The sequence below is a fragment of the Paenibacillus sp. SC116 genome (genome assembly GCF_024733555.1).
GTDB lineage: Bacteria > Bacillota > Bacilli > Paenibacillales > Paenibacillaceae > Paenibacillus_B.
On sequence record NZ_JANIOF010000001.1, the window covers coordinates 1,779,569 to 1,837,239 of the forward strand.

The window sequence follows — 57,671 nt, forward strand, 5'->3', positions numbered from 1 at the left end:
ATGGCATCAAGCAAAGTATGTCCCGTAAAGGTAACTGCTACGATAACGCCGTTATGGAAAGCTTCTTTGGCATAATGAAATCTGAATTTCTGTATGCAAAAGAATTCGATAGTATTGCACATTTTAAACAAGAGCTATCTGCATACATCTATTATTACAATCACAAACGAATTAAGGCAAAACTAAAAGGCATGAGCCCGGTACAGTACCGAACTCACGCCCAACAAGTCGCCTAAAGAAATAACCTGTCTAACTTTATGGGGTCACTTCAGTAAGGTCGGATTTTTCAGTCCATCTTTTACTCTACATACGTTATATGAGTCCTCTTACATCTAGAAACCACAAAGTTAATTTTGCCTTTACTTTTCTCTAACGCCTAGCTTTTGTACCCGCTCCACTACTGCTAACAAGGCAGGAAGCATAATCGGCAGCATTACAAATCCAAGCAAGCATAGACCGATAATAACCGTCATAGCAACTTCAATTAGCGTCAACACCCCTGAAGGAATGAGCGCCGCAAATGTACCACCAAGAATGATCGCTGCCGAAATGACTACCCCGCCCATCTGACGAGCAGCCACGATCATTTCTTTAGCAGAATGACCTTCCATTTCACGATAGCGCATCATTAAGAAAATACTGTAGTCTACCCCTAGTGCCACAATCATAATGAAGCTGAAGAACGGAACATTCCAGCCTAATTCATTTACAGAGAGCAAATGTGTAGCTAAAAATTCACTAATCCCAAGCGCGGTAAAGTACGCTAGCACCAAGGAAAGAATAATAAAGATCGGTATCCACAAGGAACGTGTAATGAAAATGAGGACAATCCCAATGCCGATCAACATAATCGTTGCTGTTCGAGCAAAATCACCGCTTGCGATCGCTTCAAGATCGACATTTTCAGCTGTTTTTCCGCCCAATGCTGCCTTGGCCTGTTTCAAATCGCTTCCTTTGACCGCAGCCTGTACTTCTGCATTGATCTGTTTTACTATCCCCATCGCTTCTTTCGAATACGGATTCACGTCCAGCATAATATTCATTTGTACCGTTTTGCGATCCTCAGACATGTACATGTCCATCGCTTGTTTAAACTCATCACTCTTCAATACATCTTGAGGAATATAGAACTTTTCCGAAGCCTTGGAATCACTTAGCCCTTGCAAATAGTTCTGAGCATCAGCCAAGCCCGTATTCACTTCTTCCAAACCTTTCGTACTCGCAGACAATCCTGATTGCAGCTTTTCCATATTGCCTGTTAACTCCGTTAATCCGGAGAGCAGCTGCTTTTGTCCTGCATTGATGTCTGTCAAACCTGTTTGAAGCGCAGGAGAGACTGAAGTCATTTTATTTGATCCGTCGGCTGCTTTTTGCAATCCATCTTGTAAACGGGATGATCCTTCATGCAGCTGCGACACGCCGCTTTGCAATTGTACGAAACCACCATTTACGGCGGACAGCGAAGTGTTTGCTTGTTTAAAGGATGACATCGCTTTGTCATATTCCGTTTTCAATCCGCTTAGCTGCTTAGCTAATTCCTTCATCTGCTGTTTGCCTGCTGCGGCAATGCCGATTGCCGTTTGCAAATGCTCATCATTCGCTGCATCTGGACTGGATTGAACATAAATGCCCAACGTGCCTTCAATTTGTTCAAATGCCTGCGCCGCTCCCCCAATCGCTTGCTCTAAACTTGCAAATTGAGTTCCAAAGGAAGAAAGTCCTGCTTCAAGCTCCGAATAACCTTTATGCAGCTTCGGTAATGATTGAGATAACAGGTTCATTTGTTCTTTGAGCGATGATAGACCGCTTTCCAGTTGTTTAGCGCCTTTAGACCCTGAACCTACACCTTTCGATAGCTCATCAATCGCTTTCCCTAAACTCGTAACACCCGTCTTCACTTCATTGGTTCCATCGATAAGCAGCTGTACATTTTGTACGCCCTTCGTATCTGCTTGACCGATTTCTTTTTCCGCAGAAGACAATCCGTCGTTAATTTCCCCTACCCCTTTTGAAGCATCTCCTAAACCTTTATTGAGTTCCTTCGATTGGTCTTTCATATATAACTCATCCATCTTCTTACCTACCGGACGAGTCGTTGTATACACTTCGGCTACACCAGACATCTTCGAGATTTGTTCCGCAAGCTCATCCAGCTCTTGCAATGACTTGGCATTGTCTAATGGCGTATCAGACTGTATGAACAAAGTCGTCGGTGAAGAAAATCCTGGTGAGAAATGCTTCTCAATGACCTGAATACCTTGCTTGGAAGCATAGCTGTCATCAACCTCCAGCAAGTCGTTGTAGCTCAAGGAATCACTATATTTCATCACGAACGGGATGCATAATATTGCAATAAATAAAAGCGCTAGGAACGGTCTTGCCACGGATGTCTTCGCTAGCACACCCCAAATGCGGCTCTCTCCATGTCCATCGAACTTTTTAACTGGCCAAAACATCTTCTTCCCTAACGTAAACATAATGACCGGATTCAATGTCATCAGCACAAGCACAAGTACCGCTACACCAATTGCTACCGCAGAACTTGCTCGGTAAATACCGAACTCCGCCAAAATAAGGGCCATAAAGCCGATAAATACGGCTAACGCACTATACAATACCGTTTTTCCAGCAGAGCGATACGTCGCTTTTACAGCTGCAAGCGTGTTTTCCTGACGTGTAAGCTCTTCTTTGAATCGAGAGAATAATAAAATATTATAATCGGTTCCAATACCAAATAAGATGACGACTAGAAACACTTGTGTAAAGTTAGAAAACGGAAAGTTAAACCACTCTACAAAATGAGCTACGACGCCTAGCGACACGACATAGGATATCCCCACCGTTACTAGCGAAACAACTGGTACGATAGGAGAGCGAAATACGATAATAAGTACGACGATAATAAAAATGACCGCAATGATTTCGGTTTTCTTAATACCTTCTTCTGTCGACTTTACAAAATCTTCGATAACAAGACTGTTGCCTGTCAAATACGTTTCTAAAGCGTCCACCTTCATCAACGCTTCTAGCGGCTCTGTTGCTTCAGAGATCGTACCTTGACTACGACTAACAGACAGCTGTGTTAGAACCGTCGTCTTATCTTTCGATACGAGCTGGCTCTTCGTATGCTCATCATCTAAATGGGTGAGCATATTTTCAATCCCAAGCTGCTTTTGCTTCGATTTAAATTGTGAAATGACAGATTCAATTTGTTGATGCTGTTCACTCGTTAAAGGCTTATCACTTCCACTATTAAATACAGCAATGATCGAGTAGCTATCACCACTTTTCTCATCCATCTGACGCAGCATCTCATGCGCTACATTACTTTGCGCACTGTCGGGAATCGACACTTGCCCCTTTTCCCTCACTAATTCACCGAGATTCGGCATCGTCATTACGATGACTACGGTAATCAATATCCAAGCGATAATCGAGGCGAGCCTCAAATTTTTAATGTTCCTCATTTTCTATCTCCTATCTTTTCAACATTCACAAAACTAAACACGTGTTTACTTTTATACATAAAGAAAGTATACTCAGTGTGTTAAAAGCATACAATGGTCAATTTTTAATCATTTATTCAATTTTGAATATAATAAAATTAAAATGTTTAATTTTGAACAAAATAAGGAGTATACCAAAATGAGGGAAAAAGCAGAGTATAGAAGCGCTATTCGTTCGAGGAACATGATTCGTCGTGCTTTGGTTGAGTTAATGCTGGAAAAAGAGTATCAAAAAATTACGATCAAAGATATTGTCGAGCGAGCCGATATTAGCCGTGGAACATTCTATGCCCATTATTCGGACGTGCATGCTGTCATTGAACAAATTGAAAATGAAATTATGGAGAAGATGATTGAATTTCTCGATGAATTCAAACATACCGATCTCATTCAAAATATGATGCCTTTCTTAGCAAAAGTGTCGAATTTCCTAGGTCAAGATATTGAATTTTACCGCATGCTCATTGCGGTCGATGCTGCAAGCACATTTATGACGAAGGTCAAAGCCGTACTGATCGAGAGTCTCCTCGGCTATGAACGAAAGATGGATACGGACCAAGAACGTGAAGCGTTTATTCTTCACGTCAACTTTTTTGCAAGCGGCCTCGTTGCGATGTATCAAGACTGGTTCGAAGGAAAACTTAACGGTTCCCTTGATGACTTAGCATCATCGGTCAGCCGTATTATGGTACAAGGCTTTCAACCTTTTTTATTACCATCATCGAAATAATAGCAAATAAGCCAAGTGATGCACTAGGAAGGTATCCTAATGATCGTTTGGCTTATTCTAGCTTTCCTTCTATATAAAGAGACACGATAAATATTAGAATATATTACCTGTCTATATTGGAAAGGTTAGTATAGAATACAATCAAGTATCAGACATCCACTTTTTTCTACCATACTCCTTAGAGCTATTCAACATTCCCGCTACTTTCTCAAATCAATCTGACAGATGTGCTTTAAACAAGATAATGAAAGCGAACTTTTGGAATCTGATAAGGGGGTGATCTTCGAATCTCGAATCCATGATGTATCGTTGTGCTTGAGGCATCATCAAACCCATTCCAAGGAGGAAAAGTCAAATGAAAAAAGCTAGTTTTGGACTGATTGCGATTATTATGCTTCTCGTATTTGCAACAAGTGCATTTGCAGCAACTGCTTCCGCTAGTACAACAAGAACGGAGACAGGTGTTACCACGCATACAGGCGGCAATCTCGCGCTGGACTATTCCGCTTACGATTCTCGTATTCACGGTTGGATGTATATCGAAATTTATCGGGTTACAAGTTCGGGTGATGTAGCGATCAATGCAGCTAGCGTTGAAGGAGGACGGCCTACCGATAACGGCATTCGCAGCGGCACTGTTTATTCGGATAATCTACCTGCTGGTACTTACAAATACGTCATTACAATTCCATCTAACTGGATGGGACCAAGTGTCTCTTGGCGCACGTACTAGGTTAAAATAGACTGCCATATGTTCGCATTAGCATTCGCATAATCAAATAACAACGCTCCGTTCTCATTATAAACGAAAGGGGTTGTCTCAAAGGTATTAATCAACCTGAGTGACAACCCCTTCCCTTATTTCGTCTTCGTAATAACAACTCTTTCAACTACAGCATCGGTCTATTCCCGACCAAAGCTAAGCTTACAAACAAAAGTGAACGTGAGCAGAACACCACACCCACTACATTTTCTTCTTCTAGTAATAATAAGAAATTATTCGGATTTCCTTTTATTATCACTACGCCAAAATGCCTCTTACTACTTTCACTTTTTAGTACGCTCTATGAACGCTCTCACTTTACATTCCTCCTCTTTTTCTTCGCAATGAACCCGAAGTAAACCCCATTCTTACTACATACATAACTCTTTCGACAGAACCGAATCAGTTGCAAGAACGTAACGGTTGCTATAGAGGCTATTCAGTGGCCATTTACTCATTTAGAAATGTAATGGTTGCCAGCGAGCTTATTTGTTATTGAGAGCGATATCATTCACTACAACAGGCAAAATAAGCGCACTCACGACCGTTAAAAATGGTATACGACCGATTTTGCGTTAATAACGTCAATAGCAACCGTTAGATGAGCCGCCCCGTCGTATCGAAATACGAAAGCTGACTCAGCTACTGCCATTATCGCACTCCCCATCGATTGCGCTCCAGCACAGCCACTTCCATTCTCGCACTCCCCATCGATTGCGCTCCGGCATAACGGCCTTATCCACCATTCTCCCAATTCTAATTTTAATTACACCATTGAAGCGTATGAGAAGAAAAAGTGTATGTTTGCATTATCCACCTACCAATGTTATATTACTTGATACATCAATCATTGATACATCAATAATTGAGCTATCAATGATTATGAATGACGACGAGATGAATTTTCATAACGAAGTTATTCACATGTACACTCTCTCTTAGGAGGCCCGAAGTCATGACGCACAATGATTCCAAGGAGAAGCAAATCTTGACTCTGCTTAACGGATTGTGCAACAAGCTCCATCACAAATTCGAAAATTGTACAGGCATAGGCTCGTCTCGTCTCGAGATTTTGCACGAGCTGTGCGGGGTAGACGAGGTTAAACAGTCCCTCTTGCAAAAGCGCATTAACATAGACAATGCTGCTATTACTCGTCATCTAAAGCAGCTTGAAGCTGAGGGCATGGTGACGAGACGCAAAAATCCTGACGATAATCGCGAAACCTTTGTTCGCTTGTCTGATGAAGGACTTGAAAAAATTGAAGGCTACAAACTCGAAAAAGAAAACTTCATACGTCAGATTTTGAAGGACTTCAATGATGAAGAGATTCCGGTTCTGGCCGATTTTCTCGAACGAATAAAAAACAACATTTAACTCAATAAGGAGCTGTTAAATATCATGAGCACATTTCAAAAAACAAATGACTTTAACGAAATCACATATGGACGTCGTTCTGTAAAAGAATATGATCCTGAGGTTAAAATCAGCAAAGAGGAAATGACCGCAATTCTCGAAGGAGCTACGAAAGCTCCATCCTCTGTTAACATGCAGCCTTGGCGCTTTGTCGTTATCGAAAGCAAGGAAGGCAAAGAGAAACTTGCCCCGTTAGCGAAATTCAATCAGACACAGGTGCTCACATCTTCTGCCGTTATAGCTGTATTCGCGGATATGGAAAATGCGTCGTACATGGATGAAATATTCAGTAAATCCATAGAACTTGGTTATTTGCCGAAAGAAATGAAAGACGTGGTAATGAATATGTACAAGCCATACTATGATACGATCTCTGCGGCGGATCTGCGCGATGTTAACTTTATCGATGGTGGACTTGTATCGATGCAATTGATGCTAGTTGCCCGTGCACACGGATATGATACGAACGCAATTGGCGGTTATGAAAAAGATAAAATCGCTGAAGCTTTTGAAATGGACAAAGAGCGTTATCAACCGATTATGCTAATCAGCATCGGAAAATCAGCTAAAGAGGGATACCCTTCCTATCGCTTGCCTGTTGAAACAGTAGCTACTTGGAAATAAATTTCCACTGAAAAATGTAGTTAACTACGCTATTAGATGTACTTCATGCTTCGAACCGACTCCAACCTTACGGGCAGGGTCGGTTCTTGTTTTATCCTCGCCATCTAGGTAATCCACACAAAAAACGCAACCTACATAGGCTGCGTTTTGACTCTTATTTTGAAAAAGAAATGAATTCGACAAACCATATTCGTTACACTTACCAACGATAATACAGCTAGAAATATAATCATTGATGGCATCGCCATCCATAGTCCGAATAGAGGCACAACACGCCCGCCCCCAATAAATGTAGCGATTGGTGACAAGAACAAGAGAAGCAACATCGGCAGCAAACTTACAATCGAAGAAATAAACAATCCCACAATCGTAATTCGTTTCTTCCTTTGGTTCCTACGGATGAATCCATACACTCCCCAAATGACTGCTGCAATCAACAGCACAATCATAGCGATCTCCATATTCCTACTGTTTAAAGTAGAGGGTTCAGCCTTTTCGCCCATCATAATTTGAGCTACTCCGTTAACAATAGCAGCGTAGTCAACAAAAGCATTCAATCCTGTATTAAACATCATCGTAATGCCAAGCTGCTGATCCAAAAAAATGATTTCTTCCGCCTTGTAGGTCCAAAAAATCCCGCCGTGAGAAATCGTCTGCCCCCAACGTTCATCCTCACCTGCTATCCATCCCATTCCATAGGGACCACCGCCTTGTCCGGCTGCATGATATTGAGCCATAAGCTCCGAGGCAAGAATTCTTCCATTGTATTGAGCAAGCATCCATTTCCCCATATCTTCGGCAGTAGAAATCATACCGGCAGGACCATCTACAAACCAATTAGGCTCAGCTCTGCTGACTGAATGGCCAAATACAAGGTAATGTCCCTTCGGAATCGCATCATTGTCATTGATTTGCTGTGTCGTACTCACGTTGACAGTCTGATTCATCCCCAATGGTTTGAAAATATGTTCTTCTAAATATGAAGAAAATCGTTGTCCACTTACTTTCTCAACAAGCAAAGCTAAATATTGATAATTCGGATTATGGTAGCTATAAGCTGCGCCAGGATCATGTGCAAGTTTAACTTTGTTCAACGATGTAATTGTCTCCTGCAGCGTTTCGTATTGCGGGAATTGTGTCATGTCGGGATTCACTTTGTCACGAAGGCCACTTGTTTGATGTAGCAGCTGTCGGATCGTAATCTCGTTAACACGCTTGTCCATAGGTGAAAGTTCTGCATCTGAGAAATAGGTGGTAAATGGCGCATCAAGTTTAATTTGACCCGTCTCCACCAATTGCAGCACAGCTAGTGCCGTAAAGGACTTGCTCAAGGAAGCGATGGGAAGAGGGGTGCTTCCCGTTATTGCATCCCCCTCGGAATCTGCACCATAGCCTTTTGCATAGAACACACCATCGTTATTGGTGATCGATAAGGCCGCACCCTCGATATTATTGATTTTCATCGTTTTAGTAACGTGCTCATCAATTTGTTGGAGGACTTCGTCCTTATTTCGAACTTCTACAGCGAGAACAGAATTAGCAAAGCTAAACACCATCAACAGCAAACAACTTAAACACAACAATAGCTTCTTTTGCGAAATAGTCATCGTAGCACTCCTTATATAGGTAATAAGGAGATACTAAGCTATCATTTTCAACTATTTATCAACTCTGCAAAAAAACGTGCAGTTACTTTTCCACCGCTATGAGGATTGTTGTCGATATACAGACTCCCCTTATGCTTCTCGCATAACACCTGACAAATATAAAGTCCCAATCCATGATGCGCATTGGCTTCCCACATCTCTCCCCGATAAAAAGGAAGCTGCGCCTTTTGCAGCCCTTCACCAGTAAAACCAGCACCGTCATCCATGACTGTTATAGAAAAGTAAGCCTTGCTGAACTCATAATGCACACTTACATGGCCAGCAGCATAACGCACTCCATTAGCGATCATATTCTCGAACACCTGCATCACTACATGGATATCGACAGCTATTTTACTAGAATCAACATTAAGGAATGAACTAAATGTCTTAACACTGCGTTCTGCGATTTGTCGGGCACTATTATCCAGTAAAGAGGCCAACTGATCGACTTCTATTTCTTTGCTGTGCACCGGCATATCCTCCAGCTTCTGAATCGAATTCATAGCCTCGGTGTAGCTTTCAAGCCGTACAATATGGACATTCATCGTTTGAATCGTATCGAGCAGTTTTTCCTTCGATATTTTGTTTTGAGGTAAATAAGCGGTCAAAAATTCCGAATATCCTTTTAAAACAGACAGCGGCGTTCTCAGATCGTGAGCAAAAATAGCATTTAGCTGTTTCCGTTCCTCGACCGAGCGCCAAAGTACTTTATGATTCTCCTCCAACTGGCCTCGCATCTTCTCAAATACATGACATAGTTCTCCCATTTCATCCCTATGATCATAAGAGATACGGAAATCCAAATCATTTGCGGAGATTTTTTGAGATGCTTTCATTAGTAGCTCTAGAGGATGTTTCATCTTCCATTTATAAAAAAAGATTGCCATCGTAACGATTCCAGTAGCAACCGTCACAAGCACAATCGCAATAAGTGCGTACAGCACCCAATCATCTCCTGAAGGATAATTTGCAAACTGTCTTCGCCAATTTTCCGCCCATTCGAATTCCATTACAATGATAGCCGACACGATCATAATCGTAAGACTACATAACAAGATAAAAGATTGCAGTAAAGTTAGCTGGTTCAGCTTCAGTCGCAGCCAATCGATCATTTTCGCCATTTGTATCCTACTCCCCAGACGGTTTCGATCCAATTTTCGCAGCCATGCTCTTTCCATGTAGCTCGAATTCGCCGGATATGTTCAGCTATTACCGTGCTGTCGCCTCGATCGTCAAACCCCCATACTTTCTCATACATGCGTTCCTTGTCAAATGTCATGCCAGGATGCGTAGACAACAGCTCAATAATATCAAACTCTTTTTTCGGAAATGAAAGTCGGATACCATCACAGTACATCACACGTGCTGAATAATCGATCACCAAATTTCCATTGAATTTTACCGATGCCTTATGCTGACTACGCATCTCCCTACGTAAATGAGCCTCTACTCTTGCGCCCAATTCATGAATACCGAACGGCTTAACAATATAATCATCTCCTCCAGCTTGAAACCCTACAATTTTATCCGAATCCTCCACACGAGCAGTTAAAAACAAGATTGGACAGGACACAAAGTGTCGGATATTTCTGCATAGTTCAAGACCATCCCGTTCAGGCATATTTATATCTAGTAAAATAAGGTCCGGTTGCTCTTCCGTTTTCCGCAGCGCCTCATTACCGTCTTTCGCCGTCATCACGAAATACCCGTTCATTTCAAAGTAATCCGTGAGCAGCTTCCGAAGATCTGCTTCATCATCTATAATTAATAACTTTTTCATATGCCGTCTCCCCAAGTTCGACTCGCTGAATCCAATTCAGCATAACAAAAATAGAGCGCACCCCAACATTGGTTCATCCATTCAAACAATAGACCTCCAAAGTTCGTAGGTTGGCTCTATGAAGATTTGCTTCAGTCATAGCGTTCACTTATCCTGACCTATTTACCCACTCAGTTCGGTATAAGTCGCCCTAAATCGCCTGCCTCAACTTGTTCCAAAATCGAAAGTAAAAAAGACTCCGCCAAGCTATTTTTCATAATAATCTTTCTAGCTTCAGCAAAAGTAAACCACTCCGCATGATCAACTTCTTCATTGATCTGCATATCGGCGACATTGTGCACCACAGAGACGAAATTTAACATTAGTGTATTCGTGCGTTCGAAATAACGGCTTCGCATGTACTTGTATTCATCCACATGTAAGCCTACTTCCTCCTTAACCTCTCGAACGAGCGCCTCTTCCGCCGCTTCACCTTGATTCACATAACCAGCTAGCAAGCTGTAATCCTTCCTATTGTTTTGCTGAAGCAACAATACCTTGCTTCGTTCTTGATTCAGGATAGCTGTGCTAATCGCCGTATTGAAGATCGGAAAACGAAACACCTGACAAGAATCACAATAGGGGATCAGTCCTTCTCCTTCACATTCCTTGGAACTCAACTTCGTCCCGCAAGCATAACAATATTTCATCCCTATTCCACCCTGCATTCTGTAACGTATGATGTCACTTTTATTATACAAATCATTCATATCAAAAACGTAAATCGTTTGATTAATCAAATGTAATTAATATTTGATATACTAAAAGAGTCTTAGTTTTTGGACTCTTTATTCATTTTAAACGGAGGATTATAATGTTTATTACAATAAGTTATATTGCTGTGACCATCTTCATCGCATCTATTTTTATATATCGAATAAAAAAACAAACTTTTACATCATTTTTAACTGAAGAAATAGGTTTATTAGTTTCTAGTTTACTTCTTAGTCTTGTTGTCGAAGTTTCTATAGTAATTAAGGTTATTATAGTTTCATCACTCTTAGCCATTTTTATCTATGGCAGTATAAAAAAAGACACTACATCTTAGTTTCCATGCATACCATTTTAACTCCACCCTAATGATTGGAATGATATCCCTTTTCCATTAAAAATGAGAGATTGGTTGCTTCGCAATGTCGCCTTCCGAAGCAATCGAGGACTTTTGCTCATTTCACATATTTCAAAGATACAATATGATTGATTCCGATCTTTTCAGCTCTCTTCTGCGGAATCGGTTTCCGCTTGTATTCTTGGAAGCCTAGCTTGTGATACAGCTTTATGGCAGGAATATTCGTATCTGCCACCTCTTCAATGAGAAATTGTTCATACGGGGCATGCTCAACAATATGACGGATAATCGCCATCGCTACCCCCTGCCCTCGAAATTCAGCATCCGTCCCGACAAATTCAATGGAGCCATGAGTGGAAGAAGGAGCACCCTTTGTAGCTTTCGTCGCTTCAAATTCTTTTTTCAACACAAGTCCAGCAATCGTTCCCTTAATAAGTCCTAAATGCTTTCGCAGTTCTTTAGGATTAAGCTTTACAGAAGAAACAGTTCCATCCGTGCATGCAGTCATGCCAACAACTTTGCGATCCTCAGTTACAGCTACATAAAAATGATGCAACAAGAACATGTGTTCAAAAGCTCTCGCAATGGCTTGTTTGTCATTTGAAAAATAGCCAAGCCACTGCGAGAATCCCTCCGCAAAAATACGAGACATCTGCTCCCTTGGGTCAAATTCTAATTGTTCCGCCCTAATCACAGTAAACATATTTATTCTCCTTCCTTATACAGAAATGAAGTGAGCGTTGCTGGAGACGGCATCATGAAGTTGTTTTTTAACATCATTTTCATAGCAGCTAGCCCATGAATCGACGAGTAGAATAATAAGACCATTTCATGCGGGTCCCCCGAACGAAATTTACCAAGTTCCTGACCTTTTTTAATAAGCATGGCTGTTGCACGAAACAAGTGGTCACTAACCCGGGAAACCTCGTCATGGTTTACAGTTGCTCCCCCGCCCGCCAAAAACGACTGCTGCATAAGGATCAGTAAATTGGCAAACTGTTCACCGGTCATCATATCGTTGTATATTTCATGCACAAACTGTTCTAAAGCTTGTTGCGGTGCTACATCTGACTGGAAATATTCAATTTTGTGTCTCATGCCCGCAAGCGCGAAATCTACCAACTCGTTAAACAATTTATCCTTCGACTTGTAGTGCCGATATAACAGTCCGATGCTAATACCAGCTGTATCCGCGATATCCTGCACATTCGTAGAGCCAAATCCTTTTTGTACGAACAGCTGCATGGCAGCCTCTTGTATTTTCTCTTTTGTGGCATTTCGCATTTGTTCATACTGTTCCTTCGTTCGTGGCATTGTACAACCTCTTTTTTGAGTGAGTTTTTACTCATTATAAAAAAGTATGCTGTAAAGATCAATCTTCATGTTCAAATTACTGAAAAAATAATTTCTTATAAATGCCCAGATGGTACGATCTGTAAACGTTTGATATTATGTTTTTTGTTCGCAATTCTAAATAAAGGGGGAATAAACGATGAATAAACCTATGTTCAAAAGATGGTCGATCTCGCTAGCACTTGTTTTGGCGGTTGGTATGTTCGGCACCACAGCAGGAACAAGCATAGCAAAACCTATTTCCGCTTCCGAACAAATTGATGTACAAGCTGTAGCTAAGTCCAAGTCTGGGAAAAAATCAAAATCCAAACCTAAAGCAGGATCCTCAAGTAAATCAAAACAAAAGCCTAAGTCCAAATCAAAAAAAGTGAAGCCAAAACAAGAGCAAGAAACCGTATTTTATAAAAACTGTACAGCTGCTCGCAATGCTGGTGCTGCCCCACTGTACGAAGGTGAGCCAGGCTATCGTGTGAAACTTGACAGAGATAAAGATGGAGTAGCTTGTGAATAATTCCTTGCAGCCATAGGATCATCCTATGGCTCTTTATATTTCTAATCAATTACGTGCAAGTCTATATATTATTGAGCTGCTGCTCCAACATAACCATTAAAGAGCCACCTTCCCTAGTACTTACGTAACCCCATAAAAAAACACGACCCGTCGGATCGTGTAAAATCAATACTTACCGGAACTAAGAGAAAAGAACGAATACAGACAGCGTGGTTTCGTTATTGTTGTACTACTTTCACCACTTCTCCAGCTTTTATATTATGCTGACCAGAAACAACAAGTTGTTCTTCTGTTTTAATCCCGCTTATTACTTCCTGATAAGGTCCCTTCACACGACCTAATTGCACTTCACGCTTCTCCGCCTTGCTGCCATTTAGCACAAACACAAATGCTGCGCGTCCTTCCCTTACTATACTTAGGGACGGGACTGCTACCACCGTTTCCTCTGCGGCTGTTGTTAGCTGAAGATGCACCCTTGATAAAGGTTTCAACGAATGGTCTGTGTTGGCTGCTTCAAGCTCCAACGCATACAATCTCGTCGCAGCGTCGGGTACATCCGACAGATGATCGACCTTAGCTGTACGCGCCGCGCCATTGCCGCTGGAATCACGAAATGTTAACCTCTTTTTGCTCCCAACCAGCTTTACTGCTGATTCGGTCAGGTGTGCTTTTATTTTGACTGTTCCCGTCATCTGCACGACTCCCAATATGCTCCCCGCTTGAATGTTAGTTCCTTCAGCTAGCTTGATGTCCGTCAAAATACCGTTGGCAGGAGATACGATTTGCCCGTCATTCCAAGTCTGCTCAGCTTGTTCAAGTTCAAGCTTGGACGTTTCAACTTCGGCCTCCTTGATAGATACTGCTTTTTGTCTATCAAGTGCTTCCCGTTTCGTTAAGAATGCTTGAAGCTCCCGCTGATTTTCTTCGATTTCTGTCTCAGAAGCTCCATCTCGAATCTGCTGTTTCAGTGCTTCTTCAAGCTTCCTTATGGCATTCGTTAATTGGAGTCGACTATCGTCTACACTTTCTTTCGTTGTAGATAGCGACAGCTCGGCGCTCTTAAGAGCTAACTTCGCCTTTTCCTTCATAATCAAAGCATTGCGACTTTCTAGCTTGGCGATGACTTCACCAGTCTGAACCATCTCACCACTCTTCTTTAACAGCTTTACGAGAGCTCCACCTGATTCGACCCTAACTTCAACTTGAGTAGAGGCGTGAACCTCCGCAATTTGCTCCCTCGGATCGCCCATGCTATGCTTGCCGACAGCCTCAACCTTAACCTGCTGCGGCCCATTCTCTTTAACTGGCGCAGAAGCCGGAGCAGGTGCCGATGATGCTGAGCAACCTGCGATATACGCTGTGCAAAGCAAGATTAGTAAACCTTTCATCATCTTCATCTATATTTTCTCCCTTCTTTACATACGTGTTCACAAGCAGATTTTTTGAATAACCTCTACAAATGATTAACTGATTTCGTGTGCAGTCTCAGAAGACTTGTTCCGTTTGAACAATCGACTCATCCGCACCTTAAATGATTCAATCATCTCATACACAATTGGTACAACAACAAGTGTTAGTATCGTAGATGTAATTAATCCGCCAATGACGACAACCGCGAGCCCCTTCGATATTAATGTGCCGTTCGAAATTCCGAGAGCTAACGGAACCATCGCAGCAATCGTTGCCCCTGCTGTCATAATAATGGGACGCAACCGAACTTTACCGGATTCAATGAGGGCATGCCGAACAAGATAACCTTCTTCCCTCAATTGCTGAGTACGATCAAGCAGGACGATTGCATTCGTCACTACAATTCCGATTAACATCAAGAAGCCAATTAGGGATGTAATATTGATGGATTCATTTGCAACCCACAACCCTAGCAAACCGCCAATAACAGCTAAAGGCAAAGAGAATAGTATGGCAAAAGGAGTACCCGCATTACCGAAGCAGAGCACCATAATAAGATAAACAATGGCTACTGCAGCTCCCATAGCAACAAACATTTGATTGAACCCTTTCATCATGTCCATGCTCACTCCGCGAACCATTGTCGTTACTCCTGTTGGAAGCTCGATTTGATTGAGTGCATCTGTTACTTGCGCACTGATCGCCCCTTTATCTACGGAGTCAATCTTGGCCGTCAACCGTACCATCAGCTTCTGGCTTTCCCGCTGAAGCGCGACTGGCGCTGTGACTTGCTGTAACTTCGCCACTTCGTTCAAATACACAGTGCTTCCATCAGCCACCTTCATCGGCATTTGTCCGAGCTGCTCTAATGAATTTTTGTCTTTAGCAGCAAGTTCAACTGCTGCCCGATAAACCGTGTTATCCAGACGAACATTGCCAAGTTCATATTTAGCAAGCCATTTCCCAACATACATATGAACCGTCGATACTTCCAAGCCAAATCGTTTCGCGTTTGACGGATTCACCGTAATCTGTACCTCCGTCTTTGCATCTCCCAAGCTATCTTTTATTTCCTTTAACACAGGAAATTCCTTCATCCTCGCCTTCATAATTGCGGAAGCCTGTTCCAACACCTGCTGATCCTCCGCATAAATCACATACGTGAAATCGGTGGAAGAATATCCGCTGCCTCCTTTTAAAGATCCAGGCAATACCTCAGATCCTTTCGGAAGCTGTCTTGCGATAAGCTGCGTATATTGCTCCATCACAATTTTAGGATCGACATTCTCACTCGCCTCTGTAATGACCTCAATGGAATACGGAACACGTTCCTCACTTCCCCTGTATCCAACTAATGCTTCCACAAATGTGAATAACGGCTGCTTGTTCTCGTCTGTTGCTTCGTGCAGCAGCGTTTCAATTTGCTCTGCCTGCAGGTTTGTGCTGTCAAAGGGGGTTTCTGTTGGCAATTTGATCGTAAAGTTCATTTGCCGCTCTACCGCATCTTCAGGTAGAAATCCTTGGGGAAGATTAGGAATTGTAAACATAACGGTCAAAATGAGCAGCAGTCCGGAAAATAGCAGAGTCTTAATTCGATGTGTTAAGCTCCAAACTAGCACTCGCTCATACCACTCAACTACTTTGCCCCCTTCATGCTCCTTCACACTCGGCGCCTTAGTACTACGAAGTACCATCAGTTTTGCCATCATCGGTATAATCGTTAAAGAAACGAGCAAGGAAGCAAGCAGTGCACAAGATACCGTAATCGCAAACGGACGAAATAATCCGCCAATGACACCCGTAACAAAGGCAATGGGAAGAAACACACCCACTGTAACAAAAGTAGAAGAGCTAATGGCCATCGCAACCTGCTTAACGGCTAACAAAATAACAGATTCATTTCGTTGCTGTGCTTTTTCCAAGTTGGCATAGATGCTCTCAATCACGACGATACTGTCATCCACGATCCTTCCCACGGCAATAAACATGCCTCCGAGTGACATAATATTTAAGGTGACATTCATACCGTGCATCATAATAAAGGTTAATAGAATGGAGAGCGGTATCGACACAACCACGATTAAGGTCATTCTCAAATTGCGTAAGAAGAGCAAGATCATGAGAGAAGCAAGCACGATGCCTATCATGCCTTCTTTCAGCAGGCCGCTAATGGATGCCCGAACCTCATCCGCGCTGTCATAGATTTTGCTAAAGGACACTTCTGGGTGTACTTTTTCCCAACCGCGGATCAGCTCATTAGCTTCATTGGAGAAATCAACAGCATTAGTGGCAGCCGACTTGTACAAATGAATGCCCACTGCCGGCTTTCCATCCATACGAGCGATAAAGTTAGCCTCATTGACGGCTTGAATTTTTGCGATTTCCTTCAATAACAATGTTGTACCCGTTGGAGAGGTTATCTCTAAGCTCTCTAGGGAAAAAAGACTGTCCAATTCGCCCTGCACTCGAGCAATTTGCGTATTCCCATTAAACTCAACGATTCCAGCCGTACTGTTCGTCATCGCCGATTGCACGGAATCCGTCACCATATTCGGTGTCAAGCCATAGGCTGTCAATGCAGCGGCATCCAACTGAATATCTAGAGACGTACGGCGAGCTCCTATCGTATCGATGTGATCGATCCCGTTGATCGATTCGAAGCCGGACTTGAGCTCTTGCTCATACAATTGATCCAAATCGCTTTGGGACATGGAATCTTTAGTATGAATGGCTAAGTAATAGGCAGGTTCCGATGCGAATCCTAGCGTAGATACTTTGGGTCTGCCTGCCCCTTTTGGCAATTGCACATCTTGGACGAGACTTTCTAGATCTTGCTTCATCTTATCGATCTGAACGTTCTCGTCAAACTGAAGCGTGATCATGGAACTGCCATCGTTGGACGTAGAACTTACCATCGTCAGCCCTTCAACATTCGCAACTTTATCCTCAACCGGCTTCGTGACAAGACTCATCACATCTTGTGGTGAAGCTTGATAAGGAGTTGTAATGAAAATAATCGGTATGGAGATATTAGGCATATTCTCTACCTTCAGCGACGTACCCGAAAATGCCCCCGCTCCTACTACAATTGCAGTTAGTATAATCATGGCTGCTATTTTGTTCATCGAAAATTGAATGAGTGACTTCAAGCGTTAACCCTCCTACCCTATAATCTCTAAAGCTCTACCTATGTATTGGGTTTTTCTTCCTAGTAACTTGAAGTCAGTCTACTACACGATTATGAACATAATGTGACGTAATCATATGTTGAACAGATTTTTTTACGATACTAATAAAAAAAGCCAACGTCTAAGGCGTATCCCCCTTAATCCGTCGACTTTGTTGTCACCTTATGAAATGATATGAGGCAGTGTAACAATTACCGTTATACCTGCGTCTGGATTGCTCTTAAGGACAACGGTTCCCCCATGTAAGGAAACAATTTTTTTGACAATCGCTAATCCTAGACCGTTACCAGACTTAATCTTGTTGTGGGACTTATCCACTTTGTAGAATCTCTCAAATACTTTAACCTGCTCTTCCTCGGGAATACCGATACCCGAGTCTGTGATTCTAACTTCAATCGATCCTATATGTTTGACAATCGTTATCCGAATGTGGCCACCTATCGGTGAAAACTTAATACTATTGCCAATGATATTCATCCATACTTGATTCATCTGATCTTCATCTGCCTTAATCTTGGTCCGGACTAAATCCAACTCCCATTCTATCGATTTATCCGACCATAACGGCTCGATCGCAACAACCACTTGACGCAGCTGCTCATCCAAATCATACATACGCGGAGAAAAAGGATGATGCTGTGACTCCAAAGAGGCTAGCTTTAATAAATTTTCGGTTAGACGCGAGACCCTTTCGCTCTCCTGTTGAATAATGGTTAGATAACGAATTCGCTCCTCTTCTGATAAATGATTTTGCTGAAGAGCCTTAGAGAACCCTGAAATCGAAGTGAGCGGCGATTGAATCTCATGAGACACATTAGAAACAAACGTTTGTCTCATCCCTTCAAGCTGCTGCATCTGACTCGCCATATAATTAAAACTTCTCGCCAGCTGTCCGAGCTCATCCTTTCTGTCGCCCCACTCCAGTTCAATGTCGAACTCTCCCCTGGCCAATTGCTCGGTAGCCGCCTTCATGCCTCGTATCGGTCTCACTAAGTACTTTGCACCAATAATGATGATCACACAGCCGACCAATAAATTAATAATCAGTGCAAAAATAAGCAGCTTCGTCGAAACGGAGGACATAGAGCCTTCAGACGCTTGTATAAATAGCGCATAACGGCTGCCCGCTTCTTCGTAAGGAATTCCGATGACAAGTTCTGACGGGGATACATCACGTCCCCTGTACGTTTCACCATTTAATACAAACCTAACAACTTGATCAGGAATAATAAATAGATCAGATGAATCTCTTCCATTTATCACTCTCATCACTCTGCTGCTGTCGTATAACCTTACATCGTATTTTTCGGCATATCCTTTCTGCTTTAGTAGAGCACCGACTTGCTCAATCCCGTTACTGTGAATCGCCTGCTCAAGGCTGGCAGCATCCTGTGCCAATTCAATTTGAAGATTTTCGATAAACTGATCACCATAAGTTTGGATAACAAACTGAGACAACAAAAATGCACTGATCAAGCCAATAGATACTGCCGTTACATAAGTGAGCACAACCCGAACGTATAGGGATTTGATCATGTCCGCTGTTCCTCTAGTTTATAACCTAGCCCACGTTTGGTCTCAATCGTAAAGGCGCAGTCCAATGCAGCGAATCGATCTCTTAACCGTTTAATATGTACATCTACCGTGCGGTCGTCTCCTTCAAAATAGGCACCCCACACTTGCTCGATAAGATCATTCCGGGTAAATATTTTACCTGGATAGCTTGCCAGCTTATATAGAAGATCGAATTCTCGAAGCGGGAGCGATAACTGTATACTGCCAATGACCGCTTCATATCTATTTTTGTCCAGCAGCACATTGCCCACTTGAACCTTCATGGAGGATTGAATATGATATCTCTTCAAATGAAGTTTCACTCGTGCTACCAGCTCGATGGGGTCAAATGGCTTGACGAGATAGTCATCCGCACCCAAATTAAAGCTTTTAATTTTATGCTCGGTTTCTCCCTTAGCTGTTACCATCAGAATTGGCATTTCATGAAAGTCGTTCCTTAAGGCTCGGCACAAATCCCACCCGTCCATCTGCGGCATCATAATGTCTACGATAACTAGATCCATTTTCTCTTCACTCAATCTCTCGATTGCCTCAACGCCATTATTTGCATGATTGACCTTGAAGCCATCTCTATGCAAATAAAAGCGAATAAGCTCTAGAATATCCGGGTCGTCATCTACAATTAGAATGTTGGCCATTAGTACCTCCCACTATAACCTGGTTCTTCTATAAACCTTACAAACGAAGCTATGTTAATCTATTATATTGAGATGTACCATATTTTGTCTAAATGATATACGACCGTAGAGCAATTTAAGGTCAACAATGGTTTCTAAAACAACACGAAGACTCCGAACAAATCGGATTTCAGTTTGCATCAACCCCGAGCAATTCCAAGGCAAGACGAACCTGGGATTGCTCGCGCTTCTCAGTCAAATAACAGGCGTAGCCCTTGATAACCGGTGACTCGACGGACAACGGAATTTGATAAATCTTGTTCGTCTGAAGATACGGATCAGCTATCGATTTTGGCAAAAAACCGAAAACTGAATTACTCAATAGCATTGTCAGCATTGTAGAAGAATGATCAGTTTGAAGGGCTGGAATAAACCCCGGCTCAACAAGGGAGGCGAACCATTCCGTAAACGGATTACCCCAATCGATGTGGCAATAAGTCTGCGCGGAAAAATCAGGTTCGAGGAGCTCCGTCGATCCATCAGCAGATACAAGAATGATTTCGTCTTCGAACAGCAGCTGTTTCGATATACTTTGATGATCGGGTGGATCCAGCTTGATCGCGAGGCTGACAGTCCCATCCAGCAGCAAATCACGAATCATATAACCTGGGTCGATATAGCTCAAAAATTTGACGGCGACATGCGGGTTTTTGCCTCTAAACTCAAGAATACGATTCAAGTATCGATAATGCCATACGGAACCCGGACCGCTCAACACGATATGTTCCCGATATTGTTCAGACAGTGACAATTTGCTCTCTTGGATAAGCTGGAGCATACGTTCTGCGTAAGGTAAAAAAGCAATACCTGCTCTCGTCAAACTGACAGTCCGATTATCACGATCAAACAGCCGCTTGCCAACGGCTTGCTCCAACGCCCGAATTCTCGCTGTCACAGCGGATTGGGAAATGTGTAGATGTTTGGCGGCGGCGGTAAAATTGAGCGTCTGGCATACCGCCATAAATGCCTCTAAATGAGACTGGTCCATTCGCACCCCTCGATTCGATTTATTTATTACTTCGATACCTAAGATTCGTTATACAAATTATTCTAGTTCAACTATACTTCTGTTACAAGATAGTTAGCAAAGACAACTTGGGTATGGGAGGCCATCAATAATGAAGAATGATATGCTGCTTATTGAACTTACAAACAAGATTGACGATTGTATCGAGGAAGAACTTGCTGACCTTCTCGTACAAGTGGTAGAAGGCGGCGCTTCAATCGGCTTCTTGCCGCCACTTTCACATCGTGAAGCTCAGGATTATTGGGCTGCTGTCTTACATCCAGACGTACGATTATGGATTGCTGTATTGAATGGACGTATAGCAGGTACTGTGCAGCTCCATCTCTGCGGCAAGCCAAACGGGAACCATCGAGCAGAAATTGCAAAATTGATGACAAGCCCGCAGCATAGGAGATCTGGAGTTGGACGTGCACTTATGCACACCGCAGAAGAAGCAGCAGCGATCGATGGCCGCACGCTGCTCGTACTTGATACGCGGGAAGGAGACCCGTCCAATCTGTTGTACCGTTCTATCGGGTATCAAGTGGCGGGCACCATCCCATCCTTTGCAAGATCGGCGAACGGAAGCCTTGATGCGACGGTTCTATATTACAAGCTCCTTGAAGCGAATGTCTGAGAATGGACGAAAACTTTAACTCACTCCATTAGCAGGCGTTAATGCGTTACAAAGGACTATCAACACAATAGCACTAAAAGAAAAAGCCCATAATCATACTTAATTGGAAATTTAGCAGGTTTCCATTTGTGTGATTGGGCTTTTTTTATTATTCCTAAGTACTACACTCTATTGGAGTAGATATAAGCTAGAACCAACACATAATCGGGCTAAAGACCACAGTAATAAAGCCGATGCACAAGATTACATTGAGAAGTGCTAACTTATTGTTCTTGCATAAAAAAGCACACATGAAGCCAAGGTACCCTATTCCTACAAACCCTTGAATTCCCTTCAACAATCTTCTCATCTCTGATATTGATTACGCTTTTCCATGTTTGCTTGTTACGCTCCACTATCGTGGCAGGTGTCCCCTACCAGACTCTTTTTAACATGGATGGACTGCTTTCGGTCCAAACTGTAGCTGATAAAGGTTAGCAATGAGGCAGCGAGCGCGACGATCCCACCGAACCATGAAATATCGATTAATTCCCTCTGCGTAGTGACAATCCCTCCAAGCGTGGAGCCAAGTGCTATTCCGACATTTACGGAGACAGGAGTCAACGATGAAGCCAAATCTTTCGCAGCCGGATAATGTTTATCGGCTAAATCTATGAAATACAACTGCATGGTGGAGTTCATTACATAAACAATAAGAGCTATGAATGATATACTAATTAATCCTGTGACAATCGAATTAGAGAAGACATATAACGACGCAAGGATGGCCGCTTGAATGAGAAACACATACCTGAGCTTGCTAATCCCGTCGCGATTAGCAAGTTTCCCTCCAATTAACGTACTGAACACAGATACAACTCCGTAAAGAAGAAATACAAGGCTAATATGATGTTCTGGAACAAGGAGCACATCTTGCATCAGAGGGGTTAAATAGGTATATACGGTATAGGTCGCTCCAATGCTTAACGCCGGAATAAAGAATGCTATGACAATACGCGAATTGGTTAACAGTCCGATTTGTTTTTTTAATGAGCTTTGCGTCCCCTTTAACCCTTTGGGGATCGTTGCCGAACTTGCGATTAGAGAAATGATTCCTAATAGGGAGGTAAACCAAAAGGCTAACTGCCAACCGCCCCATTGTCCAATATAAGTACCCAGAGGAACTCCGATTACACTAGCGATTGTAAAACCCATAAAGATGATTGAAATGACCGTGCCCCTCTTTTCGGCAGACACGGTTTCGCTGCCAACGGCCATCGCAAGTGCGATCAAAACTCCGGTTACAACAGCTGTAATGAGTCTGGACACAAGGAGCAGCGCATACGAATCGGATAAAGCAGTTATGATATTGCCTGCAATAAATACCGCAATCAAAGAAAGCATTAGAGGGTACTTGGAAAACCGACTGAATAAAGCCGTCAATATCGGTGTACCTATTGCAAAAGATATGGCAAATGCTGATACCAAAGCCCCTGCTGATGAAATAGAAATATGTAAATCGGCTGATACTTCAGCCAAAAGACCGACAATTACAAATTCACTTGTCCCTAGGACGAAGGTCAATAAAAATAAATTTAAAGTCAGAATCTTTTGTTGTTTACTCAAAATGCATCCCCCTTCCATTCAATCTCCTTAGACTCTTTCGACGGCAATCTGGACTTCAGCAACATACGTTTCTGGATCACCTAATTTTTCATGAGGGAGACAAATTTCTCGTCGCGGCTCGTTCTCCTTAATTTGATAACCGTTTCGTTCAATCCATAATGCCAATTCCGTACTCGCTGTACAAGAACTCGCTGTCCGACAAATATGGGTAAGCGTGGCCATCGTCGGAATTTCGGGCAATCGTTTTACCATGAAAAGTGGACTGCTTGGAATTTCGTGCGTTAGCGGACGAGCTACTTCGATATCGATCTCGTCCTCACTATTTTCACAGCCGTGCCAAAGGACTATTTTACTTGAAGAGGACAGACCTAATTTCCCCAAATAATCATCCAACTGTTTAAAAAGTTCAGGGATTCGCCTGTATGAAGTTTTAAGCCGGTAAGAAATTACAAGTTGAGGCTCCATCTCCTTTAAAATGACATCATGGGATGTCTGGTTCTCCCCTTCACGCTCGAGACAGCACAAGCGTTCCTTAATTCGATCAAGCCTTGCTTGCTCCTTATCCAAAATAGATTGAATCTCGGTTTGCTTTAACCGAAACATACCTCTGACTTGTTCGATCGGAACTTGCTCACCCATCATCTGACGAATTTGTTCCAACGAGAAGCCCAGCTCTTTATATGCCAAAATACGATTAAGTTGAAACATTTGGTCAGCCGTATAATACCGATACCCTGTATATTTGTCAGTGTGAGTTGGCTTAAGCAAGTTCAACTGGTCATAGTATCGAAGCGTCTTAATGGATACTTGACTAATTTTCGAAAACTCACTGATTTTAAACATCGATCGATAACCTCCCTTACATGAATATTTCAATCCCTTTGTCTTTTCAAAGTATAACTATCCAGTTAAGGGGAGAGTCAAGCGTGATATTTTTATTCTCTTTCATGCGTCAAATACAATTGTATCTGTAACAAAAAAACACGACCCATTGGATCGTGTTCGAATCGTATATTTTGAGAAACTAAATAGGATATTGACCAGTACCATCGATCGGTAACCATTATAATCACCAGAATAATTCTAAACAGAAATATATATGTAGTCGTTGCCCAATGTGTATCGGTTACGACTGAACCCACACTTTACCACCTAGTAAACAGCGGACTCGGACCAGCATGCGTCGGAAAGTGCGGCAGCACTTCCTCAGCCAGTTCCTGAATCACCTCTGCAGGTGGCCGACTTGAAAATTGGATGCCAAGCGCAGCATGATTGACGCCCGCTGTTCGCCATTCTTCCAAAAGCTGAATCAAGCCTAATCGCCCAGTGCGCAAGACGTATCCTCCGCGAAGCGGTGTTCGAGGATAATGAACATCTTCCACCAGATCAATCCATTCGTTGGTCATATGTGGCTTAAACGTCCCGCCAGGAATTTTTTCGCGCCAAGCATGGATCTTCTGTGCAAGCATCTGGGGACCACTAGCATTTGCCGTCGCTTGTGGATAAGTAAGCCAGCCGTCACTATGCTCTGCAATCCAATCCAAAGATTGCCGACTTGAACCAGTGACAATAAGTGGAATACCACCTGCCGCAGGCTTAGGGAGCAGCTCTACTCCTTTCAAATGCCCAAGCGAAGATTGAATTGCGGGACTTTGCTGATGAATAAGTTCGCGGAAATACTCCACTGTCTCTCGGAAACGCACTTCACGCTGATCCGCATCTAGTCCATACGCTGGGAACTCTACAGGTCGGTCTCCAGAGGCTATCCCTAACACAAGTCGTCCACCTGACAGCACATCAATAGATGACGCAGCCTTCGCCAAATCGATCGGATGGCGAAGTGTAAAGATCGCACTTCCGGTTACTAAGGACACATTTTTCGTCCTAGCAGCAAGATAGGCTAAATAGACAAAGGGATCAAACACCTGTCCTGCATCTCCAAAACTAGGATCGAATAGAGGCACATCCCGAACCCAAACGGATGCAAAATTCGACTGATCGATCTTTTCTACTAAGTCAGCTTGGCCCTGTAGCACATCCATTTGCCCTCTATAGAACGTGAGCGGTAAAAATATACCGATTGTTAATTGATCAGGGGCAAACATGCGCCGGAAACCAGGATGCTCATGAAAGCTTCTCCCACCAGTGCTGGCCGTTGACGTATTTCTATCTGTTTGTTCACTAGACTTTATTTGTTGCTCCAATTGGATCGCCTCCCCAAATGTAAGTGTTCCAGTCCTCTGTTATTGTGCCTTCATTCGCCTGAAACTGCTATAATTGTAATAGCCAACTGCCCCTACAAGTAGTGACAACTCTCAACTATATTATGGGGTCAGTTTGTCCACTTGAGGAGGATACGTATGATCGATTTGACAATTTTGCTAAATGAAAAGTCCGAAGCGCCTTTATACACTCAACTTTATCAATATATAAAGAAAGAAATCATGAGCGGAAAGCTAGCTGCTCAGACACGTCTGCCTTCCATTCGTGCGTTATCTTCCCATCTCTATATTAGCCGAAATACAGTGGATTTGGCCTATCAGCAGTTAATAGCAGAAGGTTATGTTCTCAGCAGACCGAGAAGCGGCTTATATGTTATTGATCTGGTACTTGAAACGTTGCCCTCATCCTATTCAAGTAGTACGAAATGGTTGGAAAACCCTATACAAGACAGACCTGCGATCCAATACGATTTTCGTTATGGTGATGTGGATGCTGAGCATTTTCCATTTTCCACTTGGCGCAAGTTATCCAATCAAAGCTTGCAGCAGAATCAACAAATGTTGTTTTCTTATGGCGATCCTCTCGGAGAACCTGGGCTTCGAATTGAAATTGCTAAATATGTGCACAGCTCTAGAGGAGTAAATGCTTCCCACGATCAGATCATCATTGGTTCTGGCGTTCAGTACTTGCTCGGCATATTAACCGGATTACTTGGAGCTACTGACAACGGCATAGCGATGGAAGAGCCTGGCTATGACGGGGTTCGAACCATTTTTCAACATCACGGTTTACACATCCACCCTATTCCGTTGGATGAAGATGGACTTAATATCCATAAACTATATGAAAGCAAATCACGAGTCGTATACATAACACCATCCCATCAGTTTCCCTATGGGATGGTCATGCCTTTCGCCAAGAGAATGCAGTTGCTGAAATGGGCAGCGGATCAAAATGGCATCATTATCGAGGACGATTACGACAGTGAGTTCAGATATGTAGGTAAACCTATACCTTCCCTGCAGGGCATGGACACTCATCAGCGAACGGTCTATTTGGGAACCTTCTCTAAATGCCTTCTTCCTTCTTTACGTACCGCCTACATGGTTCTACCCCCGGCCTTGCTAGAGCTTCATTATAAGCAAGACTACCGGTTATATGACCAAACCGTGTCTCAGATTCAACAGAAAACACTAGAGTTGTTTATGAGCAATGGGCATTGGGAAGCCCATATTCGCAAAATGCGTAAAATATATCGACAAAAACAAGTTACGCTGATTACTACGATCCAAAAGTTGATGGGTACACAAGCAACAATAATCGGTCAGGATGCAGGACTTCATATTTTATTACGTGTACATAATGGCATGGACGAGCTGGAGCTGATTCAAGCAGCGGAGGAAGAAGGCGTCAAAGTCTATCCTGTCTCTCCTTTTTGGGCGCAACCAGCTCAAGCTGAAAGATCTATGGTACAGATCGGTTTTGGCGGTTTGAGCAACGAGGATATCAGAGAGGGAGTTCATTCTCTTCATCGCGCTTGGTTTAAGTAACGCTAAGCGAAGCCCCCATTTTATAAAAATGAGGGCTTTTCCACTTGTGCGTATTATTTCATGTTGACTAGAGACTAGACAGCGCTAGCTCCTAACTACCGGATTAAATGGCTGCTTAGCTTGATATATAGATGAAAGCCTAGAGCACTTATAAATAGTCATTCATATCATATCCCGTATGCATATTAGCCCTAATGTATAGGGGGAACAAGTAAATGGATGCTTCGGGAACCAAAACTACGATTAATAAAAATGCGATTTTTCTGGCGGCCATGAGCTATCAAGCCTATCTATTATTTCTTACCAACAAACTTGTCCTGCCAAAAGGCTTTAAACTTCGCTCCATTATTCGCGTATTTGCCAATGTAGAAAATCCTAAAGAAGAAATATTCGGCTTTATAGCAGAATCTAAGCAAAAAATCATTATTTCCTTTAGAGGGTATGCCGCTTACCCAGCCGACCTACTTGCAGGATATGACGTACTTCAAGTGCCCTATCCATATGTCAAACATGCAGGAAATACTATGCGTGGATTGACTTGTATGTATCAATCTACGAGGGACAAAATCATCGGAGTACTTAACGAGCTCCCTGCATCCAAGAAACTGTACATTGCGGGTCATAACTATGGTGGAGTCGTTGCGACATTGGCTGCGTTGGATATCGCAGTAAATACGAAGTTTAAAACTCCAAATGTCTATACGTACGGGAGCCTGCGAACTGGAGATCCTGTATTTGCATCCCGATTTAATAAAGTCGTAAAAAACAGCGTGCGTGTCGTAAATGTACATGACGTCAATTCTACGTTCCCAGCGACCTTTTACCCACCGCCATTCACCAAGAACGGATTGAGGTACCAACATGTACAATGCAAATATCCGCTCTACTTCCAACTCAACAGTACATCTCGAAATGATGGAATTGGCTGCTATTTCAAATATCTTAGCAAAAGGAATCCTACTTATGCGAAAGCACTCTGTCGAACGAATCCTGGCTTTTGTCCCGACACAAGTATGTGTGTTCCGTTGCTAAAAACTTGTTAATTTCACTGCCTAGTGTAAGAGAAAGGAGTCAACTATGGGGAACTCAGGGGTGAATCACGATACTACGAATAAAACGGCCATTTTTCTCGCGGCTATAACCTACCAGACGTATGTGCTTGTTCAAGCGAAAAAGATTTTTTTACCAAAAGGTTATACACTGCGCTATGTCATCCAAGCTCTTGGCGGTGTTGAAACGCCGATAAAAGAAGTGTTTGGGTATATTGCGGAATCGAAACATAATATCGTTATGGCTTTTAGAGGTACGGGTTCGTTTCAAGACAATGAATCGGACCAAGATATTTTTCAAGTCCCCTATCCATATGTTCGAAATAGTGGAAAGACTCATCGAGGTTTTACGTGCATTTATAGCTCCGCAAGAAACCATATCATTCGTGTGCTAAAGAAGCTGTCCCCGACCAAACGACTGTATATTACTGGCCACAGCCTAGGAGGATCATTAGCTGTGTTAGCAGGTTTGGATATTGCCGTGAATACGAAGTTTCATAAACCGATTGTGTACACGTATGGCTCCCCTCGTGTTGGCAACCCTACCTTTGCCGCGAAGTACGACAGCGTCGTCAAGAACAGTGTCCGCGTGTTCAACGTCCACGACATTATCCCCTTGATACCGGATAAAGTGTACCCTCCTCCTTTTACAAAGGAAGGACTCTACTATAAACATGTGAACAGAAAATATCCTATATCCTTTCAATTGAACAGTGTAGCAGGGCTTAATCATAGCATTGTCTGTTATTTTAATACCCTCAGTAAAAAGAACCCTGCATACACGAAAGCAATCTGCCAGCCTAATCCTGGTTTTTGCCCCGCTACAGGTGTATGTGTTCCGTTTCTAGGGGGATGTGGATCGACGATAACCAAAGGTCAGTTATATTGTGTAGGATGTTAGTGGAGTCTTCCGCCCCCGCCAAACGAATGTTGAGCGGGGGTTTCTTTTTGCCAGCACCAATTACAAGCAGCCGAGTGTTACTAGCTGCTAATATTCAAAAATCTGTCAATGTTTAAAGATATTTGTTCGAGGAAAAATGAAGCGTAGAGCGAAGATATACATAGAACACAGCGATCTTGGCTATTGGAACTAAGGGCGTGAAAAGGCCGCTGTGAAATCAGCGCCCTAACGAATTCAAACTATTTATCGCCCCCAACTTTAAACCTCACTTCTATCGAGTCTTATCTGTTTTTGCAGGAACAATGCTAACTCCACAATAATTAAAGACATTTCTTCTAATTTATAATTCCTATCAGACTCCAGACCACTCTACCTACTTATGAAGGGGGTGATGAAAAATGAACCATTTGTAAGAGCAAATGCTTCAGACTTTCAAAAATTTGTGCATATTGGAAAGGAGTATACCTCTATGAAGCCGAAAAAATCGTTCATTCTCACGCTCTGTTCTGCCTTACTTATGCAGACGCTAGTGTTCTCTACCATTACTTCTGCAAACCCAGCATCCCCTCAATCTGTAAATGATTCTGTACATGGACAACATGTAACTGAAGAAAATATCGAGACATTTGCTGCTGCCCAACGAGGATTTCCGCAGCATGTAACTTACTCCAATGGCGTTATTAAACCAAGAGTTTCTCAATCACAATTAGATCAAGAGGTTCGCAGACTTTATAATGAATGGAAAGCCAAATACGTAAAAGCTCACCCGTATAAGAGCGGTCGTTATTTCGTCCACTACAATCAAAACGGCGAATCAACGGACGATCCGCTTGACGCTGTAACCGTATCTGAAGCTCACGGCTATGGCATGATAGCGACCGCCTATCTGGCAGGTCATGACGCTGAGGCAAAGAAATTATTTGATGGAATGTACCGTTTTTATCGTGATCACCCGAGTACGAATCACCCCGACTTGATGGCTTGGCAGCAGGTTGATCGCAACGGAGCCATCATTACCAATCCGAACAATGGTGGCAGCTCCGCTACTGACGGAGATATGGACATTGCTTACGCATTGCTGCTCGCAGAGAAGCAGTGGGGCAATAACACAGGCATTAATTACGGGGCACAAGCGAAGAAAATCATTAATGCCATTATGCTCAAAGATGTGAACCACACCTACTATCATTTAAACCTTGGTGACTGGGCGCAAGATTCTGATGTTAAATACGGCCCTGGGACACGCACATCAGACTTTATGTTTCATCATTTAAAGGTATTCCAAACGGCTACAGGAGACTCGCGCTGGAATCAAGTCATTACGACAACCCATGCTGCCAGAGAAAATTTATACTACGGGTATGCTGCCAACACTGGGCTCCTGCCTGATTTCGGCATTCGTAAGGGGCAATATTATGAGCCTGTTAAACCCACAATCCCACCTTTCTTAGAAAACACAGATACAGATGGAATCTACTACTATAACGCTGCACGCATTCCATGGAGAATTGCTACCGACGTCATTTTGACAGGGGATACACGTTCCAAGTTCCACTTGACCACACTTAACAATTGGATTCGCACAGAGGCTCAAAATAACCCTGCTAACATCCATGGCGGCGGTTTTTATCTAAACGGCACGAAATATTTGAACAGTGGAACTTATTATGATCTGACCTTTACAGCGCCATTTGCGGTCAGTGCTATGACCGATACTAACACTGCCAATAAAGAATGGCTTGATAAACTATGGAGCAATATTGTTGCTCAGCCTACAAATCAAGCATCGTACTTCGGCAACACTGTTCGACTACTTAGCGTAATCGTCGTTTCCGGCAACTGGTGGTCACCAAATTAATTCATATCTACGTGCAGTAATTCCCACAAGAAAATCCGTAACGTACAATGATCCAAAATTCTTTCATTTACTTTGAACTAGAATAGCAATAAGCTCGAGAACACCCCCTTGTCGCAAAATTTGACAAGGGGGTGTTCAGTTCGCCTATCACATGCATTACCTCTAGAATTCAACTCTCTGATAATAGAGTTCGCAATATCCTAAATTGGTTCACTCCACTACTTTAAACACCAGAAGCAATTTACATTGTATAAAAAATTTAAATTTGATAAAATAACTGACGAACGTTCGTTAATGTCGAGGTGATTTTCTATTGAAAGCCAAAGAGATAAAAAATGTCGCTTTAAAATTTTTCACCATTCATGGGTATGAGGGCGCATCTCTTTCTCAAATTGCCGAGAAGGTCGGCATGAAAAAGCAATCCCTCTACGCTCATTTCAAAGGGAAAGATGATCTTTTTCTGCAAGTTTTACAAGATGCCAAAGAGACAGAACTCTCATCGAAACTAAAATATTTGAGTACAGTGGATGCCCAAAATCCCAAAGCAGATTTATTAGGATATCTGCAATTGGTCATTGATATGTTTCAACAGAGTGAGCAGTTAAAGTTTTGGCTGCGTATGTCTTTTTTTCCACCTTCCCACCTTGCAGCAGCGATTAATGAGGAAGTAACCGATTCGGAACAAACGATACAAACCGTACTAGAAAGCAAATTTCAAGATTGGATCAATGCCAAAACTATTAAGGAAGACATGGCATTGCTACCTACCCTGGCCTTCTTAGGTGTAGTAGATTCGATTATGCTAGAACTTGCTTATGGACATGACGAACAACGATTAAACGATAAACTAAATGCCTCATGGACCGTATATTGGAGAGGTATTTCACAGTAATGATGTTACAAAGAGAGGTATTTTTTATGATTAAACCATTAAAAGAACAAAAAACAGTCTTACTCATTCTACTAAGTAATATATTCATTGTTTTTCTAGGCGTTGGACTTATCGTCCCTGTTATGCCATCCTTTATGAACATTATGCATCTATCAGGCCAAACGATGGGTTATCTTATGGCAGCCTTTGCGTTTGCACAATTACTCATGTCCCCCCTTGCAGGACGGTGGATTGACACTTTTGGTAGAAAGAAAATGATCGTAATCGGCTTATTCCTCTTCAGTATATCAGAGGTGATCTTTGGATTAGGCACACACGTATCTGTTCTCTATTTTTCTAGAATTCTAGGTGGTATTAGTGGTGCATTTATTATGCCAGGTGTAACTGCCTATGTTGCAGATATTACTTCAATAGAGGAAAGACCCAAAGCAATGGGTTATATTTCTGCCGCTATTAGTCTTGGTTTTATTATTGGCCCAGGTATCGGTGGTTTTGTTGCTGAGCTAGGTGTGCGTGCCCCATTTTATTTTGCTGCTGGCTTCGCCTTAATAGCATGTATTTCATCCATTTTTATTTTAAAAGAGCCACTAACCAAACAAGAGCTTTTGGAAATCAGTCAGCTAAAAAAAGATACCAGCTTTGTCACTGATCTGAAACGATCCCTTCATCCACAATACTTAATTGCTTTTATTATTGTGTTTGTACTAGCTTTTGGGTTATCCGCATACGAAACCGTATTTAGTCTGTTTTCCGATAATAAATTTGGTTACACCCCAAAAGATATTGCTACCATTATTACAATAAGTGCTATCTTCGGGGTTGTCGTTCAGGTCTTTATGTTTGGTAAAATGGTAGAAAAACTCGGTGAAAAGAAGCTCATCCAGATATGCCTACTCGCAGGCATCGTATTGGCGGTAGCATCCACCATGATCTCAGGCTTTTTAGCCATTTTGCTAGTAACTAGCTTCATCTTTCTCGCATTTGACTTGCTGCGACCAGCATTAACAACTTATTTATCAAAAACGGCTGAAAAGGAACAAGGATTCGTCGCTGGGATGAACTCGACCTATACAAGCTTGGGCAATATCGCCGGCCCCGCGCTAGCCGGTATACTATTTGATGTAAACATCAACTATCCGTATCTCTTTGCTGCTGTCATTATGTTTATTGGACTTATCTTTACGATGATGTGGAAAGAAAAACAATCCGCTAGCAGCTTGGTAAAATAATAAGAAGAATCCGCGCCGTTAAACAAAGAGAAACCCGATGTCCTTGAAAAAGACATCGGGTTCTATTGTTCTTCTATTCTTTATTCAATCCCATGCTCTTCACGAATTTTGTACAAGCCATCAAGAAGCAATTCAGCAGGATCTCGGTTTAGAAGAACATGCATGAGCAACAAATCGATTTTAAAAGCACACACATTATTTCCATCTGCTATAGACGGGAATCCTGTTTCAAACACTGGACCGTGCTCCTGATGCCACTCCAAGCCGGCATAAACCTCTTCTGGGGCAAATTCTTCTTTAACTGAAGCCATACATGGTCCAACGATTAGGCGTTCAATAATCGCTTTAGCTTCTTCTTCACTTGCTGGAGGTGTAGGTAGTGGCTTTCCACCTTTCGTTCTCATCATCTCGACAAAAAATGAAGCCATCCAGACGGAAGGATCCGTATCGGCTTGGAACTTCTTAATTAGTTCTTGCAGTAAAAAGCCACATTCATATTTGTCATTCGCATCATCTGTCACGGTAAAGATAAACACAGGCCCGAAAATCTCATGGATCACTGCACGTCCTACCACTTCATCGTAATGAGTTTTCAATGCGGTAACACCATCACGACAAACTACATGAATGAGTTCATTCCATTGCTCTTCCGAAAGTGTTCTTTGTTTGTTGTCATCATTGATTTCGTTATTCCCTGTTTCGTTGCTCATTCTCTTCATCTCCCTTAGAGCATCATATCATTTGATAGTTTGGAGAGTAAAGCTACAGCTGAACTGACGTCAAACTCCATTTAGGATTCAAGAAACCATGTCTCCTATTTGTTAAACGGATGGTGAGCACCTGTAAATATTGTAGGTTATAACCCATACCGACGAGCTGTACAACGAAAAAAACCTCAGCAAAGTTAAACTGAGCTGAGGAAAATAAACCAACTATTTGTGTTTTTTACAATGTTGACTTCAGTAGGAAGATCTCGTCTATGCTTTATTTAATAACTTCAACCTTTTTATCCCCTTTTGTCTTCCCTGCCTCTACCACTGTATTACCTTGGTCAGCAACTATCCCGCCTGTAACCAGCGTAATGACGACTAAGGCTGCGCTGAGTGCTGTGAAAATCTTCTTTCTATTGCGATTGACCATGACCATACCTCCGATATCTATTTTTTGATAAGCGGCGAACGTCAATTCATTTTATTAAAATTACAAGATTCCATTTTTTGTTGGTAAAATTTATCTGGTGACTGTATTATAACGTACTGAAAATGATTGTAAAAGGACTTTTTATTGAACGACCATTCCTCAAATGACGAGTACTAGAAATCAGATAGCTAAGCTTGTTGAATATTCTCGTGAGGTTCATTAAGTTAATTAGAAGCGTATGTTTGCCAAATAAAAAAACGGCATCTCTGCCGTTTATGCTAGTTGTTGGTGGAACCAAGGGGGATCGAACCCCTGACCTCTTCGCTGCCAGCGAAGCGCTCTCCCACCATGGTTGGTTTCACTACCCAATCGTGTTTGATCGTGCCATTGTCACCTATCATATCAGGCTGTCCTGCGAAGCTATGCATCACGTTCAAATTATGCAGGAAGCGCTGATGAAGCGTCAGCTCTTTAATCAGGAAGCTAACGTCTAGCACCATTCAAGACACACATATCCGAGCAAATGGGCTATTTTAAAGCAATACTTTGATCTACATCAAATAAGAGGTGCAGTGTCCACAATAAGGGGGGTTAACCGCTCCATTGGAAGGGAAAAGGCACAAAGTGATCTCCTTTTTCAAATTAATTACCGTTGTTAATGCCCCTGAGTACAAGTTGATGAAACATCTTGTCCACTTCTTTCGCGGAACACGGCTTCTTCTGCTCCATCCACCAAGAGATGAGTGTTATTAGAGTATTCACAGTGAATTCGGTTGCCACCTCTTGCGGGATCATAGCATGGTTATTACTCGACACCAACCCAACTATTTCTTCCCGTGCCAGGTCTGTAACCATACGCCTCATGTGGTAAAGTACTTGTGCTCCACTTTGCTTCCCAATAGTTGCTCTGTAGATCATCTTATGACTCTGTACATGCTGAAGCAACGCCAAGCTGAAACCGAAACGGAAATCTTCGATCGATGTGTCTGATTCGCGCATAGCAAATTGTTCTCTAAGGTACACTTGTAACTGATCGACGTTATCTTTCAGTAATTCCTCTTTATCAGCAAAATGAAAATAGAAAGTAGATCGACCAATATTCGCCCGATCAATCAAGTCTTGGATCGTAACCGCTTCGTACCCCTTTTCGATTAACAAATCCAATAATGCCTCGTTTAGTAACGCCCTCGTTCGCTGAACACGCCTGTCCCCTTGTCGATCCACCTTACGACAACCCCATTTCCTGAACAAAAAGGCTTCATTTGTTTGGTTTTGAACATTGATGCTCACATTGATTCTGGTTCCTTACCTTTTTGAACATTATGATCTAATTTGAACATAATGTTCAACATTTATTTTAAGGAGGAACAATATTCATGAACAAGCCAGTGCCTTTGATTTCACTTCGCGAAGTTAGTAAAGAGTTCACATCCCCTTCAGGAACATTCATTGCTCTGAACAAAGTTGGTCTAGAAGTACAAAAGGGAGAGTTTCTAGCGATTGTCGGTAAATCAGGGAGTGGAAAATCTACCCTTATCAATTTGATTACTGGAATCGATAGTCCTTCGAATGGAGAAGTATATGTTGCCTCAACCGCGATTCACGATCTCAATCAAGAACAGCTAGCCATATGGAGAGGAAAGAACGTCGGCGTCATCTTTCAATTTTTCCAGCTTCTCCCGACACTAACCATAGCAGAAAATGTGATGCTCCCTATGGATTTCTGCAAAATGTATTCTCCACAAGAGCGACACACACGAGCCATTTCCCTACTTACAAAGGTCGGGATTGCTGAACAAGCAGATAAGCTTCCCTCTGACTTATCCGGTGGACAACAACAGCGTGCAGCTATTGCCCGAGCGTTAGCCAATGACCCGCCAATTCTGGTGGCCGATGAACCTACGGGTAATCTGGATTCCCAGACAACTGACGTTGTGCTCTCGCTATTTGAAACACTCGTGAAAGAGGGGAAATCGGTTATTATGGTTACTCACGAAAGAGACCTAAGCAAATATTTTACTCGAACTATTTTGTTATCGGATGGAGTCATTGTGTCGGAATCTCATGCGAATCAGGGAGCCGTTCATCATGCTTAGTCCGCGTTGGAGAAAGTTGCTGGGTGATTTAAAGGCAACGAAGGGCCGGATGGTCATGATGGTACTGGCGATCGCAGTTGGCGTATTGGGTGTTGGGACAATCTTGAGTGCATATACAATACTCACACGTGAAATAACTGTTAATTATCAGACTACAAATCCAGCCTCAGCCTACATCAGGCTCGATCAAGTGAAAGACTCACTAGTTAATGAAGTTCGTGATCAACCAGGCATTGAAGCTGCCGAATTAACCTCATGGGTAGAATCTAGGATTGAAGTCAGTCCGAACGAATGGATGCCTCTTCTGCTATTCGTTGTAGAGGATTTCAATAACATGCAGCTTAATCAATTCTGGCCAGAGGTTGGTGCATGGCCCCCAACTGAAGGTTCTATTTTACTTGAACGGACTGCTTTAACGCTTGTTGATGCAAAGGTTGGAGATTCGCTAAGGGTTCAAACAACAAATGGTTCCAAAGTGATAGTCCCCATTTCCGGTTTGGTGCATGATCCGGGCTTGGCCCCTGCAGGGCAAGAACAAACCGCTTATGGGTATATTACTCCTTCTACGTTGGCACTGCTTGGGGAGACCGAGCCTTCTCCAATCTTGAAAGTACTTGTTCTAGATGACTCGCCAAACAAGAAACAAATTGAAAGCACAGTAGGTGAACTCGCAGGTTGGATACAACAAATGGGGTATTCAATTGAAGAGATCCGTATTCCTCCTCCTGGCCAACATCCGCACCAGACTCAGATGACATCGATTCTGGTTATGATGTTCATCTTCAGCGCAATGGCTTTAATACTCAGCGCTATTTTAACGGCTACCATGATTGGAGGATTACTAGCACAGCAGGTTCGGCAAATTGGCGTCATGAAAGCTATCGGAGCGAGAACGAGACAAATTGCCGGACTCTATCTTTCATTAGTGGCATTCATGGGCATCATAGCAATCATTATCGGTTTACCCCTAGGGAACATAGCTGGCCAGGGATTTGCTAAAGTCGTTGCCGACATGCTGAATATTACGCTCTATAGTATTAGCATTCCGATATGGAGTTATGTCGTCCTCCTGGTCGTTGGCATTCTTGTACCCATACTTATATCTCTTTTTCCTATCCTCCGGGCTACAAGAATTACAGTTCGTGAAGCGATTAATGATTTCGGTACAACTCGAAAATCCTTTGGCTCCAGTCGGATGAGCACTTTGCTCGGGAAAATAAGAGGAGTAGACCGTACGCTGCTATTGTCTCTTCGAAATACTTTCCGGCGAAGAAGTCGATTGATATTAACGTTAATTTTGCTAGCTGCTGCAGGCGCCATGTTCTTATCTAGTCTTAATGTAAAAATGGGTTGGGAAAAACTACTATCCGATGCCGCTTCCAGTCGACTCCACGATATTGAAATCCGATTTCATCAACATGAACCCCAGAAAAAACTGATCGATATTTTACAAAATGTCTCCGGAGTTAAGCAGGTTGAAATCTGGAATCTAACACCAGCAGCCGCTGACCGTAAAGAAGATCAATTAAATATTGTCAGAACTTATCCAGATGGTGGACACGGCAGCTTCAATATCCGTTCTGTTCCTGCGGATTCAACGATGAATCATTTTTCCTTAATGGACGGAAGAGCCCTTCAACCAAATGATCTCCATGCTGCTGTGCTGAATCATATGGCTCTTGCTCTATTCCCAAATGTGCAGGTGGGCGATTTCCTCCCATTGACCATTGATGGTAAACCCGTTCAGTTACAAGTTGTAGGTATCGTAAGAGAAAACTTGCTTCCAGCGGCAGCTTATCTATCTCTCGAAGGGTATGCAAACGTTGTCAAACAATCAGGACAAGTGAATGCTGTGCGTATTTCAGTGGATGATCCCGAGAAAACAAATGTGGTCATTAATGAGATCGAACGTACATTCGAAAAAGAGAACATTTCAATCGAAGCTATTATTTCAGAGTCCATGATAAATGAAGCCGTTGGCGGTCACGTCTACATTCTCATTTTCGCCTTAATCTTCATCTCCGTGCTCATGGCTATCGTTGGTGCGCTCGGTTTGTTGTCAACGATGGGTACCAATGTGGTTGAGCGTACCCGCGAGTTCGGAATTATGCGCACAATTGGTGGTCGATCTGGCGCCGTGATGCGGAATATCATAAGTGAGGGAGTTTTGATTGGTCTTATGAGCTATATTCTCGCGGTAATAATTTGCATCCCGGTCACTTCGGCCGTAGGCAAGCTGATCGGGAATCTAGCTTTCCGTTCCCCTCTTCCACTCGTATTGTCTCCTATGGCAATTCTTATATGGCTATTCGTGATTGTTGTAGGAGCTGTGGCGGCCAGCGCATATCCAGCATGGAAAGCATCTCGTCTAACAATCCGCGATACGCTTGATTATCTTTAGAAGGAGCTAGATAAATGTTAAAAAGAAAGTAATCATAACAGGAGTTGTCATGATTTTTGGCAATAAACTTTCCAAGCAAGGACATGATAAAGCGAACATAGAAAAGAGAAACTTGTCTATAACCGATTAAGATTGGTTGAGATAAATTATTTCTCCGTGCGCTCCAATAACATCTGCTAAAGCAATCTCCAATTCCCACACTAGACCAGCCGTCTAATAAACAGAAAACCACGTCTGAAGGACGTGGTTGATTTGTTAATTATGGTGGAGCCAAGGGGGATCGAACCCCTGACCTCGTCGCTGCCAGCGACGCGCTCTCCCAGCTGAGCTATGGCCCCTTGTTAAATCTACAAAAAGTCTATGTGTATTAAGGGTTTGCGGTGATTTTATGCGAATACCTAAGTCCTAATCGCTTCCTGATTATAGCATGCTGGAGCATCTATCTGCAAGACCGTCATCTATTATTTGGTAGTAATTATTTCATCCTAATTAATAAAAACAAGATTTAAAAAGCGAGAGTATTCCTAAAAGAGAAAGCGTTGATCTACAAGAACACATCTCTTTCTATCTGCAATTCATTTTTATAAAATAGAAATAGACCGTGGGGTTGAACATGCCTATTAAAGCCATTCCTAAATGAATTGAGTGATATATCATGAACAAAATAAGCTTAAAATGGATTATTGCACTGGGCATCATTATCATTCTCGCGCTTTACGTTTATTTGAAGTCATTCACCTTATTATTATTACCAGAAGGAGACTTATTTCAGTCTGTTGAATCTCCAGATCGATCCTACACTTTTCATACCTATTTAGTCAATGCAGGAGGAGCAACTGGTGGTTTTGCCATTAGAGGTGAAATTGAAGATCGTCAGAATGGTCGAAAAGAGACAATTTACTGGCAATATAAAATAGATACAGCGGTTATTCAGTGGCTTGATAACACTAATGTTGAAATTAATGGAATAAAGCTAAATATTAAAACAGATAAATACGATTACAGAGAGCATCAGTAATTCAATTGCGTTTTAAGATTAAGAAATATAAGAACAAATAAAATAGTTTAATATGAGGGACCGGTGTGCGCAATGCATCCCAGTCTTTTTTATGAATTATTTTCATATGATAGCAAGCCTTTTTATTTGCCTAGCATTTGAATTATTTAAACAAACTAAGCCACCTCAAGTATGAACCTACAATTAATCCCAATAAACAGTCCACACTCCAAAATCCTCCATTTTTCACATATAGCTCCCGTTCTCTCTTTCTACCTCTCTCAATCAAAATCATTTACACCTTTTTATTCCTTGTTATATAATGCTAAAAGCACTGGTTCAATAAGGAAACTTCTAGAGCCAATCGTGCATGAAACATTTAGTTAAATAATTGACGTAAGAGACGGAAGCTGGTGTGAATCCAGCGCGGTCCCGCCACTGTGATAGGCATATGCCTTAAGTCAGGTCGGTCGCTTACCTCTATCATTTAACCTGGACTTTCGAGGCAAAAGTCGGGTTACATCATCATATTTTTTTGTATGATGATGGACCGCCCCTGCCTTTTTGCAGGGGCTATTTTATTTTCATGGAGAGGAAGATTATCAGCATGAAGAAGAACATGTTTTCCCTGCTCTTAGCTGTTGCGTTATTCATTAGTACAGCACTAGGAGCAATTCCAGTACAGCAGGTCGCGACTGCTGCTGCAAGCTTTGACCTAAAGAGCGAGATACAACGGGTGGTACCAGCTTATGCAACCGCATCAAAATATGATGATTGGTCCGCAGTCGCAGATAACATTATAGGCCGCCAAATTCCTGACAGCTACATCCAGAAAACAAAACAAAACGTTATTGCAGTGCAAGGTAATTATGATAAAGGTACAGATATTGCCAAGGCGATTATCGGTCTAACTGCTGCAGGTGTTGATGTTACCAATATTGATGGTATTAACCTTATCGAGAAAGCAGCTAACTTTAATAAAACGGACTTAGAACTATCTAATGACGTCGTATATATGCTGCTCGCTCTCGATTCTGGGAAATACAAACTGCCTGACGGCGCACCGATAACTCGTCAATTTCTCGTAGACAGGCTGCTTCAACTCAAGCTCGCTAAAGGCGGTTGGTCATTCTGGGGTTCAGAACCTGATCCAGATATGACGGGCATTATTATGGCAGGTCTAGCACCATACACGAATCAACAAAGTGTAGCGGATGCCGTTTATAGTGGGGATAAGTTTTTCCGTAATAAAGCGATTGACAACAGCAACAGTGCTGCAATGCTTGTAGTTGGTCTTTCTGCGACAGGAAGAGATGCAACGAATGCCCTTTATAATCAAGATGGTAAAAATGCAGTCGACAATCTGTACAGCTACCTTGGTCCTAATGGCCAATACAAATGGAAGAAAACGCAAGCGGATGGCAACCCAATGTCCACCAAGGACGTCATGTTTGCCTATCTGTCGTATCAAAGATACGTTGATGGAAAGAACAATAGCTTTTTCTACGACTTAAAGGCAAGATACAATCCAACACCTGAACAGCCAAATCCTCCACAGAAAGCTACTTTTGATGTACCTATTAGTGTTACATCCGATAAGGCATGGAATGGCTTCCCGCAAAACGGATCGGTAACCCTTAAAGAGGGCGATACGGTAGATACAGCTTTGAATAAGCTGGTCGGAACAGATCAAATTACATACGAGTTCTATAAAGGGATGAAATATGTAGCAGGGATTAAAGGTTTGCTAGCGGGTGCCAACGGTAAAAAAAGCGGTTGGACTTACACAGTAAATAATGAATCGCCACCTGTAGGGGCTGATCAGGCAACACTCAAGGCTGGTGATGTTGTTAAATGGCACTACATTGTAGATCAGACACCTGTAACGACTCCTCCAGGTAATGGAAGTGGAGTTACTGTTCCTGTCACTCAAAAAATTAAAGCAAGCGTTATAACAGAAGTTTCTAGTCCTACCTTGCCGATGAGCAACGAGCAAAATTATCGTTCAGATATGACAGCATATGATGCACTCGTCGGAGTCGTTAGCGCAGGAAATGTTACGATCAAAGGTTCTGGTGCAACTTTGTATGTATCCTGTGCAGCTGGACTATGCGAAAGAAAAAATGGCCCAATGAGCGGCTGGACATACACCGTTAACGGTGTCACACCTGACTACTCTGCAGGTATTTATATACTAAAACAAGGCGATGCCGTAGTTTGGAAATACATCGGAACCCCTCCTGCTAACAATGGCAGTGACAGTTCGAATGGGGGTGGTTCTGTCGGTCAACCAAATACCGGCAATCCCACAGCTCCTGGTACTGGAACAACAGGTAATGAATCAACCAACAAAGACGGAAACAAAGGGAACAACAGCGGAAATGGCAGCAACGGGGGCAGCTCCACAACTGGCAATAAAGGAAACGGAACAAACACAGGTACTAACCTTACTGCCGATGCTATTGCTGAGCATCTTTCTAAATATAGCGATCGGGATCAAATATCTGTATGGGCAAAGGAAGCTGTCGCTCGTGCAAAACAACTCGGCATCCTTGAAGGAGCAAAAGACAAAGCTGGAACCGTAACATTCCATCCGAAGAAAACCATTACGAGAGCAGAGTTCCTTACGATCGTGACGAAGCTCTTGTATAAAGAAGTTACAGTAACAAGTAAAGCGGAATTTAAAGACGTAAAACCAGGCGACTGGCATTATAAATATATAGTAAAAGCAAAAGAAGCTGGCATCATCGGCGGCTTCCCAGACGGCAGCTTCAAGCCAAATGAGCCGCTTACAAGAGAACAAGTCGCTATTATTGTAACTAAAGCATTCAAGCTTAAAGCACAACAAGCATCCACGTTCAAAGATGTGCCTAGCACTCATCCTTCTGCAAGCTACATTGCTGCCGTAGAAGAGCAACAATTGATGAAAGGCACAAATGGCCAGTTCCAACCTAAGCAAGCGGTAACGAGAGAAATGGCCGCTGTAATTGCCGTTAAACTATATGATGAATATTCATCAAAGAAATAAGGAGGCAGGACGATGCAAGCAGTAAGCACAGGATTTCAGCGAATAGCTGCTTCTCCGCTCATGCGAGATATTTGTATTGCGATTAGTTTGTCTGCACTCAGTATCTTTGGCAGAATTTTGACCAATCAATTTCATATGCCGAACATTCAACCTTCAACTGCGATTATTATGATCGCCTCAATAACACTTGGCATGCGCTACGGCATAGCCGTTGCGGTTGCTACTGCCTTAGGCTCTAACATTGCGCTGGGACATGGCCCATGGACGATGTGGCAAATATGCGCTTGGGGTTCGGTTGCAATAGCAGCCAGCTTCCTAAAGCCAGTTTATAAAAAAATGCCAATCTATGTACTCGTAGGCTGCGCAGCATTAACTGGCTATTTGTATGGCTTCATCGTTTCCAGCCCCGTTTGGTTTGCTGGTCCACAAGCTTTCTGGTTGTATTACCAAGCTGGACTCTTGTTCGATACGTTCCACGCAGTCGGAAATGCCGCCTTTATGGGCATGCTAGCTCCGATATTATTGAGGGCCGTACACAAAGTAAAACTGTAACGACGTAACATTCTAACATTAACAAGCATAGTGTGCGGTTCGCTACCGCATTTCATTCGAAATGTGATTGTGTAATGATGAACAGCTCATACGTAGAACGTTGCATTAGCTTAGCCTATCAATGAAAGCGAAAGACCGTTTCCCCAGCCAAATGGCTGAATAGGAAGCGGTCTTTGCTTTATGTCTTTAGATTTTATACTAACCATGCTGTTCACTTCACCCAAATAAAAACAGCCCCATAGCGGGCAATAACGCCTCTGCTACAAGACTGTTTCTTCATCCCTATCCATGTATGATTAGGAATTCCCATTCATATCGCCGAGCGGATGCTTAGACAATAACGTTGTCAGCTCCTTCATAAACATATCAATATCTTTGAACTGGCGATATACAGAAGCGAAGCGCACATACGCAACTTCATCCACAGGATACAGCTGTTCCATAACAAACTCGCCGATTTCACGACTCTCGACTTCAGCGTGAGCTGTCGTGCGAAGCTGCTTTTCAACTTCGGATACGATAGCTTCAAGGCGCTCCAATGGAACTGGACGCTTTTCACAGGCACGAATTAATCCGCGCAAAAGTTTTTCCCTGCTGAATTCTTCACGACTACCTTCTTTTTTAATAACGATAAGCGGGGTTTCTTCGACCATCTCAAATGTTGTAAACCGGCGGCTGCACAGCTCACATTCCCGTCTACGGCGAATCGACTTGTTATCATTCGCAGGGCGTGAATCAAGCACCTTCGTGCCATTATGATCACAATATGGACATCTCATTTTCTTCCCTCCTGTCCTACTGTTAAAAAAGTAATAAACTCCCAATGGTTACCTGTAATGATATTCGTAACTTTGCGCACAATACAATTACCAACCGCAAGGAGGTGAATAGATATGAGCCAAAGCAACAACCGTTCCAGCAACAGCTTAGTAGTTCCACAATCAGCAGGCGCACTTGAGCAATTGAAATTTGAAATCGCTCAAGAACTTGGTATCTCGATCCCGCAAGATGGATACTACGGACACGTAGCAACTCGTGACACAGGCTCCATCGGTGGTTACATCACGAAACGTCTTGTAACGATTGCCGAGCAGTCACTTGCAGGTCAATACCAATAATGGTAATGAAGCGTCGAAAGTGCGCACGCGCACTTTCGATGCTTCTTCTTACTTAACAAGTAACAACAACAGCCAGTCCCATTTCAAAATACTAGGATTCATACACTTTTTTGTACTTCGTATAATAATGAAACACTTTCGTTACATAGTTGCGTGTCTCCTGGAATGGAATCTGTTCCTTAGCGGTTTCCAGTCGACCATCCCATGTTCCTTGCTTCAACCACTTGTTCACATTGCCTGGACCTGCATTATAAGCTGCAACAGCAGCAGGGATATTATTATGATACTGCTTGATTAAAGAACGTAAATAAAAAGTACCTAGCTCTATACTCGGCTCCGCTTCCAAGTGAAGCTGCTCCAATGACCACGCCTGATTTCGTCCAGACTTCTCCATGAGCCAATTCGCCGTATCCGGCATGAGCTGCATAATACCTAATGCACCTTTATGCGACTTCTTTCCGACTTGGTAATTCGTTTCTGCCCTTATAATGGCTGCAACTAGCAACGGATCAACCTGTTGCTTATTCGCATGCACGGTAATCTCATCCTTATAAGGAATGGGATACATCCACTCCCCCAACCAATTCGATTGGAAAAAGAGAATAAATATAAATCCGATAAACAAAAGAAGCATGACTCTCTTTTTCCGAAAGAGTCCCATTATTTTTTTCATAATAGCCCTTTCTCCTGCAAAAACAAACGAACTTGACGCTCAGTCTCCGTACGATCCTTATCATTATGAATGATCCAGTCCGCCCGTTCCCGCTTCTCTTCTAAACTCATCTGTGCATGTATGCGTCTATGTGCCTCTTCCTCAGTAAGCTCGTCGCGCTCCTTAAGACGTTCCAACTGTACAGCAGGAGGTACATAAACGACAACAACTTCTTCGAAGAGCTCGTCCAATCCTGACTCAAACAATAGCGGAACATCTACAACAACGAGACGCTTCGGGTCTTCTTGTTCATACTGCTGCATTTGCTCCAGCATTAGTTTACGGATTGCCGGATGTGTAATCTGATCGAGTGCGCGGCGTTCGACGGGATCTTGAAAAATAACTTGTCCCAATCGCTTACGATCTAGCGTGCCATCTGGCAACAGCATTTCGGAACCGAACCGATCCGCGATCTGCTCCAGTACGGTACTGCCAGGAAGAACAACCTCCCTGGCAATTCGATCTGCATCTACCAACCGCGCTCCATATTGAACAAACAATTGAGACACGGTGCTTTTGCCAGATGCGATGCCACCTGTAAGACCTATGTTCAATCGAATCACCTCCATTCACTTGACGATTACACATGCTGCTACTGTTTCAAACCTATAACGTTATATTAATTTCATAATTCCCATCATTATTAACAATAATCCGGGTACAAAGGTAAGCTTGCGAATCCATTCGGTACGAGCAAATGCTGCACCGACATGAATACCCAGCTTTAGAAATATGCCGCCAAACAAAGCAATGAACAACGAGGTCCATAAAGATGGATAACCGAGCATCGCTGCACCAATTCCCGCTCCAAAAGCATCTAGTGACAGTGCCGCTCCGAGCCAAGCTGCTTCTGAAGGGCTAATCGTTCCTGAGCGGTCCATATCAGCTGCCGCTGGGCTCCGCAAAATGTGAATAATAATTCCGAATCGCTTCAACTGCAGACGAAACAAGGTTGCTGGAGTTGCTATTGTACGTGTCGTTTCAGCATGTACGGAATCTGTATTGGCAATAGCCGAAGTGACAACTTTTTCTGAAGTATGTGCAATGTCGTTCGTCTGGTACACAGCCTCATCATCTTCTGAAGAGGTGCGGAAAAATTGAACTAACACCCAGCAACCAATCCCAATCAACAACAGTGCTCCAAGCCAACGAGAGACATCTGCCGAGAAAACCTGCATAATAATCGTGCCAATTTGCATCGACACATATAGCATCAAACCCGAACAGCCTGCAATGATAGCAACTGGCAGCCAGCCTATCCGTAATCTACGAAGTCCATAAGTTATGCCTACTCCGAAACTGTCCAGGCTTAGAGCAAACGCCAAAATAAATACAGATGACATAAAAACGACCACCGTGCACCCTCCTCGCACAGTAAAGGACATCTTCCCTTCACTGTATCTTGTTGCGTATCCCATCATATGGGCGCACATCACGAGGGGTGCATAGTTACTAATCGTTCATCACTTATCATCAAGCCTAGCACTCAACGTATCATCGCTACTTCCATGTCACTGGAATCTGATTTCTATAAAATGTACCGTGTGTTAGAACTGAGGCTGACATACTCGGCAAGTATGCGTTCCTCTTCCACCAACAACACTTTTCTCAATCATCGTACCACAGTTTGTACAAGCTTGTCCCTGCTGGCCGTATACTTTCAACTGCTGTTGGAACATGCCCATTTCCCCTTGTCCATTCACATAAGACTTAATAGAAGATCCGCCTGCATCAATCGCTTCTTTCAAAGTCGATACGATAGCATAATAAAGACGTTCCACTTGCTCACGTGTAAGACTGTCCGCGGATTGCAGCGGATGGATACGAGCTAAAAACAAAGCTTCATCCACATAAATATTACCTAGTCCCACAACAATATGCTGATTTAACAGCACAGGTTTAATCGCACTACGACGCTTACGAAGCGATTCATACAATGCATCGACGGTGAAGGAAGGGTCCATTGGCTCAATCCCCAATTTGTGAAGCGGAGCCATTACCTCTTCATCACCTGCATTAAATAAATGCATCGTGCCAAATTGGCGTACATCTTTATAACGCAGTTCCGTTCCATCGTCAAAATGGAAAATAACATGCGTATGCTTCTCTACAGGATCTTCCGAGCGGTATACGCCATAACGCCCCTCCATGCGTAAATGAGAAACGAGTACAAGTCCATCTAGACGAAAAATGAGGAACTTCCCTCTTCTATCGATATGCTGAATCGTATGACCAACTACAGCGTCACCGAACTGTTCATGCTCCTGGGGACGCTGAATAATTCGAGGCAGCGAGACGGTAACCCGTTCGATACGCTTTCCTGTTACTAATTCATTTAATGTACGTTTTACCGTTTCAACCTCCGGCAATTCCGGCATGCCTATCACCTCGATGTTTGTAATTCTTATTAACCGATCTACTATACTTCATTCAGAACTTTTCTTTATTTTGCCTCGTACCAGTCGGAACCTGTGCTTACATCCGCGCGAAGAGGTACACTCAGCTCAATCGCTTGCTCCATAACCTCTGGTACAAGCTTCTTCATCGTCTCCACTTCATCTTGCGGCACTTCAAACACAAGTTCATCGTGTACTTGCAGCAGCATACGGCTCTTCAATTCCATATCACGCATGCGCTTATCCATTTGCACCATCGCAAGCTTGATGATATCTGCGGCTGTACCTTGAATCGGCGTGTTCATCGCGGTACGCTCTGCAAAGGAACGCAAGTTGAAGTTAGAAGCATTGATCTCAGGTAAATATCGACGGCGCTCCAACATCGTTTTCACATAACCATCTTGACGCGCTTGCTTCACGATATCGTCCATAAACGTGCGTACTCCTTGGAATACTGCGAAATACTGCTCGATAAACTGAGCTGCTTCCTTACGTGTAATGTTCAAGTTTTGTGACAATCCGTAATCACTGATACCATACACTATACCGAAATTGACCGCTTTTGCTTGACGGCGCATATTCGAATCTACATCCGTTTCTGCTACGCCAAATACGTCCATAGCCGTCTTCGTATGAATGTCCATATCTTCGATGAAAGCTTCTTTTAATTTTTCATCACCAGAGATATGAGCCAATACACGCAGCTCGATCTGAGAGTAATCCGCCGCTACAATCGTCCATCCTTCCTCAGATGGCACAAATGCTTGACGAATACGGCGTCCCTCTTCAAGACGAATCGGGATGTTCTGCAAGTTCGGATACTGCGAACTTAAGCGACCCGTTGCCGCTATCGTTTGACGATAGTACGTGTGTACCCGTCCTGTTTCTGGTCTAACCTCTTTCAGCAATCCTTCAATATAAGTAGACTGCAATTTCGTCATTTGACGATAGTGCAAGATGAGCGGGATGATGTCATGATACGGTGCCAGCTTGTCCAGCACTTCCGCATCCGTTGAATATCCTGTTTTCGTTTTCTTAACAACTGGCAGCCCTAACTTATCAAATAAAATCTCGCCAAGCTGCTTCGGAGATCCAACGTTGAACTCTGTGCCTGCAAGCTCATAAATACGAACCATCGTTGTTTCAATTTGTTCTGTAAACTGCTTGCCAAGCTGCTCTAGACTTTCCTTATTCACACGAATACCCGTCTTCTCCATTTCAGCCAAGATCGAAGATAACGGCAATTCAAGCTCATCATAGAGCTTACTCATCTCATAACGCTCAAGATCAGCCTTCATCATAGGTACCACTTGGCGAATAACATACGCTTTGCGCGCTGTATGATCAGCCACTACAGATGCTTCGGGCACTTTAAACTTTGCACCTTTTCCAAAGACCGCTTCGTCCTCTGTTACTGACATCAGCTCGTATTTGTTAGCCACCGACTGAACCGTTGCATTCGCATCGCTCGGATCAAGGATGTAAGCTGCGAGCTGAATATCAAACTCATTACCACGCAGTGTAATACCCGCCCAATGAAGAACTAGCTCCATATAATGCAGATCGTATCCGTATTTCACAGCTGATTCATTGCCAAGCCATTCCCGTACAAATGCAGCATCTTCATGCAGAAGCATGTCTACCGGCACATACCAAGACGTATTTACAGAAGAGAGCATCAACCCGATTGCTTCAGCCTGATGTGGGTTGTCTCCCTTCGCTTCAAGTACAATGGTATCTACTTCATTCATACCATCACGCAAACGATCCAAATGTTCTGAAGTAACAACGACTACATCCAGTTCAACTTCAGGCTCTTTCTCGCTCTCAGCCACAACATCACCATTTTGAGTTGCGAGCTTTTCAACCCGTTCCAATACAGACTTGAACTCAAGCTTGCGAAGCATCGGAAGCGCTGTACCCGCAGGAATGCCCTCGAACTTAAGCTTCTCCTGATCAAGCTCGATTGGCACTTCACGATAGATCGTTGCCAGCTGTTTACTCATACGAGCATCCTCAGCATGGTTCGTAATATTTTCTTTCATTTTGCCTTTTAGCTCATCAACATGATCAAGTACATTTTCAACGGAGCCGTATTGATGAAGCAGCTTCAATGCTGTCTTCTCTCCTATGCCAGGCACACCAGGAATATTATCGGATGTATCGCCCATTAGCCCTTTCATGTCAATAATTTGCAGCGGCTTCAATTGATACTTTTCTTCGATTGCTGCAGGCGTATATTTTTCAATCTCCGTAACACCTTTACGCGTATATATGATCGTAACTTGGTCTGATGCCAATTGCAGCATATCCTTGTCCCCTGTTACCACAAGCACCTGCTTATCTTGTTCCGAATCCACAGTCATCGTACCGATAATATCATCGGCTTCATACCCGCTAAGCTCAAACTGAGCGATTCCCATCGCTTCCAACAGCTCTTTCATCAATGGGAACTGTTCAGATAACTCTTGCGGAGTTTTGGCACGTCCACCTTTGTAATCCTTATAATCACCATGGCGGAATGTTACTTTGCCTGCATCGAATGCTACGAGCATATGAGTCGGCTTTTCCTCTTCAATGAGCTTGAGAAGCATCGTGGTAAAGCCATAAACTGCATTCGTATGTATGCCTTGTGAGTTCGTCAACGGCGGCATCGCATAGAATGCTCGATTCGCAATACTATTTCCATCTATAATAATCCATTTTTCCATAACCTGTACGCCCCTCATTACAATCTCTTCTTATTATGATAGCATAGCGCACGCCTATAATGGAAATAAGTCATGCACGTGCAAAGCATCCATTTTGTATGAAAGGATTACTTCCATATTAACCACCAGATTCCATTTTGGAATTAGACAGAAAAGCCGTCCCCAACGACTCAGGAACGGCTTCTTCACTATACACATGTTCAACTAGCTGTTGAGGTCAGGACGGCTGTTCGTAACCAAGTATACGACACTTTCACCGATATTCGTCGCATGGTCAGCAATACGCTCAATGTAGCGACCTACAAAATTCAACAACATGACTTGGTTCGCATTTTGCGGATTTTCGACAATATATTGATATAGGTCACGTAAAATTTGTCCGTACAGTTGATCGACCAAATCATCTTCCTTAGCCATCTTATACGCAAGATCTACATCTTCGCGTTCATAGGCTTTAATGGAATCTTCAATCATTTTTTGAACGATCTCAGCCATACGAGGAATATCAACCAATTCCTTAATAAGCGGTTGGCCTTCCAAACGAACGACTACTTTAGCGATATCGATCGATAAGTCACCCATACGCTCCAGATCACTCGCGATACGGAATGAAACAAGAATACGACGCAAATCTTTTGCCACAGGCTGCTGAGTAAGGATCAGCTTGGAACCGATATCCATAATATCATTCTCAAGTTGGTTCAGCTCAACATCCTTTTCAATAATTTCTTTTGCGCGTGCTACATCTTGTGTTTTCAAAGACTCGACCGACTCCGCCAAAGCACGCTCTACGCGACGTCCCATCTCTTCTATAAGCTGACTTAGCTCTCCTAGAGCAAGATCAAAATCTCGACGTTGTATCATCGTACAGTCTCCCTTCTCGCTTGCCGTTGATGTGTCTCACCACTTAACCGAAGCGGCCTGTGATGTAATCTTCCGTACGCTTATCGTTTGGGTTCGAGAATAGCTTATCTGTTTGGTCGTACTCCACTACTTCACCATTCAAGAAGAATACCGTCTGATCCGAAATACGTGCAGCTTGATGCATGTTGTGTGTAACCATAACGATCGTATATTTGCTCTTCAACTCTTGTGTCAGCTCTTCAATCTTCAATGTAGAGATTGGGTCAAGCGCAGATGTTGCTTCATCCATTAATAGAATTTCTGGATTCACTGCCAACGCACGTGCGATACAAAGACGCTGCTGCTGTCCACCAGACAAGCTGAACGCGGAACGCTTCAAGAAGTCTTTCACTTCATTCCACAGTGCAGCCTGCTTCAAGCTTTGTTCTACAATCTCATCAAGCTGTGCTTTATTTGTTGTTCCATGTAGACGCGGACCATAAGCTACGTTGTCATAGATCGATTTCGGGAACGGGTTAGCCTGCTGGAATACCATGCCGACTTTTTTACGAAGCGTTTCTACATCTACTTCATTGCTGTAAATGTCCGTTCCTGCAATATCAACTAGTCCTTCAATTCTTGTATTTGGAATCATATCATTCATACGGTTTAACGTACGAAGCAAAGTCGACTTACCACAACCAGAAGGACCGATAAATGCGGTTACTGCCTTCTCTGGAATCGTTAGGTTCACTTTTTTCAAAGCGTGATACGTACCATAATACAGATCCATATCTTTAATATCTATAATCGTCTTAAAATCAACTGCTTGTGTTGTTTCTTTAGCTTGTGGAGCCGCTGTCGTTGTAGACATACGTGCATACCTCCCTCAAAAGTCCGTTCAGGTGTTGGTGCTAAATATTTTTCTGATACTTATTACGAAGCATAATCGCTGCCACATTCATAATAACGAGCATAATCATCAACACGATAATTCCTGATGCCGCCAAGTCTTGGAACGCTTCTTGTGGACGAGCAATCCAGTTGTAAATTTGAATCGGCATAACGGTAAACGTATCGAACAAGCTCTCTGGCAAGAAAGCAACATACGTTGCCGCACCGATAATAATAAGCGGTGCCGTTTCACCAATCGCACGTGACAAGGCTAGAATAACACCCGTCATAATCGCAGAGATCGATGAAGGAAGTACAGAGCGCGATACCGTTTGCCATTTCGTTGCCCCAAGTGCGAACGAAGCATCGCGACGAGCTCTCGGTACTGCACGTATCGCTTCTTGAGAAGCTACGATAATAATCGGCAGTACGAGCAATGTCATCGTCAATGCACCGGATAGTAAGCTTCGTTCTAATCCGAATGTACGAACGAAAATAGCTAGACCTAGAATACCGTAAACGATGGAAGGAACACCTGCCAACGTACTAATGTTCAATTGAATCAATCGCGTGAAGCGATTTTTCGGTGCATATTCTTCAAGATAAATCGCTGCTCCTACGCCAAGTACGAACGATATAGGAGCCATTAAGCAAAGCATATATAACGATCCAACAATCGCGGATTTCATCCCTGAAGCAGATGCTCTACGAGATGGATAATTCGTAAACAGATCTGGATTTAGTCGAGCTATCCCGTCTGTAATAATCGTGATAATAAGGGCAGACAAGGCTACGATACCGAACATCGTAGCGGCTAAGAACAAGATTCGCCATATAAGGTCCGCACGGCGTCGTCCGCTTATTTGCTGACGGTTCGCATCTTGAAATAGATTGTTCATGCTTAGTACTCCTCTCTAAACCGTCTCGATACGTACTGAGCAAGCATGTTGAGCAACAGTGTAATGACGAACAACGTCATACCTACAGCAAAGATTGTGCCGTATTCCACCGATCCGTGCGGAATATCTCCCATACTTACTTGAACGATATACGCGGTCATCGTCTGAATGCTTTCCAATGGGTTGGCAGTCAGATTCGGAGTCGACCCCGCTGCAACCGTAACGATCATCGTCTCACCAATCGCACGTGAGAAAGCAAGTACGAAGGATGCAACGATACCGGATAATGCCGCAGGTACAACAATTTTAGTTGCTACTTCAAAGCGAGTTGCTCCTAATGCATAAGCACCGTTTCGCAAGCTGTCTGGAACTGCTGACATCGCATCTTCACTCAAAGAGGAGATCATCGGGATAATCATAATACCGACGACGATACCTGCACTTAATGCATTAAACACTCCTGTGTCAGGGAAGATCGAACGAACAATTGGCGTAATAAAGGTTAACGCGAAATATCCGTAAACGATAGTCGGAACACCAGCCAACACTTCTAGAATTGGCTTTACAATTTTACGAACACGTCTGCTTGCATATTCACTGAGATAAATGGCACTAGCCAAACCAATCGGTACTGCAACTAAGATAGCGATAATAGTAATCAGCATCGTACCGCTAAGCAATGGCCAAATTCCGAATGACTTCGGATTGATCAATGGTGACCACTTAAGAGATCCGAAGAAGTCTTGTATAGGGACAATTCTAAAGAAGCTGATCGTTTCACTAAGTAACGTATACACGATTCCAATCGTCGTCAATACAGATACCGACGCACAAAGGAATAATAATACAGGCATGATTTTGTCTGCGATACTCGTCTTTCCCTTTGTAAGATCTAGACGAGCAGACGATTTAGGTGGTTGTTGGTTCATTAGACCCAGCCTTTCTCGAATGATTCCTTGATATGCATGTAAGGATGCCCCAGCGAATAGCTAGAACATCCATCACATGAAGAGTGGAATATAGAGGGCTGCTTCTGCTTATTTAAGCTTCGCTATCTCTTTATCCATTTCTGCTTGTGGCAATGCAATATAGCCAACCTCTTGTGCCAATTCACCAATCGTATTCAAGTAGAATTCCATAAATGCTTTAACCTCAGGCTTTTCTTGCAGCATGCCTTTGTCCACATAGACGAACAATGGGCGAGACAGAGGTTCATAGGAGCCGTCTTGAACCGTTTCATACGTTGGTGCAATTGCGCCTTTACCATTATCAATCGGAACAGCTTTCAACTTATCTTTGTTCTCTTCAAAATAAGCGAATCCGAAGTAGCCGATTGCGTTCTTATCACCAGCAACACCTTGTACAAGGTTGTTGTCATCTTCAGAGAATGTAACTTGCTCATCGTTACGGCTTGCTTGCGCTTCACCGTTAATCGTTTCTGTAAAGTAATCAAATGTACCAGAGTCTGCGCCTGGAGAATAAATCTTAATCTTTTCATTCGGCCAGCCTGCACGAACATCAGCCCATGTCTTCACTTTGCTGCCTGGTTCGAAGATAGCTTTCAACTCAGCAACTGTCAATTTATCAACCCAATCATTGTCCTTGCTCACGATAACGGACAAACCGTCGTACGCAACACTTAGTTCGATTGGTTCTATACCATTTGTAGTAGCCAATTCTTTTTCTTTATCTTTCATGTGACGAGAAGCGTTAGCGATTGGGATCTCCCCGTTGGCAAAGCGCTTGAAACCGCCGCCTGTACCAGAAACACCAACTGCGATACGAACATCAGGATTTTCACGGTTGAACTCTTCCGCTATTGCCTCTGTCAACGGATACACCGTACTTGAACCATCAATATCAAGTTTCCCTGTCATGCTTGATGCTGCATTTCCGCCTTCTCCACCTGTGGAGCTTGTGCCTCCCCCGCATGCTGTGACAACCAGTGCAAGCACCATAATCAGAGTTAACATTACAAAGCGTTTGTTGCGTGTGTTCAAAACAATCCCTCTCCTTCAACGGACATGAAGTTTATTAGTTATTTCTCTCTTGCTCATTTGTAGTGTACCGCCCAATTGTTAATTTCAATTATTTTATTTGTTAACGCAATGTAAAATCTGAAAACATTTACGCAAAATCCACATTACAACTATCGTTCCATTACGTTTGGACATGCTATTCACATAAAATAGTGCATAATTTCCAACAGATATGCAGATATTGGTTGTATTGCAAATCCATCTGGATTGCCTTAGCATACCCAGCTACCACCTTTTTGAATGAACTGCCTTATGAATTGGAATAAATACGAAAGTAGTGAACATGGATGACCTCTAACGAACATACGAATCGCATCAGCAAGCAGGAACGTTGGCTTATCATATTGAGCTTTTGTGTAGGCGTTATTATGCTGCTGTCATTTATCCGCCGCTTTTTCACATAACTTACAAATAGTAAGTAGTGATTACGACTTAATTACATAGTTAGTTTCATCAAGAAGGAGTGAACATTAATGCATAATTATGACCCTGTCATATACAGCCGATTATTGACGGGACTTACACTAGGTGTCCATATTGTCTACGCCACTATCGGTGTAGGTGTGCCGTTAATGATTGCATTAGCAGAATGGATCGGCATTAAGCGAAATGACACCTATTATTTGCTCATGGCGCGGCGCTGGGCTCGCGGCTATACAATAACGGTAGCCGTAGGTGTAGTTACCGGTACTGCAATAGGACTTCAATTAAGTTTGCTATGGCCCAACTTTATGCGAGTTGCTGGACAAGCCATTGCACTTCCCTTATTTCTCGAAACATTCGCCTTCTTCATCGAAGCGATCTTTCTAGGTATTTATTTGTACACATGGGACAGATTCAAAAATCGTATGCTGCATTTTCTGCTGCTGCTGCCCATCGTTCTCGGCGCATCGATGTCTGCCTTTTTCATCACTTCGATGAATGCCTTTATGAATACGCCGCAAGGCTTTGATATGGTCAATGGAAAAATGATAAATATCGATCCGCTTGTTGCGATGTTCAACCCAGCTATGCCTACTAAGGTGGCACATGTTCTGACCACCGCCTATGTAACAGCTGCGTTCATTCTCGCAGCAATCGCTGCCTTTGCCTTGCTTAGAGGCCGCAATCATGTCTATCACAAGAAAGCTTTGCGCTTAACGATGATGGCTGCGCTTATTTTCTCGCTCGCATCAACGGCGATAGGTGATTTATCGGGGAAGTTTCTGCATGAGTATCAACCAGCAAAGCTAGCAGCAGCCGAGTGGCATTTTGAAACGTCAGACAAAGCAGAGCTGATCGTAGGTGGCGTACTGACAGACAATCACGAAGTCAAATATGCTTTCAAAATTCCATATGCGCTCAGCATACTAGCTGGCAGTTCTCCATACACAGTCGTTAAAGGGCTGAATGAAGTTCCTAGAGAGGAATGGCCGCCTTTGCGTGCGTCCCACTATTTATTTGATGGGATGGTGTTCTTTGGTGTATACATTACAATCGTAGCCTTGTGGCATGTGCTTGCGCATTGGCGAAGACGCAAAAAAGGTACAACGAAAAAACCTTTGAATCGAGGATTGCTCGTTGCCATTCTGCTCGGAGCTCCCGCTGCGATGTTAGCGATTGAGTTCGGTTGGATTTTTTCGGAAATTGCACGACAACCGTGGATATTATGGGGATATATGAAAGTATCTCAAGGGGCCACAACAGCTCTTTATGTAGACAGAATGTTGTGGGTGTTTGCTGGGCTGTATGTCCTGCTGTCAGTGACCTGCATCTATGTATTAATTAAGATGTTCAAAAACAATCCGATCGAAGCAGAGTTTATTGCCCGGGGAATGAAAGAAGGAGATGTGAAACGATGAGTTACGAATTAATTGGGATTACGGTTCTATGGCTCTTCCTCTTCTTTTACCTCCTTCTAGGATCGATTGATTTTGGTGCAGGATTTTTTAGCTACTACAGCTTATTAACAGGTCAACGCCACATCATTAATAACATTATCGAACGTTACCTCGCCCCCATGTGGGAATTAACAAACGTGTTTCTTATTTTCTTTGTTGTTGGTCTGGTCGGTTTCTTCCCAGACTCGGCTTATTATTACGGAACAGCATTGCTCATTCCCGGCAGCCTCGGAATTATTTTGATTGCCATCCGAGGATCATACTATGCGTTTAGCATGTATGGGTCCCGCAACAATCGGGTATTTATGCTGTTGTATGGATTAAGTGGGCTGCTTATACCTGCTGCATTATCAACGGTACTGACCATTTCCGAAGGTGGTTATATTTTTGTTGAGAATGGCATCGTTAACTTCCATTTCACCAACCTGTTTACAGATGTATATCCTTATGCAGTTATTATCCTCGCGCTCGTCAGTGTGTTGTATATTTCGGCGATGTTCTTGACTTACTACGCCGATCGAGCACAAGATAAGCCCGCTCTGGAAATCGTACGCAAGTATGCCCTGTCTTGGTCACTGCCAACGATAATTGCAAGCCTGTTCGTCTTCTATGCCATTCAGGGACATAATATTGAGCACTATAATAATATGGTTGCAAATGGATGGATGTTCGCTCTATCGTTTCTCTTCTTCGTGGTTGCCGTTTACTGCGTATGGCGTCGGCGTCT

General features: G+C 42.9%; 51 protein-coding genes, 1 tRNA gene and 1 riboswitch (2 of these 53 running past the window's edge). Of the genes, 22 read left to right on the forward strand and 30 right to left on the reverse strand.

Features of this window, described 5'->3' with window-relative positions:
* Positions 1-236, forward strand: a protein-coding gene (locus tag NQ117_RS07795; protein ID WP_258277404.1) for an IS3 family transposase (it extends 1,122 nt beyond the left edge of the window). Within the gene, positions 1-236 belong to an annotated coding region that runs on past the window's edge; the region does not span the whole gene.
* 123 nt (positions 237-359) lie between these two features.
* Here the strand turns inward: NQ117_RS07795 and NQ117_RS07800 are convergent.
* A complete protein-coding gene (locus NQ117_RS07800) occupies positions 360-3,467 on the reverse strand; it encodes an MMPL family transporter (RefSeq protein WP_258277405.1) in 3,108 nt (1,035 codons plus the stop codon).
* A 178-nt stretch (positions 3,468-3,645) separates the two neighbouring features.
* Here NQ117_RS07800 and NQ117_RS07805 point away from each other — a divergent pair, with 178 nt between their 5' ends.
* The 4 genes from NQ117_RS07805 to NQ117_RS07820 all read left to right on the forward strand — a co-directional run bounded on the left by NQ117_RS07805 (position 3,646) and on the right by NQ117_RS07820 (position 7,037).
* Positions 3,646-4,236: a TetR/AcrR family transcriptional regulator gene (locus tag NQ117_RS07805; RefSeq protein WP_258277406.1), complete on the forward strand. Its 591-nt coding sequence runs from the start codon at positions 3,646-3,648 to the stop codon at positions 4,234-4,236.
* A gap of 355 nt (positions 4,237-4,591) precedes the next feature.
* Positions 4,592-4,969, forward strand: coding sequence for a hypothetical protein (locus NQ117_RS07810; RefSeq protein ID WP_258277407.1), 378 nt, complete (start codon positions 4,592-4,594; stop codon positions 4,967-4,969).
* Between the two features lie 985 nt (positions 4,970-5,954).
* Complete coding sequence (locus tag NQ117_RS07815; RefSeq protein WP_258277408.1) at positions 5,955-6,374, forward strand: MarR family winged helix-turn-helix transcriptional regulator; 420 nt, start codon at positions 5,955-5,957, stop codon at positions 6,372-6,374.
* A gap of 24 nt (positions 6,375-6,398) precedes the next feature.
* Entirely contained in the window at positions 6,399-7,037 is a 639-nt protein-coding gene (locus NQ117_RS07820) for a nitroreductase family protein (RefSeq protein WP_258277409.1), read from the forward strand.
* Positions 7,038-7,168: 131 nt separating this feature from the next.
* Here the strand turns inward: NQ117_RS07820 and NQ117_RS07825 are convergent, their stop codons facing one another.
* From NQ117_RS07825 to NQ117_RS07850, 6 genes are all read right to left on the reverse strand, one after another.
* Entirely contained in the window at positions 7,169-8,644 is a 1,476-nt protein-coding gene (locus tag NQ117_RS07825; RefSeq protein WP_258277410.1) for a serine hydrolase domain-containing protein, read from the reverse strand.
* Between the two features lie 47 nt (positions 8,645-8,691).
* Positions 8,692-9,807, reverse strand: coding sequence for a HAMP domain-containing sensor histidine kinase (locus NQ117_RS07830; RefSeq protein WP_258277411.1), 1,116 nt, complete (start codon positions 9,805-9,807; stop codon positions 8,692-8,694).
* On the reverse strand, positions 9,795-10,466 hold the full coding sequence (locus NQ117_RS07835; RefSeq protein ID WP_258277412.1) for a response regulator transcription factor: 672 nt from the start codon (positions 10,464-10,466) through the stop codon (positions 9,795-9,797). Before NQ117_RS07835 ends, NQ117_RS07830 begins: the two co-directional genes overlap by 13 nt.
* 170 nt (positions 10,467-10,636) lie before the next feature.
* Complete coding sequence (locus tag NQ117_RS07840) at positions 10,637-11,155, reverse strand: NAD(+) diphosphatase (protein ID WP_258277413.1); 519 nt, start codon at positions 11,153-11,155, stop codon at positions 10,637-10,639.
* 516 nt (positions 11,156-11,671) lie between these two features.
* A complete protein-coding gene (locus tag NQ117_RS07845; RefSeq protein ID WP_258277414.1) occupies positions 11,672-12,277 on the reverse strand; it encodes a GNAT family N-acetyltransferase in 606 nt (201 codons plus the stop codon).
* 2 nt (positions 12,278-12,279) lie between these two features.
* On the reverse strand, positions 12,280-12,888 hold the full coding sequence (locus tag NQ117_RS07850; protein WP_258277415.1) for a TetR/AcrR family transcriptional regulator: 609 nt from the start codon (positions 12,886-12,888) through the stop codon (positions 12,280-12,282).
* 178 nt (positions 12,889-13,066) lie between these two features.
* On the opposite strand from NQ117_RS07850, the gene NQ117_RS07855 reads away from it, so the two are divergent.
* Positions 13,067-13,438: an excalibur calcium-binding domain-containing protein gene (locus NQ117_RS07855; RefSeq protein ID WP_258277416.1), complete on the forward strand. Its 372-nt coding sequence runs from the start codon at positions 13,067-13,069 to the stop codon at positions 13,436-13,438.
* 218 nt (positions 13,439-13,656) lie between these two features.
* Here the strand turns inward: NQ117_RS07855 and NQ117_RS07860 are convergent, their stop codons facing one another.
* The 5 genes from NQ117_RS07860 to NQ117_RS07880 all read right to left on the reverse strand — a co-directional run bounded on the left by NQ117_RS07860 (position 13,657) and on the right by NQ117_RS07880 (position 21,276).
* Complete coding sequence (locus NQ117_RS07860) at positions 13,657-14,835, reverse strand: efflux RND transporter periplasmic adaptor subunit (protein ID WP_258277417.1); 1,179 nt, start codon at positions 14,833-14,835, stop codon at positions 13,657-13,659.
* Between the two features lie 66 nt (positions 14,836-14,901).
* The gene (locus NQ117_RS07865; protein WP_258277418.1) at positions 14,902-17,997 is read right to left on the reverse strand and encodes an efflux RND transporter permease subunit; all 3,096 of its coding nucleotides are present in this window, start codon (positions 17,995-17,997) and stop codon (positions 14,902-14,904) included.
* A 201-nt stretch (positions 17,998-18,198) separates the two neighbouring features.
* On the reverse strand, positions 18,199-19,572 hold the full coding sequence (locus NQ117_RS07870) for a sensor histidine kinase (protein WP_258277419.1): 1,374 nt from the start codon (positions 19,570-19,572) through the stop codon (positions 18,199-18,201).
* The gene (locus NQ117_RS07875) at positions 19,569-20,249 is read right to left on the reverse strand and encodes a response regulator transcription factor (RefSeq protein ID WP_258277420.1); all 681 of its coding nucleotides are present in this window, start codon (positions 20,247-20,249) and stop codon (positions 19,569-19,571) included. The genes NQ117_RS07870 and NQ117_RS07875 overlap by 4 nt, the downstream gene beginning before the upstream one ends.
* 169 nt (positions 20,250-20,418) lie before the next feature.
* Complete coding sequence (locus NQ117_RS07880; protein WP_258277421.1) at positions 20,419-21,276, reverse strand: LysR family transcriptional regulator; 858 nt, start codon at positions 21,274-21,276, stop codon at positions 20,419-20,421.
* A 130-nt stretch (positions 21,277-21,406) separates the two neighbouring features.
* On the opposite strand from NQ117_RS07880, the gene NQ117_RS07885 reads away from it, so the two are divergent.
* Positions 21,407-21,931, forward strand: coding sequence for a GNAT family N-acetyltransferase (locus NQ117_RS07885; protein WP_258277422.1), 525 nt, complete (start codon positions 21,407-21,409; stop codon positions 21,929-21,931).
* Positions 21,932-22,315: 384 nt separating this feature from the next.
* On the opposite strand, the gene NQ117_RS07890 is transcribed toward NQ117_RS07885, so the two are convergent.
* The 3 genes from NQ117_RS07890 to NQ117_RS07900 all read right to left on the reverse strand — a co-directional run bounded on the left by NQ117_RS07890 (position 22,316) and on the right by NQ117_RS07900 (position 25,740).
* On the reverse strand, positions 22,316-23,536 hold the full coding sequence (locus NQ117_RS07890; RefSeq protein ID WP_258277423.1) for an MFS transporter: 1,221 nt from the start codon (positions 23,534-23,536) through the stop codon (positions 22,316-22,318).
* Positions 23,537-23,563: 27 nt separating this feature from the next.
* A complete protein-coding gene (locus NQ117_RS07895; protein WP_258277424.1) occupies positions 23,564-24,379 on the reverse strand; it encodes a MerR family transcriptional regulator in 816 nt (271 codons plus the stop codon).
* Between the two features lie 302 nt (positions 24,380-24,681).
* The gene (locus NQ117_RS07900; protein ID WP_258277425.1) at positions 24,682-25,740 is read right to left on the reverse strand and encodes an LLM class oxidoreductase; all 1,059 of its coding nucleotides are present in this window, start codon (positions 25,738-25,740) and stop codon (positions 24,682-24,684) included.
* A gap of 156 nt (positions 25,741-25,896) precedes the next feature.
* Between NQ117_RS07900 and pdxR the strand changes: the two genes are divergently transcribed.
* The 6 genes from pdxR (at position 25,897) to NQ117_RS07930 (ending at position 33,238) form a co-directional block, all read left to right on the forward strand.
* Positions 25,897-27,309 carry a MocR-like pyridoxine biosynthesis transcription factor PdxR gene (pdxR, locus tag NQ117_RS07905; RefSeq protein ID WP_258277426.1) on the forward strand — a complete coding sequence of 471 codons (1,413 nt, stop codon included), beginning with the start codon at positions 25,897-25,899 and terminating at the stop codon, positions 27,307-27,309.
* A 215-nt stretch (positions 27,310-27,524) separates the two neighbouring features.
* A complete protein-coding gene (locus NQ117_RS07910) occupies positions 27,525-28,352 on the forward strand; it encodes a lipase family protein (RefSeq protein WP_258277427.1) in 828 nt (275 codons plus the stop codon).
* Positions 28,353-28,386: 34 nt separating this feature from the next.
* Positions 28,387-29,259, forward strand: coding sequence for a lipase family protein (locus tag NQ117_RS07915; RefSeq protein WP_258277428.1), 873 nt, complete (start codon positions 28,387-28,389; stop codon positions 29,257-29,259).
* 469 nt (positions 29,260-29,728) lie between these two features.
* On the forward strand, positions 29,729-31,117 hold the full coding sequence (locus NQ117_RS07920; RefSeq protein ID WP_258277429.1) for a family 8 glycosyl hydrolase: 1,389 nt from the start codon (positions 29,729-29,731) through the stop codon (positions 31,115-31,117).
* 313 nt (positions 31,118-31,430) lie between these two features.
* Positions 31,431-32,009: a TetR/AcrR family transcriptional regulator gene (locus tag NQ117_RS07925; protein WP_258277430.1), complete on the forward strand. Its 579-nt coding sequence runs from the start codon at positions 31,431-31,433 to the stop codon at positions 32,007-32,009.
* A 26-nt stretch (positions 32,010-32,035) separates the two neighbouring features.
* On the forward strand, positions 32,036-33,238 hold the full coding sequence (locus tag NQ117_RS07930) for an MFS transporter (RefSeq protein ID WP_258277431.1): 1,203 nt from the start codon (positions 32,036-32,038) through the stop codon (positions 33,236-33,238).
* A gap of 80 nt (positions 33,239-33,318) precedes the next feature.
* Here the strand turns inward: NQ117_RS07930 and NQ117_RS07935 are convergent, their stop codons facing one another.
* Positions 33,319-33,948: a hypothetical protein gene (locus NQ117_RS07935; RefSeq protein ID WP_258277432.1), complete on the reverse strand. Its 630-nt coding sequence runs from the start codon at positions 33,946-33,948 to the stop codon at positions 33,319-33,321.
* Positions 33,949-34,222: 274 nt separating this feature from the next.
* The gene (locus NQ117_RS07940) at positions 34,223-34,378 is read right to left on the reverse strand and encodes a hypothetical protein (RefSeq protein WP_258277433.1); all 156 of its coding nucleotides are present in this window, start codon (positions 34,376-34,378) and stop codon (positions 34,223-34,225) included.
* Positions 34,379-34,587: 209 nt separating this feature from the next.
* Here NQ117_RS07940 and NQ117_RS07945 point away from each other — a divergent pair, with 209 nt between their 5' ends.
* On the forward strand, positions 34,588-34,872 hold the full coding sequence (locus NQ117_RS07945; RefSeq protein WP_258277434.1) for a hypothetical protein: 285 nt from the start codon (positions 34,588-34,590) through the stop codon (positions 34,870-34,872).
* 148 nt (positions 34,873-35,020) lie between these two features.
* On the opposite strand, the gene NQ117_RS07950 is transcribed toward NQ117_RS07945, so the two are convergent.
* The gene (locus tag NQ117_RS07950; protein ID WP_258277435.1) at positions 35,021-35,602 is read right to left on the reverse strand and encodes a TetR/AcrR family transcriptional regulator; all 582 of its coding nucleotides are present in this window, start codon (positions 35,600-35,602) and stop codon (positions 35,021-35,023) included.
* A gap of 152 nt (positions 35,603-35,754) precedes the next feature.
* Here NQ117_RS07950 and NQ117_RS07955 point away from each other — a divergent pair, with 152 nt between their 5' ends.
* Complete coding sequence (locus NQ117_RS07955) at positions 35,755-36,474, forward strand: ABC transporter ATP-binding protein (RefSeq protein ID WP_258277436.1); 720 nt, start codon at positions 35,755-35,757, stop codon at positions 36,472-36,474.
* On the forward strand, positions 36,467-38,875 hold the full coding sequence (locus NQ117_RS07960; RefSeq protein ID WP_258277437.1) for an ABC transporter permease: 2,409 nt from the start codon (positions 36,467-36,469) through the stop codon (positions 38,873-38,875). The genes NQ117_RS07955 and NQ117_RS07960 overlap by 8 nt, the downstream gene beginning before the upstream one ends.
* Positions 38,876-39,137: 262 nt before the next feature.
* Here NQ117_RS07960 and NQ117_RS07965 read toward each other — a convergent pair.
* Positions 39,138-39,213: transfer RNA gene (locus NQ117_RS07965), tRNA-Ala, on the reverse strand.
* 317 nt (positions 39,214-39,530) lie between these two features.
* On the opposite strand from NQ117_RS07965, the gene NQ117_RS07970 reads away from it, so the two are divergent.
* From NQ117_RS07970 to NQ117_RS07980, 3 genes are all read left to right on the forward strand, one after another.
* Positions 39,531-39,893, forward strand: coding sequence for a DUF5412 domain-containing protein (locus NQ117_RS07970; RefSeq protein ID WP_258277438.1), 363 nt, complete (start codon positions 39,531-39,533; stop codon positions 39,891-39,893).
* 357 nt (positions 39,894-40,250) lie between these two features.
* Positions 40,251-40,395: riboswitch (adenosylcobalamin (AdoCbl) riboswitch) on the forward strand.
* Positions 40,396-40,479: 84 nt separating this feature from the next.
* Positions 40,480-42,900, forward strand: a complete 2,421-nt coding sequence (locus tag NQ117_RS07975; protein ID WP_258277439.1) for an S-layer homology domain-containing protein — start codon at positions 40,480-40,482, stop codon at positions 42,898-42,900.
* Between the two features lie 12 nt (positions 42,901-42,912).
* Positions 42,913-43,452: an ECF transporter S component gene (locus NQ117_RS07980; protein ID WP_258277440.1), complete on the forward strand. Its 540-nt coding sequence runs from the start codon at positions 42,913-42,915 to the stop codon at positions 43,450-43,452.
* 296 nt (positions 43,453-43,748) lie between these two features.
* On the opposite strand, the gene nrdR is transcribed toward NQ117_RS07980, so the two are convergent.
* The gene (nrdR, locus tag NQ117_RS07985) at positions 43,749-44,231 is read right to left on the reverse strand and encodes a transcriptional regulator NrdR (protein ID WP_258277441.1); all 483 of its coding nucleotides are present in this window, start codon (positions 44,229-44,231) and stop codon (positions 43,749-43,751) included.
* A 114-nt stretch (positions 44,232-44,345) separates the two neighbouring features.
* On the opposite strand from nrdR, the gene NQ117_RS07990 reads away from it, so the two are divergent.
* Positions 44,346-44,570 (forward strand): alpha/beta-type small acid-soluble spore protein, encoded by a 225-nt coding sequence (locus NQ117_RS07990; protein WP_258277442.1) that lies wholly within the window; start codon positions 44,346-44,348, stop codon positions 44,568-44,570.
* Positions 44,571-44,661: 91 nt separating this feature from the next.
* Here the strand turns inward: NQ117_RS07990 and NQ117_RS07995 are convergent, their stop codons facing one another.
* The 10 genes from NQ117_RS07995 to NQ117_RS08040 form a co-directional block, all read right to left on the reverse strand.
* Positions 44,662-45,231, reverse strand: a complete 570-nt coding sequence (locus NQ117_RS07995) for a lytic transglycosylase domain-containing protein (RefSeq protein ID WP_258278200.1) — start codon at positions 45,229-45,231, stop codon at positions 44,662-44,664.
* An 8-nt stretch (positions 45,232-45,239) separates the two neighbouring features.
* Positions 45,240-45,836 carry a dephospho-CoA kinase gene (gene coaE, locus NQ117_RS08000; RefSeq protein ID WP_258277443.1) on the reverse strand — a complete coding sequence of 199 codons (597 nt, stop codon included), beginning with the start codon at positions 45,834-45,836 and terminating at the stop codon, positions 45,240-45,242.
* Between the two features lie 60 nt (positions 45,837-45,896).
* Positions 45,897-46,637, reverse strand: a complete 741-nt coding sequence (locus tag NQ117_RS08005) for an MntP/YtaF family protein (protein ID WP_375163029.1) — start codon at positions 46,635-46,637, stop codon at positions 45,897-45,899.
* 192 nt (positions 46,638-46,829) lie between these two features.
* Entirely contained in the window at positions 46,830-47,660 is an 831-nt protein-coding gene (gene mutM / locus NQ117_RS08010; protein WP_258277444.1) for a DNA-formamidopyrimidine glycosylase, read from the reverse strand.
* A gap of 65 nt (positions 47,661-47,725) precedes the next feature.
* Positions 47,726-50,389, reverse strand: a complete 2,664-nt coding sequence (polA, locus tag NQ117_RS08015; RefSeq protein WP_258277445.1) for a DNA polymerase I — start codon at positions 50,387-50,389, stop codon at positions 47,726-47,728.
* A 204-nt stretch (positions 50,390-50,593) separates the two neighbouring features.
* On the reverse strand, positions 50,594-51,253 hold the full coding sequence (phoU, locus tag NQ117_RS08020) for a phosphate signaling complex protein PhoU (RefSeq protein ID WP_258277446.1): 660 nt from the start codon (positions 51,251-51,253) through the stop codon (positions 50,594-50,596).
* Positions 51,254-51,296: 43 nt separating this feature from the next.
* Positions 51,297-52,106, reverse strand: a complete 810-nt coding sequence (pstB, locus tag NQ117_RS08025; protein WP_258277447.1) for a phosphate ABC transporter ATP-binding protein PstB — start codon at positions 52,104-52,106, stop codon at positions 51,297-51,299.
* A gap of 40 nt (positions 52,107-52,146) precedes the next feature.
* Positions 52,147-53,025 carry a phosphate ABC transporter permease PstA gene (gene pstA, locus NQ117_RS08030; RefSeq protein ID WP_258277448.1) on the reverse strand — a complete coding sequence of 293 codons (879 nt, stop codon included), beginning with the start codon at positions 53,023-53,025 and terminating at the stop codon, positions 52,147-52,149.
* 2 nt (positions 53,026-53,027) lie between these two features.
* Positions 53,028-53,879, reverse strand: coding sequence for a phosphate ABC transporter permease subunit PstC (pstC, locus tag NQ117_RS08035; RefSeq protein ID WP_375163054.1), 852 nt, complete (start codon positions 53,877-53,879; stop codon positions 53,028-53,030).
* Between the two features lie 183 nt (positions 53,880-54,062).
* Positions 54,063-55,025, reverse strand: a complete 963-nt coding sequence (locus NQ117_RS08040; protein WP_375163030.1) for a PstS family phosphate ABC transporter substrate-binding protein — start codon at positions 55,023-55,025, stop codon at positions 54,063-54,065.
* Positions 55,026-55,537: 512 nt separating this feature from the next.
* On the opposite strand from NQ117_RS08040, the gene NQ117_RS08045 reads away from it, so the two are divergent.
* A complete protein-coding gene (locus NQ117_RS08045) occupies positions 55,538-56,905 on the forward strand; it encodes a cytochrome ubiquinol oxidase subunit I (protein ID WP_258277450.1) in 1,368 nt (455 codons plus the stop codon).
* Positions 56,902-57,671: the 5' portion of a cytochrome d ubiquinol oxidase subunit II gene (locus NQ117_RS08050; RefSeq protein WP_258277451.1), read on the forward strand. The gene runs 259 nt beyond the window's last position; 770 of the gene's 1,029 nt are visible here — the first part of the coding sequence; it begins with the start codon at positions 56,902-56,904; the stop codon falls past the right edge of the window. The genes NQ117_RS08045 and NQ117_RS08050 overlap by 4 nt, the downstream gene beginning before the upstream one ends.

Bases quoted from the DNA above. Each gene is read 5' to 3' on its own strand.
- NQ117_RS07800 (WP_258277405.1), bottom strand. From the start codon at position 3,467: ATGAGGAACATTAAAAATTTGAGGCTCGCCTCGATTATCGCTTGGATA.
- NQ117_RS07805 (WP_258277406.1), top strand. From the start codon at position 3,646: ATGAGGGAAAAAGCAGAGTATAGAAGCGCTATTCGTTCGAGGAACATG.
- NQ117_RS07810 (WP_258277407.1), top strand. From the start codon at position 4,592: ATGAAAAAAGCTAGTTTTGGACTGATTGCGATTATTATGCTTCTCGTA.
- NQ117_RS07815 (WP_258277408.1), top strand. From the start codon at position 5,955: ATGACGCACAATGATTCCAAGGAGAAGCAAATCTTGACTCTGCTTAAC.
- NQ117_RS07820 (WP_258277409.1), top strand. From the start codon at position 6,399: ATGAGCACATTTCAAAAAACAAATGACTTTAACGAAATCACATATGGA.
- NQ117_RS07825 (WP_258277410.1), bottom strand. From the start codon at position 8,644: ATGACTATTTCGCAAAAGAAGCTATTGTTGTGTTTAAGTTGTTTGCTG.
- NQ117_RS07830 (WP_258277411.1), bottom strand. From the start codon at position 9,807: ATGGCGAAAATGATCGATTGGCTGCGACTGAAGCTGAACCAGCTAACT.
- NQ117_RS07835 (WP_258277412.1), bottom strand. From the start codon at position 10,466: ATGAAAAAGTTATTAATTATAGATGATGAAGCAGATCTTCGGAAGCTG.
- NQ117_RS07840 (WP_258277413.1), bottom strand. From the start codon at position 11,155: ATGAAATATTGTTATGCTTGCGGGACGAAGTTGAGTTCCAAGGAATGT.
- NQ117_RS07845 (WP_258277414.1), bottom strand. From the start codon at position 12,277: ATGTTTACTGTGATTAGGGCGGAACAATTAGAATTTGACCCAAGGGAG.
- NQ117_RS07850 (WP_258277415.1), bottom strand. From the start codon at position 12,888: ATGCCACGAACGAAGGAACAGTATGAACAAATGCGAAATGCCACAAAA.
- NQ117_RS07855 (WP_258277416.1), top strand. From the start codon at position 13,067: ATGAATAAACCTATGTTCAAAAGATGGTCGATCTCGCTAGCACTTGTT.
- NQ117_RS07860 (WP_258277417.1), bottom strand. From the start codon at position 14,835: ATGAAGATGATGAAAGGTTTACTAATCTTGCTTTGCACAGCGTATATC.
- NQ117_RS07870 (WP_258277419.1), bottom strand. From the start codon at position 19,572: ATGATCAAATCCCTATACGTTCGGGTTGTGCTCACTTATGTAACGGCA.
- NQ117_RS07875 (WP_258277420.1), bottom strand. From the start codon at position 20,249: ATGGCCAACATTCTAATTGTAGATGACGACCCGGATATTCTAGAGCTT.
- NQ117_RS07880 (WP_258277421.1), bottom strand. From the start codon at position 21,276: ATGGACCAGTCTCATTTAGAGGCATTTATGGCGGTATGCCAGACGCTC.
- NQ117_RS07885 (WP_258277422.1), top strand. From the start codon at position 21,407: ATGAAGAATGATATGCTGCTTATTGAACTTACAAACAAGATTGACGAT.
- NQ117_RS07895 (WP_258277424.1), bottom strand. From the start codon at position 24,379: ATGTTTAAAATCAGTGAGTTTTCGAAAATTAGTCAAGTATCCATTAAG.
- pdxR (WP_258277426.1), top strand. From the start codon at position 25,897: ATGATCGATTTGACAATTTTGCTAAATGAAAAGTCCGAAGCGCCTTTA.
- NQ117_RS07910 (WP_258277427.1), top strand. From the start codon at position 27,525: ATGGATGCTTCGGGAACCAAAACTACGATTAATAAAAATGCGATTTTT.
- NQ117_RS07915 (WP_258277428.1), top strand. From the start codon at position 28,387: ATGGGGAACTCAGGGGTGAATCACGATACTACGAATAAAACGGCCATT.
- NQ117_RS07920 (WP_258277429.1), top strand. From the start codon at position 29,729: ATGAAGCCGAAAAAATCGTTCATTCTCACGCTCTGTTCTGCCTTACTT.
- NQ117_RS07930 (WP_258277431.1), top strand. From the start codon at position 32,036: ATGATTAAACCATTAAAAGAACAAAAAACAGTCTTACTCATTCTACTA.
- NQ117_RS07935 (WP_258277432.1), bottom strand. From the start codon at position 33,948: ATGAGCAACGAAACAGGGAATAACGAAATCAATGATGACAACAAACAA.
- NQ117_RS07940 (WP_258277433.1), bottom strand. From the start codon at position 34,378: ATGGTCAATCGCAATAGAAAGAAGATTTTCACAGCACTCAGCGCAGCC.
- NQ117_RS07955 (WP_258277436.1), top strand. From the start codon at position 35,755: ATGAACAAGCCAGTGCCTTTGATTTCACTTCGCGAAGTTAGTAAAGAG.
- NQ117_RS07960 (WP_258277437.1), top strand. From the start codon at position 36,467: ATGCTTAGTCCGCGTTGGAGAAAGTTGCTGGGTGATTTAAAGGCAACG.
- NQ117_RS07970 (WP_258277438.1), top strand. From the start codon at position 39,531: ATGAACAAAATAAGCTTAAAATGGATTATTGCACTGGGCATCATTATC.
- NQ117_RS07975 (WP_258277439.1), top strand. From the start codon at position 40,480: ATGAAGAAGAACATGTTTTCCCTGCTCTTAGCTGTTGCGTTATTCATT.
- NQ117_RS07980 (WP_258277440.1), top strand. From the start codon at position 42,913: ATGCAAGCAGTAAGCACAGGATTTCAGCGAATAGCTGCTTCTCCGCTC.
- nrdR (WP_258277441.1), bottom strand. From the start codon at position 44,231: ATGAGATGTCCATATTGTGATCATAATGGCACGAAGGTGCTTGATTCA.
- NQ117_RS07990 (WP_258277442.1), top strand. From the start codon at position 44,346: ATGAGCCAAAGCAACAACCGTTCCAGCAACAGCTTAGTAGTTCCACAA.
- NQ117_RS07995 (WP_258278200.1), bottom strand. From the start codon at position 45,231: ATGGGACTCTTTCGGAAAAAGAGAGTCATGCTTCTTTTGTTTATCGGA.
- mutM (WP_258277444.1), bottom strand. From the start codon at position 47,660: ATGCCGGAATTGCCGGAGGTTGAAACGGTAAAACGTACATTAAATGAA.
- polA (WP_258277445.1), bottom strand. From the start codon at position 50,389: ATGGAAAAATGGATTATTATAGATGGAAATAGTATTGCGAATCGAGCA.
- phoU (WP_258277446.1), bottom strand. From the start codon at position 51,253: ATGATACAACGTCGAGATTTTGATCTTGCTCTAGGAGAGCTAAGTCAG.
- pstB (WP_258277447.1), bottom strand. From the start codon at position 52,106: ATGTCTACAACGACAGCGGCTCCACAAGCTAAAGAAACAACACAAGCA.
- pstA (WP_258277448.1), bottom strand. From the start codon at position 53,025: ATGAACAATCTATTTCAAGATGCGAACCGTCAGCAAATAAGCGGACGA.
- pstC (WP_375163054.1), bottom strand. From the start codon at position 53,879: ATGCCTGTATTATTATTCCTTTGTGCGTCGGTATCTGTATTGACGACG.
- NQ117_RS08045 (WP_258277450.1), top strand. From the start codon at position 55,538: ATGCATAATTATGACCCTGTCATATACAGCCGATTATTGACGGGACTT.